At 68.6% G+C, this 56,205-nt stretch carries 54 protein-coding genes and 1 pseudogene (2 of these 55 only partly in view); 22 read left to right on the top strand and 33 right to left on the bottom strand.

The genetic code is table 11. The annotated features are described in order from the left end of the window. A protein-coding gene (locus J2852_RS02410) for a polysaccharide deacetylase family protein (protein WP_246499247.1) crosses the window boundary here: on the bottom strand, positions 1-578 show its start. It extends 643 nt beyond the left edge of the window; the window shows 578 of its 1,221 coding nt (coding positions 1-578); its start codon is at positions 576-578; its stop codon lies beyond the left edge, outside the window. A gap of 202 nt (positions 579-780) precedes the next feature. Further along, on the bottom strand, positions 781-1,812 hold the full coding sequence (locus J2852_RS02405) for a bacteriohemerythrin (RefSeq protein ID WP_209870305.1): 1,032 nt from the start codon (positions 1,810-1,812) through the stop codon (positions 781-783). Between the two features lie 339 nt (positions 1,813-2,151). Here J2852_RS02405 and J2852_RS02400 point away from each other — a divergent pair, with 339 nt between their 5' ends. After that, positions 2,152-2,535: a DUF2934 domain-containing protein gene (locus J2852_RS02400; protein WP_209870302.1), complete on the top strand. Its 384-nt coding sequence runs from the start codon at positions 2,152-2,154 to the stop codon at positions 2,533-2,535. Positions 2,536-2,555: 20 nt separating this feature from the next. Next, a complete protein-coding gene (locus tag J2852_RS02395; RefSeq protein WP_209870300.1) occupies positions 2,556-3,140 on the top strand; it encodes an HPF/RaiA family ribosome-associated protein in 585 nt (194 codons plus the stop codon). A gap of 49 nt (positions 3,141-3,189) precedes the next feature. On the opposite strand, the gene J2852_RS02390 is transcribed toward J2852_RS02395, so the two are convergent. Next, positions 3,190-4,392, bottom strand: coding sequence for a L,D-transpeptidase family protein (locus tag J2852_RS02390; RefSeq protein ID WP_209870297.1), 1,203 nt, complete (start codon positions 4,390-4,392; stop codon positions 3,190-3,192). 358 nt (positions 4,393-4,750) lie between these two features. Between J2852_RS02390 and mepK the strand changes: the two genes are divergently transcribed. Beyond that, positions 4,751-5,335, top strand: coding sequence for a peptidoglycan L,D-endopeptidase MepK (gene mepK, locus J2852_RS02385; RefSeq protein ID WP_209870294.1), 585 nt, complete (start codon positions 4,751-4,753; stop codon positions 5,333-5,335). A gap of 106 nt (positions 5,336-5,441) precedes the next feature. After that, positions 5,442-6,620, top strand: a complete 1,179-nt coding sequence (locus J2852_RS02380) for a baeRF3 domain-containing protein (protein WP_209870292.1) — start codon at positions 5,442-5,444, stop codon at positions 6,618-6,620. Positions 6,621-7,109: 489 nt separating this feature from the next. On the opposite strand, the pseudogene J2852_RS31380 reads toward J2852_RS02380, so the two are convergent. Beyond that, positions 7,110-7,368: pseudogene (locus tag J2852_RS31380) on the bottom strand (helix-turn-helix domain-containing protein); the annotation flags it as partial. A gap of 529 nt (positions 7,369-7,897) precedes the next feature. Between J2852_RS31380 and J2852_RS02370 the strand changes: the two are divergent. Beyond that, a complete protein-coding gene (locus J2852_RS02370) occupies positions 7,898-10,330 on the top strand; it encodes a methyl-accepting chemotaxis protein (protein WP_209870286.1) in 2,433 nt (810 codons plus the stop codon). A 121-nt stretch (positions 10,331-10,451) separates the two neighbouring features. Continuing rightward, on the top strand, positions 10,452-10,796 hold the full coding sequence (locus J2852_RS02365; RefSeq protein ID WP_209870283.1) for a hypothetical protein: 345 nt from the start codon (positions 10,452-10,454) through the stop codon (positions 10,794-10,796). Between the two features lie 184 nt (positions 10,797-10,980). On the opposite strand, the gene J2852_RS02360 is transcribed toward J2852_RS02365, so the two are convergent. Both J2852_RS02360 and J2852_RS02355 read right to left on the bottom strand, forming a co-directional pair. After that, positions 10,981-11,574: a hypothetical protein gene (locus J2852_RS02360; protein WP_209870280.1), complete on the bottom strand. Its 594-nt coding sequence runs from the start codon at positions 11,572-11,574 to the stop codon at positions 10,981-10,983. 109 nt (positions 11,575-11,683) lie between these two features. Further along, positions 11,684-12,553: a cation diffusion facilitator family transporter gene (locus J2852_RS02355; protein WP_343206665.1), complete on the bottom strand. Its 870-nt coding sequence runs from the start codon at positions 12,551-12,553 to the stop codon at positions 11,684-11,686. Between the two features lie 309 nt (positions 12,554-12,862). Here J2852_RS02355 and J2852_RS02350 point away from each other — a divergent pair, with 309 nt between their 5' ends. From J2852_RS02350 to accC, 5 genes are all read left to right on the top strand, one after another. After that, a complete protein-coding gene (locus J2852_RS02350) occupies positions 12,863-14,335 on the top strand; it encodes a dynamin family protein (protein ID WP_209870277.1) in 1,473 nt (490 codons plus the stop codon). A gap of 167 nt (positions 14,336-14,502) precedes the next feature. After that, positions 14,503-15,297: a substrate-binding periplasmic protein gene (locus tag J2852_RS02345; protein WP_209870274.1), complete on the top strand. Its 795-nt coding sequence runs from the start codon at positions 14,503-14,505 to the stop codon at positions 15,295-15,297. 122 nt (positions 15,298-15,419) lie between these two features. Beyond that, positions 15,420-15,869: a type II 3-dehydroquinate dehydratase gene (gene aroQ, locus J2852_RS02340; RefSeq protein WP_209870271.1), complete on the top strand. Its 450-nt coding sequence runs from the start codon at positions 15,420-15,422 to the stop codon at positions 15,867-15,869. Between the two features lie 24 nt (positions 15,870-15,893). Next, on the top strand, positions 15,894-16,340 hold the full coding sequence (accB, locus tag J2852_RS02335) for an acetyl-CoA carboxylase biotin carboxyl carrier protein (protein ID WP_209870268.1): 447 nt from the start codon (positions 15,894-15,896) through the stop codon (positions 16,338-16,340). A 20-nt stretch (positions 16,341-16,360) separates the two neighbouring features. Next, a complete protein-coding gene (gene accC, locus J2852_RS02330; RefSeq protein WP_209870265.1) occupies positions 16,361-17,701 on the top strand; it encodes an acetyl-CoA carboxylase biotin carboxylase subunit in 1,341 nt (446 codons plus the stop codon). Positions 17,702-17,748: 47 nt separating this feature from the next. Here the strand turns inward: accC and J2852_RS02325 are convergent, their stop codons facing one another. The 3 genes from J2852_RS02325 to J2852_RS02315 all read right to left on the bottom strand — a co-directional run bounded on the left by J2852_RS02325 (position 17,749) and on the right by J2852_RS02315 (position 20,650). Further along, complete coding sequence (locus tag J2852_RS02325) at positions 17,749-18,918, bottom strand: zinc-dependent alcohol dehydrogenase (protein ID WP_209870263.1); 1,170 nt, start codon at positions 18,916-18,918, stop codon at positions 17,749-17,751. A 14-nt stretch (positions 18,919-18,932) separates the two neighbouring features. Continuing rightward, complete coding sequence (locus J2852_RS02320; RefSeq protein ID WP_209870260.1) at positions 18,933-19,910, bottom strand: SRPBCC family protein; 978 nt, start codon at positions 19,908-19,910, stop codon at positions 18,933-18,935. Positions 19,911-19,996: 86 nt separating this feature from the next. Then, positions 19,997-20,650: a ribonuclease T2 family protein gene (locus tag J2852_RS02315; protein ID WP_209870257.1), complete on the bottom strand. Its 654-nt coding sequence runs from the start codon at positions 20,648-20,650 to the stop codon at positions 19,997-19,999. Positions 20,651-20,776: 126 nt separating this feature from the next. On the opposite strand from J2852_RS02315, the gene aat reads away from it, so the two are divergent. After that, positions 20,777-21,415, top strand: a complete 639-nt coding sequence (aat, locus tag J2852_RS02310) for a leucyl/phenylalanyl-tRNA--protein transferase (protein WP_211112060.1) — start codon at positions 20,777-20,779, stop codon at positions 21,413-21,415. 10 nt (positions 21,416-21,425) lie between these two features. Here the strand turns inward: aat and J2852_RS02305 are convergent, their stop codons facing one another. The 11 genes from J2852_RS02305 to J2852_RS02255 form a co-directional block, all read right to left on the bottom strand. Continuing rightward, a complete protein-coding gene (locus J2852_RS02305; protein WP_343206664.1) occupies positions 21,426-21,839 on the bottom strand; it encodes a DUF2155 domain-containing protein in 414 nt (137 codons plus the stop codon). A gap of 76 nt (positions 21,840-21,915) precedes the next feature. Next, complete coding sequence (locus J2852_RS02300; protein ID WP_209870252.1) at positions 21,916-22,320, bottom strand: hypothetical protein; 405 nt, start codon at positions 22,318-22,320, stop codon at positions 21,916-21,918. A gap of 69 nt (positions 22,321-22,389) precedes the next feature. After that, a complete protein-coding gene (locus tag J2852_RS02295) occupies positions 22,390-23,136 on the bottom strand; it encodes a class I SAM-dependent methyltransferase (protein WP_209870250.1) in 747 nt (248 codons plus the stop codon). Between the two features lie 251 nt (positions 23,137-23,387). After that, positions 23,388-23,876: an outer membrane lipid asymmetry maintenance protein MlaD gene (gene mlaD / locus J2852_RS02290; RefSeq protein ID WP_209870247.1), complete on the bottom strand. Its 489-nt coding sequence runs from the start codon at positions 23,874-23,876 to the stop codon at positions 23,388-23,390. Positions 23,877-23,906: 30 nt separating this feature from the next. Beyond that, entirely contained in the window at positions 23,907-24,299 is a 393-nt protein-coding gene (locus J2852_RS02285) for an NADH:ubiquinone oxidoreductase subunit NDUFA12 (RefSeq protein ID WP_209870245.1), read from the bottom strand. A gap of 93 nt (positions 24,300-24,392) precedes the next feature. Beyond that, positions 24,393-25,046, bottom strand: a complete 654-nt coding sequence (locus J2852_RS02280) for a LysE family translocator (protein WP_209870242.1) — start codon at positions 25,044-25,046, stop codon at positions 24,393-24,395. Positions 25,047-25,056: 10 nt separating this feature from the next. Beyond that, positions 25,057-25,965 carry a lipid A biosynthesis lauroyl acyltransferase gene (locus tag J2852_RS02275; protein WP_209870239.1) on the bottom strand — a complete coding sequence of 303 codons (909 nt, stop codon included), beginning with the start codon at positions 25,963-25,965 and terminating at the stop codon, positions 25,057-25,059. Further along, positions 25,949-26,947 carry a tetraacyldisaccharide 4'-kinase gene (lpxK, locus tag J2852_RS02270; protein WP_209870237.1) on the bottom strand — a complete coding sequence of 333 codons (999 nt, stop codon included), beginning with the start codon at positions 26,945-26,947 and terminating at the stop codon, positions 25,949-25,951. The genes J2852_RS02275 and lpxK overlap by 17 nt, the downstream gene beginning before the upstream one ends. Continuing rightward, the gene (locus J2852_RS02265) at positions 26,944-28,227 is read right to left on the bottom strand and encodes a 3-deoxy-D-manno-octulosonic acid transferase (RefSeq protein WP_209870234.1); all 1,284 of its coding nucleotides are present in this window, start codon (positions 28,225-28,227) and stop codon (positions 26,944-26,946) included. Before J2852_RS02265 ends, lpxK begins: the two co-directional genes overlap by 4 nt. Positions 28,228-28,456: 229 nt before the next feature. Further along, on the bottom strand, positions 28,457-29,455 hold the full coding sequence (locus J2852_RS02260) for a glycosyltransferase family 4 protein (protein WP_209870232.1): 999 nt from the start codon (positions 29,453-29,455) through the stop codon (positions 28,457-28,459). Next, positions 29,452-30,261: a UDP-2,3-diacylglucosamine diphosphatase gene (locus J2852_RS02255; RefSeq protein ID WP_209870228.1), complete on the bottom strand. Its 810-nt coding sequence runs from the start codon at positions 30,259-30,261 to the stop codon at positions 29,452-29,454. The genes J2852_RS02260 and J2852_RS02255 overlap by 4 nt, the downstream gene beginning before the upstream one ends. Before the next feature lie 213 nt (positions 30,262-30,474). Between J2852_RS02255 and J2852_RS02250 the strand changes: the two genes are divergently transcribed. From J2852_RS02250 to J2852_RS02240, 3 genes are all read left to right on the top strand, one after another. Then, positions 30,475-31,422, top strand: coding sequence for a diacylglycerol/lipid kinase family protein (locus J2852_RS02250; protein WP_246499246.1), 948 nt, complete (start codon positions 30,475-30,477; stop codon positions 31,420-31,422). Positions 31,423-31,558: 136 nt separating this feature from the next. Continuing rightward, positions 31,559-32,065, top strand: coding sequence for an anti-virulence regulator CigR family protein (locus tag J2852_RS02245; protein WP_209870222.1), 507 nt, complete (start codon positions 31,559-31,561; stop codon positions 32,063-32,065). A 107-nt stretch (positions 32,066-32,172) separates the two neighbouring features. Then, positions 32,173-32,682, top strand: coding sequence for a hypothetical protein (locus J2852_RS02240; RefSeq protein ID WP_209870219.1), 510 nt, complete (start codon positions 32,173-32,175; stop codon positions 32,680-32,682). A gap of 46 nt (positions 32,683-32,728) precedes the next feature. Here the strand turns inward: J2852_RS02240 and J2852_RS02235 are convergent, their stop codons facing one another. The 8 genes from J2852_RS02235 to J2852_RS02200 all read right to left on the bottom strand — a co-directional run bounded on the left by J2852_RS02235 (position 32,729) and on the right by J2852_RS02200 (position 40,953). After that, positions 32,729-33,148, bottom strand: a complete 420-nt coding sequence (locus tag J2852_RS02235; protein WP_246499245.1) for a hemerythrin domain-containing protein — start codon at positions 33,146-33,148, stop codon at positions 32,729-32,731. 104 nt (positions 33,149-33,252) lie between these two features. Beyond that, positions 33,253-34,608 (bottom strand): TldD/PmbA family protein, encoded by a 1,356-nt coding sequence (locus J2852_RS02230; protein WP_209870216.1) that lies wholly within the window; start codon positions 34,606-34,608, stop codon positions 33,253-33,255. Between the two features lie 92 nt (positions 34,609-34,700). Continuing rightward, positions 34,701-35,903 (bottom strand): multidrug effflux MFS transporter, encoded by a 1,203-nt coding sequence (locus J2852_RS02225; RefSeq protein WP_209870213.1) that lies wholly within the window; start codon positions 35,901-35,903, stop codon positions 34,701-34,703. A 99-nt stretch (positions 35,904-36,002) separates the two neighbouring features. After that, positions 36,003-36,431, bottom strand: a complete 429-nt coding sequence (locus J2852_RS02220; protein ID WP_209870210.1) for a DoxX family protein — start codon at positions 36,429-36,431, stop codon at positions 36,003-36,005. Between the two features lie 174 nt (positions 36,432-36,605). Then, entirely contained in the window at positions 36,606-37,715 is a 1,110-nt protein-coding gene (locus tag J2852_RS02215) for a DUF3616 domain-containing protein (protein ID WP_209870207.1), read from the bottom strand. 140 nt (positions 37,716-37,855) lie between these two features. Further along, positions 37,856-39,367: a UbiD family decarboxylase gene (locus J2852_RS02210; RefSeq protein WP_209870204.1), complete on the bottom strand. Its 1,512-nt coding sequence runs from the start codon at positions 39,365-39,367 to the stop codon at positions 37,856-37,858. 82 nt (positions 39,368-39,449) lie between these two features. Beyond that, positions 39,450-40,235: a DNA alkylation repair protein gene (locus J2852_RS02205; protein ID WP_246499244.1), complete on the bottom strand. Its 786-nt coding sequence runs from the start codon at positions 40,233-40,235 to the stop codon at positions 39,450-39,452. 61 nt (positions 40,236-40,296) lie between these two features. After that, positions 40,297-40,953 (bottom strand): class I SAM-dependent methyltransferase, encoded by a 657-nt coding sequence (locus tag J2852_RS02200; protein WP_209870201.1) that lies wholly within the window; start codon positions 40,951-40,953, stop codon positions 40,297-40,299. 141 nt (positions 40,954-41,094) lie between these two features. Between J2852_RS02200 and J2852_RS02195 the strand changes: the two genes are divergently transcribed. Continuing rightward, complete coding sequence (locus J2852_RS02195; RefSeq protein ID WP_209870198.1) at positions 41,095-41,922, top strand: CHAP domain-containing protein; 828 nt, start codon at positions 41,095-41,097, stop codon at positions 41,920-41,922. Between the two features lie 15 nt (positions 41,923-41,937). Here the strand turns inward: J2852_RS02195 and ubiA are convergent, their stop codons facing one another. Further along, positions 41,938-42,861 (bottom strand): 4-hydroxybenzoate octaprenyltransferase, encoded by a 924-nt coding sequence (ubiA, locus tag J2852_RS02190; protein ID WP_209870195.1) that lies wholly within the window; start codon positions 42,859-42,861, stop codon positions 41,938-41,940. 244 nt (positions 42,862-43,105) lie between these two features. Here ubiA and J2852_RS02185 point away from each other — a divergent pair, with 244 nt between their 5' ends. The 3 genes from J2852_RS02185 to J2852_RS02175 all read left to right on the top strand — a co-directional run bounded on the left by J2852_RS02185 (position 43,106) and on the right by J2852_RS02175 (position 48,380). Beyond that, positions 43,106-45,985, top strand: a complete 2,880-nt coding sequence (locus J2852_RS02185; RefSeq protein ID WP_209870192.1) for a hybrid sensor histidine kinase/response regulator — start codon at positions 43,106-43,108, stop codon at positions 45,983-45,985. Positions 45,986-46,174: 189 nt separating this feature from the next. Beyond that, positions 46,175-46,969: a 16S rRNA (uracil(1498)-N(3))-methyltransferase gene (locus J2852_RS02180; protein WP_209870190.1), complete on the top strand. Its 795-nt coding sequence runs from the start codon at positions 46,175-46,177 to the stop codon at positions 46,967-46,969. A gap of 46 nt (positions 46,970-47,015) precedes the next feature. Continuing rightward, on the top strand, positions 47,016-48,380 hold the full coding sequence (locus tag J2852_RS02175) for a glutamate--cysteine ligase (protein ID WP_209870187.1): 1,365 nt from the start codon (positions 47,016-47,018) through the stop codon (positions 48,378-48,380). A gap of 46 nt (positions 48,381-48,426) precedes the next feature. Here the strand turns inward: J2852_RS02175 and J2852_RS02170 are convergent, their stop codons facing one another. Together J2852_RS02170 and J2852_RS02165 are read right to left on the bottom strand one after the other, a co-directional pair. Further along, on the bottom strand, positions 48,427-49,581 hold the full coding sequence (locus J2852_RS02170) for a pyridoxal phosphate-dependent aminotransferase (RefSeq protein WP_209870184.1): 1,155 nt from the start codon (positions 49,579-49,581) through the stop codon (positions 48,427-48,429). 12 nt (positions 49,582-49,593) lie between these two features. Then, on the bottom strand, positions 49,594-50,904 hold the full coding sequence (locus J2852_RS02165) for a gamma-glutamyltransferase (protein WP_209870181.1): 1,311 nt from the start codon (positions 50,902-50,904) through the stop codon (positions 49,594-49,596). Positions 50,905-50,980: 76 nt separating this feature from the next. On the opposite strand from J2852_RS02165, the gene J2852_RS02160 reads away from it, so the two are divergent. The 3 genes from J2852_RS02160 (at position 50,981) to J2852_RS02150 (ending at position 53,798) form a co-directional block, all read left to right on the top strand. Then, entirely contained in the window at positions 50,981-52,327 is a 1,347-nt protein-coding gene (locus J2852_RS02160) for a M48 family metalloprotease (protein ID WP_343206663.1), read from the top strand. A gap of 98 nt (positions 52,328-52,425) precedes the next feature. Next, positions 52,426-53,184, top strand: a complete 759-nt coding sequence (locus tag J2852_RS02155; RefSeq protein WP_209870178.1) for a DsbA family protein — start codon at positions 52,426-52,428, stop codon at positions 53,182-53,184. A 2-nt stretch (positions 53,185-53,186) separates the two neighbouring features. Continuing rightward, positions 53,187-53,798 carry an HAD family hydrolase gene (locus J2852_RS02150; protein ID WP_209870175.1) on the top strand — a complete coding sequence of 204 codons (612 nt, stop codon included), beginning with the start codon at positions 53,187-53,189 and terminating at the stop codon, positions 53,796-53,798. Between the two features lie 135 nt (positions 53,799-53,933). Here J2852_RS02150 and greB read toward each other — a convergent pair whose 3' ends face one another. Then, the gene (gene greB, locus J2852_RS02145; protein WP_209870172.1) at positions 53,934-54,491 is read right to left on the bottom strand and encodes a transcription elongation factor GreB; all 558 of its coding nucleotides are present in this window, start codon (positions 54,489-54,491) and stop codon (positions 53,934-53,936) included. 85 nt (positions 54,492-54,576) lie between these two features. Beyond that, positions 54,577-56,205: the 3' portion of an Rne/Rng family ribonuclease gene (locus J2852_RS02140; protein ID WP_209870169.1), read on the bottom strand. Its footprint extends 1,416 nt past the window's final position; 1,629 of the gene's 3,045 nt are visible here — the last part of the coding sequence; the start codon falls outside the window, past its right edge; the stop codon is at positions 54,577-54,579.

Genomic DNA, 56,205 nt, shown 5'->3' with positions numbered 1-56,205 from the left:
CAGTTCTCCCGCTTCAGCGTCGCCGGCATCACGTCGAAGGGCGTGTCCGGGATTACCGCGCCAAGCCGGCCCTTGCGGCGCCCGACCTTCTCGATGTCGGTCATCGTCCGGGCGTCTTCCTCGCTGTAGGTGACGGCTTCCGGTGGCGGCGTGACGGGGACGGGCGATGCCGGGGGCGGCAGCGCCGCGATAGAAGCGGGTATTGGAGCGGGCGCCGGCACCGGGGCGGGGGCTGGCGCCGCCATCGCGGGAACGGCGGGGGATTCCGGTTTCGGCGCCGCCGCTTCTTCCAGCACGAGGCAGCCGAAGCCGGCGCCGACCATGCGGCGGCACAGCGCCCGGACATCGATCCCGGCGGGCGCCGTCGCGCGCAGGGCCACGCCGCTGCCCTGCCGCTTGGGGTCGAGCGGGATGACTTTCGGCGTCAGCCCGTCCGCCAGCTTGGGCTGACCGCGCTGAAATTTCTGCCACGCCCAGTTGGCTTCGCCCTCCTTCTGGAAGAGGCCGAGTTGCAGCAGCGATACGTCGCCCGCCGCCCGCGCCGAGGGTGCCAGCGCGATGGAGCCCAGAAGCGCCAAGGCGGAAACGGCGGATGCGATGCGGTGAAAACCGGGTGAGCGAGGTGCGTCGGACCTGCCAGCGGGTGGAAGCGGTTCGCTCAAGATCGTGTGTCCCGTCTGTTGGCCCGGCCAAGACTCGCGGGACCGATCATCCGTCCACGTGCAATACCACCGCGTTGGTATTAATTCAAACGGCATCCATCCTTTGGAGAATCGCGCGTTACGGTTTCCCGCCGGGCGTTGCCGGAACGAGGTGGGGGGTGTAGAGCGCGTCGGTCTTGAGGATGTGTTCCTGAAGCCAGTTGCTGAGGAAGGCCAGAACCTCGTCCCCCAGTTCGGACTGGGCGGAGGAGACCAGCTTGCGGCGGATGGCGAAGACCTGCTCGGTCAATTGGGCGTGCAGGCGGCGGTGGCCTGCCAGGGCGGGATAGCCGGCGCGCTCCAGATAGCCTTCTTCCTTTTCGAAGTGGAAGACCGTGTAGTCCACCAGCTCGTCCAGAACCGCTTCCAGGTTGATGCGGTCCTGCCGGGAGTCGGCCCCGGCCAGCTGGTTCATCAGGTCGATCAGCACCCGGTGGTCGTTGTCCAGATCCTCGACGCCGACGCTCATGGCCTCGGTCCACTGGATGATGGTGACGGCGGCGCGCGCCTCCATCACCGCCAGGAAGGCGTCCACCACCACCGGGTCGAACTCGCTGCCGGCGCGGTCGCGGACGTAGGCCGTGGCCTCTTCCGCCGGCCAGGCGTCCTTGTAGGAGCGGCGGTGGGTCAGCGCGTCGAACACGTCGGCCACGGCGACGATGCGGGCCGACAGGGGAATGGCCGTTCCCGACAAGCCATAGGGATAGCCGGATCCGTCGAACTTCTCGTGGTGATGGCCGGCGATTTCCGCCCCCAGCGCCAGATAGCCGCCGGCCTCCGACAGGCGGGCCGCGCGGGACAGGATGGTGCGGCCGTTGTGGCTGTGCTTCTGCATGGCCGCCCGCTCGTCCGGGTCGAGGCGGCCGGGCTTCTGCAAGATGCCGTCCGGGATGGTCACCTTGCCGACGTCGTGCAGCATGCTGGCGACGCGCAGATCCTCGCGGAAACGGGCGCTGACCTGATCGCGGTAGGGGCCGGATTGCAGCACCCGCGCGATCTCGTCGGTCAGGCGCGAGACGCGCATGATGTGCTGGGCGGCGAAGGGATCCTTGTGCTCGGCCAGCGTGGCGAGCGCCACCACAGCCGCCTTGTGAACGCGTCGCAGTCGCAACTCGGCAGCGGTCTCTGCCCGCGGGGTGGAAGCGGGCAGGGCAGCGGCCTCTCCGAACAGCCGCGAACGCACGCTGAAGCGCCGACCGGACCTCCGCACCTCAACCTCCATAATGTGTGACTTCCACCACTCGCACTCACCGATCATTACCGGATCGAACGATTCAAATGTTTGCCGCCGTATGGAGAGCTTTGCAAGCAAACTGCTGACAGGCTTGTGAAATGTCGCAACTGGCGTGTGCCACCGGTTGCGGAACCAAGGCAGGGGCCATCCGGTTAAGGTTGCCGCACCCCCCGTCGCACATCCGCGAAAGCGCACCATGACAAGGAGAGAACCCGGATGGCCGAGGATTTCGGACAGGATTCGGCGAAGGATCTGGACAGCCGGATTCGCCAGCGCGCCCACCAAATCTGGGAGCGCGAGGGCCGGCCGGAGGGCCGCGCCGACGATCACTGGAAGCTCGCCAGCGAGGAGATCGCCATCGAGGACAACTATCGGGACACGCTGGTGCCGAACCCGGCGCGCGGTCCCGACGACACGGCCACCCGTACGGAGCCGGTCGAACCGGCGCTGAGCATGGCCAGCCAGGGCGAAATGCCCGGCATCGCCGACCAGGGCGAGGAGTTCCAGATTCCCGGCGCCGGCGACCGCGACCCCTGGCCCGAGCGGCCGGACGAGGCCGGCCCCCGCTCCGACGACCGCCCGCGCCCTTCCCGCGCCTGACAGAACAAGAGGAACCAGCGATGGACACGAACCTGGAAATCGCCTTCCACAACATGGAAACCCAGCCGGAGCTGGAGACCTACATCCGCGAGCGCGCGGAGAAGCTGGAGAAGCTGTTCGACCGGCTGGTCGGCATGCGGGTGGCGGTGGAACACCAGCACCGCCAGCACAAAACCGGCAACGTCTACGACGTGCACATCGAGCTGATGGTTCCCGGCCAGGACATCGTGGTCAGCCGCAAGCCGCACAAGGCAAAGGAGCGCTACGCCAACCCGGACGCCCGCACCTCGATCCGCGATGCCTTCGAGGCCGCCGAGCGCCAGCTGAAGGAATACAAGGACAAGCTGCGCCGTGACGTGAAGACGCACGAGCCGGAGCAGCCGGGCCGCGTGTCCCAGCTCTACCCCAACGAGGACCACGGCTTCATCACGACCAACACGGGCACGCAGCTGTACTTCCATCGCAACAGCTGCATCAACGTGGACATGGAGGAGCTGCAGACCGGCGACCCGGTGAAGTACGTCGAGACCACCGGCGACACCGGCCCGACCGCCTCGAAGGTCTGGCGCGCGGCGGGTTCCGACACGGAACTGCACGCGTCGTAATGAAAAAGCCCCCCTCCTTCACGGAGGGGGGCTTTCTGGGGAGCGTTGCTTACGCCCGCTGGGCTGTGGTCTGGTCGGGTACCGGCGTGGTCTCGTCGATCAGGTCGTAGACGTCCGGGTGCAGGCGGATGCGGCTCCCGCCAGTTTGCCCATCACCAATTTGTCCGCCGTCCTCGACCGTCGCGGTCCAGTAGACGAAGCGCACCGGCACCGGGCGGGCCAGCTTCACCCATTGCGGCTCCGGCTTGTTCAGCATGCGGTCGAGGCGGTCCGGCGCGATGTTCACGTCGGCCAACAGCACCTCGGCCATGTGGCGGGCGTCCTGAAGGCGCACGCAGCCGGAGCTGATGGTGCGGATCTCGCGGTCGAACAGGCGCGGCTCGTTGGTGCCGTGCAGATAGATGTTGTAGGGGTTGGTCAGGTTGAAGCGGAAGCGGCCAAGCGCGTTGTGGTCGCCCGGCTGCTGCACGATGCGCACGCGGCCCGGCGACACGCTGTTCCAATCGACCGTCCCCGGCTCCACCTGTTCCCCGTCGAGATAGACCGCCGCGTGCTCGATGCCCGGCGTGCCCTTGGCGCGCAGCATCGGCAGCTTGTCCTCCTTCAGCACGGTCGGCGGCACAGTCCAGGTCGGGTTGACGATGATGTGGGTGATCCGGTCGCGCAGCAGCGGCGTCTCGCGCGACGGCCGGCCGACGATGGCGCGCATGGTCAACGCCTCCTCCCCGTCGCGCACCAGCGTGGTGGTCTGGCTCGGCAGGTTCACCAGCAGGACGGTGTCGGGCTCCGTGTCGCGGAACTCGCGCATGGCGGTGGCGCTGCGGCGCATCTGCGCGGCGGCCTCCCTCGGCGAGCGGTCGAGCGCGACGCGCGTGCCGCCGCCGACCAGCCCGTCGATCTTCATCCCCTGGGCCTGTTGGAAGGCGCGCACGGCGGTGTCCACCGTCGCGTCGAAAAACTCGGTCCGCTGGTCGGCGGACAGGTGGCCGAGTTCGATCAGACGCTGCGTCAGCAGCCCGACGCGTTCCCCGCTCATGCCCTTCTTCAGGGTGGCGCCGGAACCGATGCGGGTGATCGGCTGGTCGGGGGTGGACTCCAACTCCGCCGCGACGGTGTCCAGCCGGTCGGCCCAGCCGGTCAGCGTGTCGCGATAGGAGGCGGCGCGGGCCGAGGCCGCTCCGGCAATGACGGAAACCGCCAGCACCAGCGCGGCGAAGGTCCGCTTTGCGGGAAACATCTCAGTTGCGCGCATCGTGCCGTCCTCACTTGCCGGGATCCGTGCCCGATCCCGGTTCGCCGAATGTCCACTCTTAATTTATACACCCAAGTCCGCGCTGGCGAGGCGACGTGAGTCGGATCCCTCTTTCGGGACGCAGGTGTGACCTTCCTGCCGAATCGGCCCGGCCGAGCCGGATAGGCGCGGCCTATGCGGGTCCGACAGGTTTGTGACCTTTTTGGGCAAAATCGGGTTGATTATGATCTGACCCTCCCCTATACGGATAGTTGCTGGGTATGACCACAATATTTTGGGGTCATCCAAACCAGCGGTAGGGACCAGCCGGCGAAGGAGGCCGGTTCGTTTCGAACACCAAATGCATTAAGGGGTGAGGATGCTTTTGGGGGATGACGATCGCAAGGCGCCGGAGATTGGGCGCCGTGGGTTTCTGACCTTTGCCGCCGCGGCTCTGACGACCTTCGCGGCACCCGCCCTGGTAACCGGGGCTCCGGTCCAGGCCGCTCCCCTGGTCGGCGGCGTCCGCCGTATCGCCCTCCACAACATCAACACCAACGAGCATTTCGACGGCGTCTATTGGGCCGACGGCAACTACAAGGCCGACGCGCTGAAGCGGCTGGACGTTCTGCTGCGCGACCATCGCGCCAAGCAGGTCTGCCGGTTCGATCCGCGCCTGTTCGACGCGCTCGCCCGCGTGCACCAAGCGCTGGACAGCGATGAGCCGTTCCGGGTCGTCTGCGGCTTCCGGTCCCGCCGCACCAACGCCATGGCCCGCCGCCGGTCACGCGGCGTCGCGAAGGAAAGCTATCACACCCGCGGCATGGCCGTGGACGTGATGCTGCCCGACGTCAACCTGAAGGCCATCGCCGAGGCGGCGAAGGGGCTGGGGGCGGGCGGCGTCGGCTACTACCCGCGCAGCGGCTTCGTCCACATCGACGTGGGCCCGGTCCGGAGCTGGTAAGTCTTGTCTCTCAACCCCTTCCTGACCTGACGGTAGGGGATAGGAACCATCCCCCGACGCTTCGGTTGCTGCCGACAGGCTCCAACGCACAAGCGCGGGGAAGGCGATGTTCAAGAAAGACGATCTCGAACGGCTTTTGGCCGTCGATGCCGCTCCGGCGGTGTCCATTTTCATGCCCACCCACATCGCCGGGCGCGAAATCCGCCAGGACGTGATCCGGCTCCGGAACCTCATGGCCAAGGTGCAGGACCAGCTGGTCGAGAAGCACGGCATGCGGCGGCCGGACGCCGAAACCTTCATGAAGCCGGTCGCCGCCCTGCTCGACCAGGGCGAGTTCTGGCGCCATCAGGACAAAGGGCTGGCGATCTTCCTGGCAAAGGGGATGTGCCAGATTTACCGGGTCCCGATGGAACTGCCGGAGGAGGTGACCGTCAACTCCCGCTTCACGCTGCGGCCCTTGCTGCCGCTGCTGGCGGGCGACGGCAACTTCATGATCCTGACCATCACCGCCGGCCGGGCGCGTCTGTTCTCGGCGACCCGCCATGGCCTTGCCGAGGAGGACGTGGACCTGCCGCACGGCGTGGCGGAAATCCACGCCGAGACCGACTACGACGAAAACAACCTGCATTCCGCCCCGCCGGCCCGCCACGGCGACCGCACCGACCGGGGTGGCGTCTCCATGGTGAAGACGCACAATTTCGGCGAGGATCCGGAGGAACTGCGCAAGGCGCACCTCATCTCCTACATCGGGCGGGTCTGCGCCAGGGTGCAGGACCACCTGAAGGTTTTCCACGGCCCGCTGGTGCTGATCGCCGAGAGCGAAATCCAGGGCCATGTCCGCAAGGACACGCACCCGCGCGCGCTGATCGAGCAGGGCGTCTTCGCCAACCCCGACGCGCTGGAGCCGGAAGAGTTGCACCGGCGCGCCTATGAGGTCGTCAAGCCGATGTTCGAGCAGGCCCGGCGGGCGGCGCTGGAGCATTTCAACGCGCTGGCCGGCGACCGGACCACCGCCGAGCGGACGACGACCCGCACCGACGAAGTCATGGTCGCCGCCCGCGAAGGCCGCGTCGGCGTCCTGCTGGTGGCTGGAAACGACAAGGTCTGGGGTCATTACCGGGAAGACTATCACCGTGCCTTCCCGCACCACCGGCCGACCGATGGGTCCATCGACCTCGTCGAGCACGCCACCACGGAGACGTTGATGCGCGGCGGCGAAGTGCATGTGGTGGATAAGGGCGACTTGCCCTCCGGTGCTTCGACCGCCGCGATCCTGCGGTTCTAAGTCCTACCGAGTGGTATAAGGAAAGCCCCTCACCGCCGGGTGAGGGGCTTTTCGCATTTGAGCCTGTCGCATCTGGATTGTCGGCCGCACATCAGCGTGTCGGGGGCGGGGCCTTTGCGGCGCGGTAGATGTCCGCCGGGTCCCAGACGGCGCCGTGGCGCCGCCGCGTCTTGTTGGCGGATTTACTTTTCGACCGGCTGGACGACTCGCGGGATGCGGCGGAACGCCCGGCGGGCGCGTCGTTGGTCGCGGTTGGAGGCGTGTGGGCATCGTCCCCAATGGTGCCCTGAGGGGCGTCCTGGACGCCGTCCTGCGCCTCCCGCAGGTCGGGGGAAAGGCTGCCGAGCAGGGACAGCAGTTCGTCCGCCACATGGGCCGGAGCGGCGCGCCACAGGCGGAGCAGGCGGGCCTCCCGCCGGCTGATGATGCTCTCGGCCGTCGTGTCGGAATCCTCATTGCGTGCCTGGTGCGAAGCGCTATGAGGATCGTCATATGAGTCAAAGAAAAAACTGATCGGAACGTCGAGCACTTGTCCCAAACGGTAAAGCGTGCCGGCGGAAATCCTGTTCGACCCGCGTTCGTACTTCTGAACCTGCTGAAACGTCAGGCCGATGGACTCGCCCAATTTTTCCTGGCTCATTCCCAGCAAGGTCCGCCGCATGCGAACGCGTTGACCCACATGCGCATCGACTGACCAGGATTCGGGCGATCCGCGCCGCCCTCTTTTGCGCGCCGAAGGTTCTTTCATGACCCGGCACTCCAATTCTTTGGCGCTAATTGTTTAGTCTGTCTATCAAACAGGACTATGTTCACACATCCCTTCGGTGCAATCAAGTGAAAACTTTGAAATTATTGGACGGCGAGCGTTTCTTAAATGTCATAGCCCAGTATGGTTCGCGACTAGTGATTGTTGATTTGCCGAATGCGATGGATGTCGAGACGGGTAGTCGCGAGTTGTGAAAGGGCCGGGGCTGTTCACCCGTCCTGTTGCCCAGAAACCATTTGGCGCGACTCTGGACGAGGTGTGCGGCCTCGCTGGAAGGAACGGAAAGGGCGGCCGGGGAGTGCTGCACTTTAATTGCAAAGTGCGGTCATTTCTTCGGGGCGGTAACCGTGTGGAAACCCTTTGCTAATCAAATCCTGATATCTGGCATTTTACGCACCTCGCGCCAGCGGACGCTCGGAGTGGCCTTTCAAGGCCGTATCCGGGGCGGCGCGCGCGGGGTTCACCGGTGGCGGTCGGTTCGCCACCGGGTCGCAGTCAAAGGATCAGTTCCATGCAGGCAAGCAGTCTGGCGGGGCGCTTCAAGGTCGGGACCCGTATTTACTTCGGGTTCGTGGCGGTGCTGCTCCTGCTCGTGGTGGTCGTTGCCGTCGGCGTGCGCGGTCTGGGCGCGGCGCGCGATGGCTTCCAGTCCTACGCCGCCGTGAGCAATCATTCGATCCAGGTCATCGACATCGACGGCAACGTGGCGCAGATGCGCCGGCTGGCCTACAACTACACCGTCTCCGGAGACCCCAAGGTCGCCGAGCAGGTGCGCAAGGTGCAGGCCAGCATGGGCAAGCAGCTGCGCGCCGCGCTGGAGGGGACGACGGGTGAGCGCCGCGCCAACCTGGAGCGCATGAACCAGCTGTTCGATGCCTATGTCGTCGACTTCGGCAAGATCGTCGAACTGCGCCAGCGCCGTGACCGCCTGTACGACGAACAGCTCGTCCCGGCCGGCGAGAAGGCGCGCGAGACCATGTCGCAGCTGGTCACCGGAGCCATGGCGGACGGCGACATGGAAGGGGCGGCGCTGGCCGGCCTCGCCCAGGAGAAGCTGCTGCTGGCCCGCATGGCCGCCTTGCGTTTCTTCTCCAGCCCCAGCGAGAAGGCCGCCGCCGAGGTTTCAACGCGCAACGACGCCTTCAATGAGGCGATCCGCGACGTCGCCAACAGGCTGAACAGCCCGGCGCGCAAGCGCATAGCGCAGGAAGCCGACCAGCTGTCCGACCGCTACGTCGAGATCTTCCAGCAGACCGCCGCCGTGGTCGTCGACAGCGCCAAGCTGGTCGAGAAGATGGGGGCGATGGGTGCCGAGTTCGCCGAGCTGTCCGACCGCACCGTGTCCATCGAGACGAAGGACCGCGAGGATGTGCTGTCCTCGACCGAAGGCAGCATGGACCGCACCCTGACCGCCAACATGACCATCGCCGGCATCGCGATCGCCGTCGGTCTGCTGCTGGCGTGGGCCGTGGCGCGCTCGATTGTCCGTCCGGTTCTGGACATGACCGGGACGATGACCAAGCTGGCCGAGGGCGACCTGACCGTGACCATCCCGGCCCTGGCCAACCGGGACGAGATCGGCCGGATGGCCAAGGCGGTGGAGGTGTTCAAGGACAACGCAATCCAGAAGAAGCGCATGGACGAGGCCGAGCGCGAGCGGCTGGAAGCCGAGCGCCGCGCCGACGAGGCCCAGCGCGCCCGCGAGAAGGCCATCGGCGAGGAGATCGCCGCGCTGATCGACGGCGTGTCCAAGGGCGACCTGTCGCGCCGCCTCGATCTGGCCGGCAAGGACGGCTTCTACAAGACCATGTCGGAGGGCATCAACCGCCTGACCGACACGGTGGAGGCGGTCATCGACGATCTGGGCGCGGTGCTGAGCGCGCTGGCTCAGGGCGACCTGAACAAGCGCGTCGAGCGCGATTACCAGGGCGCCTTCCAGAAGCTGAAGACCGACGTCAACGCCACCTCCGCCAAGCTCTCGGAGATCGTCGGGCAGATCCTGCGGGCCACCGACGCCATCTCCTCGGCCGCGTCGGAAGTCTCGCTGGGCTCCAGCGACCTCGCCGAGCGGACCGAGCAGCAGGCGTCGAGCCTGGAGGAGACGGCGGCGAGCATGGAAGAGCTGGGCGCCACCGTGCGCTCCAACGCCGACAATGCCCAGCGCGCCAATCACATGGCGACCGATGCCCGCAACTCCGCCGAATCCGGCGGCGGCGTGGCGAATTCGGCCATCGACGCGATGAAGCGCATTGAGGACGCCAGCCGCAAGATCACCGACATCATCGGCGTGATCGACGAGATCGCCTTCCAGACCAACCTGCTGGCGCTGAACGCGGCGGTGGAAGCGGCGCGGGCGGGCGATGCCGGGCGTGGCTTCGCCGTGGTGGCGCAGGAGGTGCGTCAGCTGGCGCAACGCTCCGCCCAGGCGTCGAAGGAGATCAAGGGCCTGATCCTCGACAGCGACAGTCAGGTGAAGGACGGCGTGGAACTGGTCAAGAAGGCCGGCGACGCGCTGGAGGGCATCGTCTCCGGCGTCCAGCAGGTCGCCAGCCTGATCGCCGAGATGGCGTCGGCCAGCAGCGAGCAGGCCTCCGCCCTGGACGAGATCAACTCGACCGTTGCCCAGATGGACGAGATGACCCAGAAGAATGCCGCCCTGGTCGAGGAAACCACCGCCGCCGCCCAGTCGCTCGCCAACCAGGCGACCGACCTGCGCGCGCTGGTCAGCTTCTTCAAGCTGGATCAGGCGGCGGTCATGTCGGCCGTCGCGGCGGCCTCGGCCCAGCCGGCCTTCCATCGCACCATCGCCCCGACCAAGCCGGTCACGCGCCCCGCGGCCAAGCCGGCAGTCCGCGCAGCAGCCAAGCCCGCCCCGGTCAAGGCGGCGGTCGGCGGCACGCTCCAGCGCGCCTCGGCCGACGAGGACGACTGGAAGGAGTTCTGAGCGGGAACCCCGCTGACTGGTGAACGCTGACCGACGAGAAGCCCCTTTCCCCGTGGAAAGGGGCTTTTTGTTTTGCGGGCCTCGTCACCAGATAGGATGTGGGCAAGGTCGGAACGGAATCATGGCAGCGCGCGCGCTCATCACCCTTTTCACCGCCGGTTTGCTGTGGGCCGAGCCGGCTCATGCGGCCGACACGCCGGGGTCGCCACCTTCGGCGACTCCCGCCCCGATGACGCCGGGGGAGCAGGCGCGGCAGGGGCTCGATCTTCTGATGAAGGCCCTGGAAGGGTGGGTGCGGCAGGTGCCGCTGTTCGCTCCGCCGGAGGTGACGCCGGAAGGGGACATCATCATCCGCCGGCTCGACCGGAACCGCCCGCCTCCGCCACCTCCCGAAACGGCTCCCGGCACGCCGCCAGCACCGGGAGCGCCCGGCGGAAGCGCGCCGGGATCGGCAACGGATTTGTAGAGGCCGATACACCCCGTCACGCAGCGGCCTGCCCAGGGAGGTGTGCCCCGGTCGGGGCGTCATTCATCTTAATGGATCGTTAACCAACATCTTAAGGGGTCGTTAAACATGGTTCGGTGCTCAGATATTCGGAATTTGCGCCGGTTGCGTGACGGGGTGTATCGGGCTTGATCGCCCGCGCGTCTCAGCGGACATGCCCCTGGCTGATAGGCCCACGGTTGACATGCCAAGGCCCGCCGGGGTGGGCGAAGCCTTCGATGTGGTCGCGCAGCTTCTGGATCTGCGACGGGGTGAGGGCGACGCCGAAGCGCGCCCGGAAGGCGGCGGCGATGGCCCCGCGCGTCGGCCGCTCACCGTTGGCGGCCAGGGTCCGATAGACGACGAACCCCTCGACGCAGCGGCGCAGCGCGTCGGGTCGGTTCCGCAACTGGGCGGCCTGCGGCGTGCCGGCGGTGCGGAGATGCTCCTCCAGCCGTTGCGCGGCCTCTTCCGCCGACAGATCGGGCAGGGGGACGGCGGGCGCCGGCTCCGGTTCCGGGCGGCCGATGGCGGCCTTGGCGCGGCGGCGGCGCTGGCGTTCGCGGTCGTCGGCGCGCAGCCGCTCGGCATAGGACGGGTCAGCGCGCCGCCGTTCGGTGCGCGCCCGGTTGGCGCGGGCGTTCCGCTCGTCCTGCCTAGCCCGCGCGTCGGGGTCGCCGAGCAGGAAGGCCAGTTCCTCGGCGGTCAGGCGGACGGCGTCCGATGGTTCGGGAAAGTCCGTGTCATCGTCGGGAGCCATGACGGATAAACACCGCCAGGGCTCCCTCGGGTCCAGTTACCAAAATCGGGCGTCGGTCAGCGTGACGATGCCGTTGGGGCCGGGCTTCGGTTCGGGAGGCGGCAAACCCTCAAGGACGCCCATCGGGGCAGGGGCCGGTTTCGATCTGCACCGTCGCGTGGCCAATGCCGAACCGCTGGCGCAGCGTTTCCAGCAGAACCCCCAGCACGGCGTCGCGGTCGGCGTCCTGCCGCACGACGGCGTGCATGGTCAGCAGCGTGCGCTCGGTGGTCAGGGACCAGACATGGACGTGGTGGATGTCGGTCACGTCCGGCGCGGCGTCGCGCAGCGTGCGGCGCAGGATGTCCAGGTCGATGTCCGACGGCGTGCCCTCGACCAGGATGTGCATGCTCTGCCGCACCACGGTCCAGGCGCCGCGCAGGATCAGCAGCGCCACCAGCGCCGACAGGAGCGGGTCGATGGGCGTCCAGCCGGTCGCCAGGATGATGCCCGCCGCCGCGATGGCCGCGACCGACCCCAGCAGGTCGCCCATCACATGCAACATTGCGCCGCGCACGTTCAGGTTCTCGCGGTCGCCCCGGTGCAGGATGACGAAGCCCACGACGTTGCCGATGGCGCCCAGCGTCGCCACGGCCATCATGGTGCCGCCCATGACGGGCTGCGGCTGCATCAGCCGCTCCGCCGCCTCGTACAGAATCCAGCCGGACAGGGCGAACAGGCTGATCCCGTTGACGAAGGCGGCCAGAACCTGGAGCCGGTGATAGCCGAAGCTGCGCCTTTGGTCCGAGGGTCGCCGCCCCAGCCGGAAGGCCAGCCACGCCAGCGCCAGCGCCGCCGCGTCGGTCAGCATGTGCCCGGCGTCGGCCAGCAGGGCCAGCGAGCCGGACAGGATGCCGCCCACCACCTCCGCCACCATGATGGAGGCGGTCAGCAGCAGGACCAGCAGCATGCGGCGTTCGCTGTCGGCGGTCACCGCCACGGCGTGGGAGTGGCCGTGGGCATGATCGTGCCCATGCCCATGCCCATGCCCATGCCCGTGGCCATGGCCATGGCCGTGATCGTGTTTGTCATCCCCGTGATGGTCATGAGAATGGTCGTGCGGGTGATCGTGCGCGTGCGATCCGTGGCCCACCGGTTCGGCTCCTTGCTCGTGGGGCGGCGTCGTTCGGACACTAGAACGGTCGGGTGGCTTCGTCACGGCGATTTCGCTCCCCCTCCGGGCGTTGGCTCGTGCTAGACAGTGCCCCCGTTACGCACGCCCTTTCACAGACACGGGACCCCGCCGGCCATGACCCCCAGGCAAGCCCTCCAGCAGCGCCTCGCGGCCTTGGACGCGCATCTGCGCGCGGAAAACCCGAACATCCTGCCGGTCATTCCGACCTTCCGGAACTTCGACCGGGTGCTGGTCCGGCTGGGCCTGCTGGGGCCGCACGAGTCGCTGACCACGCGCATTCCCTGGTGGCCGATGATCGCGGTGCTCGGCACCTTCTCGGCGGGCAAGTCCACCTTCCTGAACGGCTATCTGGGCGCGCCGTTGCAGAACACCGGCAATCAGGCGGTGGACGACAAGTTCACGGTCATCTGCCACGGGCCGGAGACGCGGCGGGAGGCTCTGCCCGGCACGGCGCTGAACGCCGATCCGCGCTTTCCCTTCTACCGCATCGCCGACGAGATCGAGAAGGTCGCGGCCGGCGAGGGCAAGCGCATCGACAACTACCTGCAACTGAAGACGCTGGGCGGCGACCGGGCGCGGGGCAAGATCTTCATCGACTCGCCGGGCTTCGACGCCGACGACCAGCGCCGCTCCATCCTGCGGCTGGTCGACCACATCGTCGAGCTGTCGGACCTCGTGCTGGTCTTCTTCGACGCCCGCCACCCCGAACCGGGGGCGATGCAGGACACGCTCAAGCATCTGGTGGCGAAGACGGTGGACCGCGCCGACGCCCGCAAGGTGCTCTATATTCTGAATCAGGTCGATACGACCGCGAAGGAGGACAATCTGGAGGCCGTGTTCGGCGCGTGGCAGCGGGCCATCGCGCAGGCCGGTCTGGTGTCCGGGCGCTTCTACGCCATCTACGACGACAAGTCGGCGGTCGCCATCGAGGACGACGCCGTGCGCGGCCGTTATCAGGCGCGGCGCGACGCCGATCTGGCGGAAATCCACAGCCGCATCGCCGAGGTGGAGGTGGCGCGTGCCTACCGCATCGTCGGCATGATCGACAGCCTCGTGAAGGAGCTGAGCGGCGAGGTCGTGCCGCTGCTGCGCGCGGCCATGCGGCGCTGGCGCCGGCTGGTGCTGGTCGGCGACCTGCTGTGGGCGGGGCTGCTGGCCGGGCTGTTCGCCGGCATCGCCTCGCTGGTCGGGACGGAGACGGTGCCGGCCTTCCTCGGCTGGCTGACCGAGGCGCCTGCCGGCGGGCTGCCGGTGCGGGCGCTGGCGGCGTCGGTGCTGGTGAGCGGTTTGTTCTTCGCCGGGCATTTCTGGATCCGCGCCTTTGCCGCGCGGCGGGTGTCGAAGGTGCTGCCGGAGCGGTTCGGCGACGTGGACCTGAACCTGCGCCAAGCCTTCCTGCGCAACACGCGCTTCTTCCGCTCGATCTTCCGCAAGCGGCCGGCCGGCTGGAATTCGCGCGCCAAGAAGCGGATCTTCGGCATCCGCGAGGCGCTGGCCGAGCATGTCCAGCGCATCAACGACCTTTACACCGACCCGGCGGGTAAGCGCGCCAGGGCGGCGGACAAGGCGCCAGCCGCCGCGGAATGATCGCCGCCTTGTGATCGCCGCGTCGACGGGCCCAGCGAACCCCTTCTTTTGGCAAGGATTTGGGGGAATTGAGTTGGAGCCGGAACCTCTTTACAGTTCCGAATCGTCCCGCTACATGTCGCGTCAGGGTTGCGAACGCTAAGGGTTCGAGGGAAGGAAAGGCGAGCATGCTCGGCAGGCGGATGCTTCTGGCCTTGGCGGCGCTACCGAACCTTATCCTGTCTGCTCTTATCGTGTCTTCTGGGGCTGGCACCGCGCGCGCGGCGGTGATCGAGTCCACGCTCGACCTTGTCACCGGCCACGACTACGCGCCCTTCACCGGCGAGGATCTGCCCCAGGGCGGCATGCTGACCGAAGTGGTGCTGCGCGCCTTCAAGGCAATGAACCTCGACTACGATGTCCGCTTCGTGCCGTGGAAGCGCGGCTACGACGGCGTGGTCGCCGGCAAGTTCCTGGGCACATTCCCCTATGTGCGCACGCCGGAACGGGAGGAGGACGCCCTGTTCTCCGACCCGCTGCTGGTGGTGCGGCAGCTCGTCTACATCTCCACCCAAAGCTCCATGGAGTTCCAGTCGCCCGAGGACTTCAAGGCGCGTGCGGTCTGCGCGCCGGTCGGCTACGCGCTGCCGCCGGAGCTGCACGCCATGGCCCAGGCGGGGGAGGTGACGCGCGAAAGCCCGGCGGACCTGCCGGCTTGCGTGCGGATGGTGGCGTCCGGCCGGGTGGACGCCTTCGTCATCGACGAGCACACGGGGCAAGCCGCCATCGCCAGGGCCGGGGCGGCGAACGAGATCCGCATCGCCGCACGGCCCTTCGCGCAGGTCGCGCAGCATCTGATCGTGTCGAAAGCCAACCCGGAGGCCCCGGCGGTGCTGGCCGCCTTCAACACCGGCTTGCAGAAGCTGAAGGACAGCGGCGCCTTCGACGAAATCGTCAAACGCCATGCAGCCCTGGTTCGGTAACCGGGCGCGCGGGCAGGGCTGCTTTGCTCCGGTAAATGGTCCTACCTGGGGCCATGCGCCATTGCCTGTACGGCGCAAAGTGCTATAAACGCGCGTCTTGATCTGGAAAAGGGGCGTGGCCCGTGGCCATCGACGCGTCGGTTCTGGTCCTCAACGGACCCAACCTGAACATGCTGGGCGTGCGCGAACCGCACATCTACGGTTCGTTGACGCTCGACGACCTGGAAGCGGCCTGCCAGGAACGCGCCGAACAGCTGGGGCTGGTCGTCGATTTCCGGCAGTCGAACCACGAGGGCGAGCTTGTTTCCTGGATCCAGCAGGCGCGCACGGAGCATGACGGCATCGTCATCAACGCGGGCGCCTACAGCCACACCTCCGTCGCCATCATGGACGCGCTGATCCTGTCCGAGCTGCCGGTCGTCGAGGTGCATCTTTCCAACATCTACAAGCGTGAGGCCATCCGCCACCACTCGCACATTTCGGCGGTGGCCAAGGGGATGATCTGCGGCTTCGGCCCGCACGGGTATCTGCTGGCGCTGGACGCCGTGGCGAATATCCTCGAACGCGACTAAGGAACTACGGGAATCACGAACACCATGGCGAGCTTCGACATCGACGGCGATCTGGTCCGCAAGCTGGCGGATCTCCTGCGTGAGACGGGCTTGAGCGAGATCGAGTTCGCCGAGGGCGAGAAGCGGATCCGCGTCACCCGCCCGACCGCCACGCAAGCGGTCGCCGTCCACGCGCCGGTGGCGGTCGCCGCCCCGGCCCCCGTCGCGGCGGCCCCGGCGGGCAAGCCGGCCAGCCATCCGGGCGCGGTCACCTCGCCCATGGTCGGCACCGCCTACACGGCGCCCGAACCCGGCGCCACGGCCTTCGTCCGCGTCGGCGACACGGTGAAGGCCGGCCAGACCGTCCTCATCATCGAGGCGATGAAGGTCATGAACCCCATCAAGGCCCCGCGGGGCGGCACGGTGACGGAGATCCTGGTCTCCGACGCCCAGCCGGTGGAGTTCGGCGAAGTCCTTATGATCATCGAGTGAGCGGGGACCATCCCTTGGCGATGTTCGAGAAGGTCCTGATCGCGAACCGTGGTGAGATCGCGCTGCGCATCCACCGCGCCTGCCGCGAAATGGGCATCCAGACCGTGGCGGTGCATTCCACCGCCGATGCCGACGCCATGCACGTCCGCCTCGCGGACGAAAGCGTGTGCATCGGCCCCGCGTCGGCCCGCGAAAGCTACCTCAACATACCGGCCATCCTCTCGGCCGCGGCGATCACCGGGGCGGACGCCATCCACCCCGGCATCGGATTCCTGTCCGAGAACGCCCAGTTCGCCGAGATGGTGGAGGAGCACGGCTTCACCTTCATCGGCCCGACGGCGGACCACATCCGCATCATGGGCGACAAGGTCACGGCCAAGAAGACGGTGATGGACCTGGGCCTGCCCGTGGTCCCCGGCTCCGACGGCCCGGTGCCGACGCTGGAGGAGGCCGCCCAGGTCGCCCGCGACATCGGCTATCCCGTCCTGATCAAGGCGGCGGCCGGCGGCGGTGGCAAGGGCATGAAGGTCGCCCGCAACCCCGAGCAGCTGGCCGAAGCCTACCAGCTCGCCCGTGGCGAGGCGCGCGCCGCCTTCGGCAACGACGAGGTCTACATCGAGAAGTACCTCGGCAAGCCGCGCCACATCGAAATCCAGCTGCTGGGCGACACGCACGGCAACTGCGTGCATTTCGGCGAGCGCGACTGCTCGGTCCAGCGCCGCCACCAGAAGGTGATCGAGGAAGCCCCGTCGCCGGCGCTCAACGCCGCGCAACGCGACTTCATCGGCAACCTCGCGGCCAAGACCACGGCGGCCATCGGCTATCGCGGCGTCGGCACGATGGAGTTCCTGTTCGAGGACGGGCAGTTCTACTTCATCGAGATGAACACCCGCCTTCAGGTCGAGCACACGATCACCGAGATGATCACGGGCATCGATCTGGTGCGCGAGCAGATCCGCGTGGCGACGGGCGCTCCGCTCGGCTACACGCAGGGCGACATCCGCTTCCAGGGCCACTCGATCGAGTGCCGCGTGAATGCCGAGAACCCGGAGACCTTCATCCCGTCGCCGGGCAAGATCGACGGCTACCACGCGCCGGGCGGCCTTGGCGTGCGCGTCGACTCGGCGCTCTACGACGGCTACCGGGTGCCGCCGCACTACGACAGCCTGATCGCCAAGCTGGTCGTGCACGGCACCACCCGCAACGAGTGCCTGATGCGCCTGCGCCGGACGATCGAGGAGTATGTGATCGGCGGCGTGGACACCACGCTTCCGCTGCACCAGCGCATCATCGGGCAGCAGGACTTCATCGACGGCAACTACGACATCCACTGGCTCGAACAGCTGATGTCGAAGAAGTAAGTCAGACCCCCTCTCCCGCCGGCGACGCCGGCGGGAGAGGGGGCTGATTACGCCTTCAGCACCACCTTCATGCAGTCGTCCTGCTTGTCGTTGAAGATGGCGTAGCCGTTCGGCCCGTCGTTCAGCGGCATGCGGTGCGTGATGATGAAGGTCGGGTCGATCTCGCCCTTCTGGATGCGCTCCAGCAGCGGGCGCATGTATTTATGGACGGGCGTCTGGCCGGTCTTGATGGTCAGCGCCCGGTTCATCAGCGATCCCATCGGGAATTTGTCCACGAAACCGGCGTAGACGCCGACGATGGACACCGTGCCGCCGTTGCGGCAGGCCATGATCGCCTGACGCAGCGCCGACGTGCGGTCGGTCTCCAGCATCAGCGCCTGCTTCGTTCGGTCATAGGCCCCGGCGAAGCCGACGCCATGCGATTCCAGGCCGACCGCGTCGATCACCGAATCCGGGCCGCGCCCGCCGGTCATCTCCTTCAGCGCCTCGAACACGTCGGTCTCGGCGTAGTTCAGCACCTCGGCGCCGCTCTTCTCCTGGGCCATGCGCAGGCGATAGGGGAAGCGGTCGATGGCGATGACCCGCTCGGCGCCGAGCAGGAAGGCGCTCTTGATGGCGAACTGCCCGACCGGGCCGCAGCCCCACACCGCCACCGTGTCGCCCGGCTGGATGTCGCAGGCCTCCGCGCCCATGTAGCCGGTCGGCAGGATGTCGGTCAGGAACAGCACCTGTTCGTCGTCCATCCCGTCCGGCACCTTCATCGGGCCGACGTCGGCGTAGGGCACGCGCACATACTCCGCCTGCCCGCCGGGATAGCCGCCCAGCAGGTGCGAATAGCCGAAGATGCCGGAGGGGGAGTGGCCCCACAGCTCCTCCGCCATGGCGGCGTTGGGATTGGAGTTCTCGCAGCAGGAGAACAGGTTGCGCATGCAGGACAGGCAGCCGCCGCAGGCGATGGGGAAGGGGACGACAACGCGGTCGCCGACCTTCAGCTTCTGCACGTTCTTGCCGACTTCGACCACCTCGCCCATGAACTCGTGGCCCATGATGTCGCCGGGCTGCATGGCGGGGTTGAAGCCATTGTAGATGTGAAGGTCGGATCCGCAGATCGCCGTGGACGTGATGCGGACGATGGCGTCGTGGCCGTTCAGGAGCTTCGGGTCGGGGACGTTTTCGACCCGCATGTCCTTCTTGCCGTGCCAGCAGATGGCTTTCACGCTGGTGTCCTCCCTCAATGGCTCGGTTGGTGGTGCTCATCGGCCGGCCAAGGCTGGGCCGGGTGCGACAGGGCCATGGAGCCTTCCGCCACCGTGACCGAACCCGTTTCCAGCACCTGCTTCAGCCGGCGCAGGTCATCGCGCACCTGCATCTGCGGCTCCTCGCCGAACAGCTTGGCGACCATCGCGCCGATGACGCCGCCCGGCGGGTTGTAGCGCATCTCCACCCGTACGATGGTGCCGCGCCCGCCCGGCGCGCGTTCGAAGCGCACCTCGCCGCTGTTGTCCACGTCCGCCCCCTCCAGGGAACGCCAGGCCAGGAGTTCGTTCGGGCGATCCTCCGTCACCTCGGCGTCCCAGACCACGGTGCGGCCGGCGGGGGCCTTTGCCACCCAGTGGGAGCGGCGCTCGTCCAGCACCTCCACATGCTCCAGGTGGCTCATGAACTGCGGCAGGTTCCGGAAATCGCGCCAGAAGCCGTAGATCGCCTCCGGCGGGCGGTTGATCGCCACGGTCTGCCGCACATGGATGTCGCCGGTCCACGACCGGCCGGTGCCGGATTGCCCCTGGCCGAACTGCTGCCCGATCCGCTGCCCGGCCAGCACGTCGAGCGCCGCGACCCCGGCCACGGCCGCCGCCGCCGCCGCGATGCGGTTGGGCTGCGCGTCGCGATGGCGCGCGTTGTTGCCGAGAAAGGCGAGGTCCATCAGGTCGCCGCCGACCCGCGCCCACAGCCAGCCGGATTCGCGCGGCTGAGCCAGGATGCCGACGCCGTTGGCGACCTCCCGCAGGCCGAAGGCCCGCAGCATCGTCCGATTGCCGTCGTCGTCGGGAATGCCGATCAGCCGCGCGACCGTGTCGGGCGCGGCGATCTCTGCCAGCCCCAGCCCGATGCTGAACCATCCCAACGCGCGCGAGAGTTGCTCATCGCGTTCGCTCGGCTGCCGCCCACGACGCCTGTCGTGGGCATGCCGCATATCTTGAATCGCCATTCTGGCCTCCATCGAACCTGAACCGTGACGGAATATCCCCGCTGCACGGCTCAACCGGTGGAGGCCCTTCGGCGTTCCTAATCCCTTCAGCGCGCGGCGGACAGGATGGCGTCGCGGCGGCAGCGGTCCACCACCTTCTCCCCGCAGGCGACGAAGCCCAGGTCCTTGTCCATGCACAGGCGAACCTCAGCCACGTCGCGCTTGGAGCAGACCACCGCGACCGATTCGGGCGTCAGGCCGGGGTTGGCCTGGACGAACAGGCGCTCGACCTGGGTGGCGGGCACGGACAGGCCGCTGGCGGTGGAGTGAAATTCCGCCGGTATCTTGACCTTCTCGTAAGCGGTGCGGATGCGGGCGAAATAATCGGTGGCGTTCAGGCCGGTGCAGGTGCCGTGCTTCTGCCACTGGTGCACGATCAGGCCGACGCTGGGCATGATCGGCATGGTCTGGTCCACCACCGCCTTCGGCACGCTGCGGTCGCGCGTGCAGTTGGCCGGGTAGCCGCCGGCGCTGTACTGCGGCCAGAGCCCATGCACGACGAATCCGAACTTTCGATCCACGCCGCACTGGTCGGGATTGCCCTGGCTCTCTTCCTTGGCGCAGTAGGTCGGCGACCAGGACAGGGACAGGACGTAATAGTCGAAGGTCCCAGGCTCCGCCTTGCGTTGCGCCCAAGAGCTGCCGGTCGTGGACAGAAACGCAACCGTGACGGCGACGATGGTCGCGAGAGCCTTCCTCATGACGTGTCTCCAAGCGTTTAGTGCGATTTTTTGTTGCATACCATGGTGGGCGAATTCTGTCGCGCGGAAGTGGAGACCCGTCATCGGCGTTGGGCCATTCCAGTTCGAGCGGTTATAGTGGCTGCGATGATCGAGCTGTCCGCACCGCTGCTGCTGCGCGCCTACGCCGCCGGCATCTTCCCGATGGCCGAGAGCGCCGAATCGGAGGAGCTGTACTGGTTCGACCCGGAGCGGCGCGGCATCCTGCCGCTGGACGGCTTCCACATTCCCGGCCGCCTGCGCCGCACGGTGCGCAAATCCCCGTTCGAGGTGCGGTTCGACACGGCCTTCCAGGCGGTGATCGAAGCCTGCGCGGAGTCGACCGCCGACCGGCCGAAGACCTGGATCAACGCCGACATCGTGCGGCTCTACACCGAGTTGTTCGAGAGCGGCTTCGCCCACAGCGTGGAATGCTGGCGGGACGGGCGCATGGTCGGGGGCCTGTACGGCGTGTCCCTGGGTGGCGCCTATTTCGGCGAGAGCATGTTCAGCCGCGAGACCGACGCCAGCAAGGTGGCGCTGGTCCATCTGGTGGCGCGGCTGAAGGCCGGCGGCTTCGCCCTGCTCGACACCCAGTTCGTCACCGAGCATCTGAGCCAGTTCGGCGCATTGGAGATCCCGCGCGGCGAGTACCGCCGCCGCCTCGCCGCCGCCCTGGCCGTTCAGGCCGATTTCGGCGGCGTGGATCAGAACCGGGCGGTGGCGGCGCTGCTGAACAGTTCCTGACGCAGGAATCTCATCCACCCGTGCAGGACAGCACCCAGACATCGTAAATTGGGTGTTCCATGGCCGACAGGGCGGGGCTGGAGGCGAACATCCAGCCGCTGAACACGGCCTCGGCCTTCTCGCCCGGCTTATTCTCGACGACCTCCAGGAAGGCGGCAGCCTCCGGCGGCTCGATCGGCGGGTTTTCCCGACAGGCGCGCAGCGTGACGCGCAGGCTGCCGAACATCTTCGTCTCGCCGACCGCGATGGTGAAGGTGGAGGTGCGGGCGGTAACCTTGTCCAGCCCCTGCAACTTGGCGGCCGGGCGGGCGACCATCTGGTCGGGAACCGGAGCCGCCCCGGCCCCCGTTGGAGCGAGGACGGTCGGGGCGAAGAAAAGCGCGGCCACGAGGGCCGCGCCGCAGAAGCTCTTAAGTGTCGTCACGTCGGATCGCTTCCGTGGTGTCGAACGGCGCGGGATAACCCGTCCGCCTTCTACTATCCCGGAAGCGTCCCCGCGTCTACTGTGCGCCCGTGCGGGCCGTGGTGCCGCCACCGGTGTTGGCGTCGGTGGTCGGGGTCGTTGTCGTCGTCGAACCCGCCGTGGACCCGGCCGTGCCGCTGCGGGTCGTACGGGTCGTCGTGCTGGTGGTCGTGTCACCGGTCCGCTCGTTGCGGGTGGTGGTCCGGCGGGTCGTGGTGTTGTCCGACTGGCCAGTGGCGTTGCGGTTCTCCTCGATCTTCTCGGTCGCCGCGCCGCCGGCCGCACCGGCCGCGCCACCGACGACGGCACCCACAGGACCGCCGACCACGGCGCCCGCCGCGGCACCGCCCAGCGCGCCGCTGCCCGCCTTCTCCTCCATCGTGTTGCCGCAGGCCGTGACCAGAAGCCCCAGGCCGAGGACGGCCAAAACACGCGCTCGCATCGCTCTTCCTCCTGTTTTGCGCGAATTGCGGAGGAAACGTCGGCGTGCGGGCAATGGTTCCGGTCGAGGTTACGCCTTGGCGGCGAATCGCAGCCGGACGTAATCGGCCGTCCACTGGCCGTCCGCGCTCCGCAAGGCCGGGGCGAGGTCGTCCATGACCTCGGCGAGCAGGGCGGGGCGGTCGGCGTCCGGCACGCGGTTCAGGAAGCTCTGCGCGAAGGTGCCGAGCCAGCCGGCCATGTCCGTGGGCAGCGGGGTGGGGCGGGGGATGAGGGCGATGCTGGCGACGGTGAAGCCCGCCGCCTCCAGCTTGCCCCGGTATTCCTCCGGCGTCGGGAAGTACCAGGGGTTCGCCGCCGTGCCGTCGATGCCGTGCTTGTCGAGCGCGCGGGTCAGCGCCGCGACGATGCGGCCGACGTTGCCCGCCCCGCCGAATTCCCCGACGAAGCGCCCGCCCGGCTTCAGCGCCCGTTTGACCCCCGCGATCACCGCGTCCGGCCGCGTCATCCAGTGCAGCGCGGCGTTGGAGAAGACCGCGTCGGACTCGTTCGCGAAGCGCAGGTCGTGGGCGTCGGCCACCCGTGCATCCAGGCCGCGCGCCTTGGCGGTGGCGACGAACTCCGGACTGGCGTCCGCGCCGACCACATCGCAGCCGACCGCGGCCAGCCGTTCCGTCAGCGTCCCCTCGCCGCAGCCGAGGTCGAGGATCCGTTCCCCCGGCCGTGGCGCCAGCAGGTCCACCACGGGCATGCCCAGTTCCGGCACGAAGCCGGCGTGCCGCTTGTAGCCGTCGCTCTCCCAGCGTTGATCGGTCATCGTGTTTCTCCCCGGCTCATGGATGTGATTCGGCTGCGACCGCCTATCCACATCGTCATCCCCGCGCAGGCGGGGATCCCGAAGTTTGACGGATAAGCACTTCAACGGACTGGATTCCCGCCTTCGCGGGAATGACGGTGAAAAGGTGTTTTCGGAAGGGAAACCGCTTTGCAGACCAAATACGATGGTACTGCGACACGGATGGCCCCAAAACGACCGAAGGGGCCTTTCGGCCCCTTCTCGTATCGTCGTCACATCTTCGGGTTCTCGGCGCCTTGGCTGCCGTCCGGCTTGCTCATGTTCTGGAGCGAGAAGATGACCTGCCCCAGAAGCTGCTCGATGCCGGGGGTGCTCTGCGTGTACTCGACCTTGCCGTTCGGCTTGATCATGTCGGGGTCGCCGCCGGGTTCCAGCGCCAGGAACTTGCCGCCCAGCAGGCTTTCCGAGGCGATCACCGCCGCGGTGTCCTTGGGCAGCTTGATGTCCGGGTGCACCGACATATGCACGACCGCCTGATAGCTCTTCGGATCCAGCGTCAGGCCGGTGACCGAACCCACCTTCACGCCGCTGATGCGCACGTCCGCCCCGCTCTGCAGGCCAGAGATGCTGGAGAAGTTGGCGGTGATCTCGTACCCGTCCACCTTGCGCAGGTCGGCGCTGGTGTAGGCGAAAGCGAGAAAAAAGCCGGCAACGGCGAGGACAACCCCGCCGAGCACGGTCTCAATCACATTGCGGCGCATGAATGTTTCCTAAAGGACGGTCCGGGCGGTTCAGCCCGGAGTCCACGGCTCGTAATCGCCGGTGGCGCGCACGCGCTGCCCGCCGGCGTACTGGTGCCCCGGCGGCCGGTAAGCCTGCGCCGAACCCGACGGGTTGGCCATGTGCTCCTTCTGCCAGGGCTTGTGGTAGGGGCTGGTGCCTTCCGGCAGCGGGTCCTTGGTGGTGTGGTGCAGCCAGGCATGCCACTCCGGCGGGACCTTGGAGGCCTCCGGCTCACCGTTGTAGAGCACCCAGCGGCGCTCCCGCAGGCCGCGCTTGGCGTTCTTGTCGCGGTAGTAGGTGTTGCCGAAGCGGTCGGTGCCGACCTTCTCGCCCCGGCGCCAGGTCACAAACCGGATGTGGATGTTCGCCATCCAGGTGATCAGGGAGATTTTCTCGCTCATCGTCGCTCGCGATCAAAGGGCCGGTCAAACGCGGGCGGCACTATGACACCGCAGGTGCCGCTCGTCCACAGGCTGTGTAACGATTTTCGACGCCTACGCAATGCGCCGGTCAGTCAGCAGAAGACGCACGGCGAAGCCCAGGAACAGCACGCCCGCCACGCCGTCCAGCACGGCCTTGACCCGTACGTTGGACAGAACACGCCGCGCCGCCCCGGCGCTGAGCGCCGCGACGCCCAGCAGATAGGCGCAGCCGAGCCCGGCCAGGATCGACCCCAGAACGAAAATCTGCAGCGCGACATGGCCGAGTTCCGGCGCCACGAACTGCGGCACGAAGGCCAGCTGGAACAGGATGATCTTCGGATTCAGCAGGTTGGTCAGCAGCGCCTGGAGGAAAACCCGGCTTTGCTGGGGCGACTCGGGCGCATCGTTTCCGGCCTCGCCGCGCGTGGTGAAGGCGCTCCACAGCGCCCGCGCGCCGATCCAGCCGAGATAGGCCCCGCCCGCATAGCGCAGCAGGTCGAACAGAGCCGGCGACGCCGCGATCAGGGCGGAGATGCCGGCGGCGGCCAGCAAGGCGTGCACGATGTTGCCGACGGTGATGCCGGCCGTGGCGGTCACGCCCGCGTTGCGCCCGTCGGAGATGCTGCGCGAGAGGACGAGCAGCGAATCCGGTCCCGGCGCCAGCACCAGGACGGTCGCGGCGATCAGGTATAGTTGCAGAAGATGCGGGTCGAGCGGCAGGGACATGACAATATCCTCAATCGGGCCAGCGCCGGTGCAGCCACAGCCATTCGGCCGGACGTTCCCGTATCCATTGCTCCAACAGGGCGTTCAGGCGCTCCATCAAAATCCGCGTGTCAGCGTTGCGATCGCCGGTGGCCGGCATCGCGACGGGCGGACAGACGGTAATGCGGAAGCGCGCGCCGTCCAGCCGTTCCGTCCGCACCGGGCACAGCGGAATGCCGAAACGTCCGGCCAACTGCGCCGCCGCCGGGGCGGTCATGGCGGTGCGGCCGAAGAAGGGGACGGGGATGCCGTCGTTCATCTTCTGGTCGATCAGCATGCCGACATGCCCGCCCTGCGACAGGATGCGGATCAGCATGCGGGCGCCGTCCGGCCCCTTGGGGATGTGCGTGCCCGAGGCTGCGCCGCGCAAATCGGTCAGCAGGGCGCCCACCATGGGGTTGTTCGGCGCGCGGTAGACCAGCGCCAGTTCCATCCCCATCTTGCGCGAGGTGACCGACTGCACCTCCCAGTTGGCGAAATGGCCGGACACCAGAATGCCCGCCTTGCCGTCGTCGCGCAGGGACGCGAGATGCTCAGCCCCGACCACCTCGACCCGGCCGTCGGGTCCGCACTCCCCGATCTCGTCCAGATGCGGGTACTCGGCGATGACGCGGCCGAGATTGTCCCACATGCCGCGCAGGATGGCGTCGATCTCCGCGCGGGATTTCTCCGGAAAGGCGCGCTCCAGGTTGCGCCGCGCGGTCTTCGTTCCCGGCAGGAGCGGCCCCACGCTGCGCCCGATCCAGCCGCCAAGGTCCGACGCGCGGTCGAGCGGCAGGGCGCGGAACAGGCGGCAGACGCCGTGGACGAACAGGGCTTCCAGCGGGTGGCCGACCCGACGGATCAGCCATTTCGCCGCCGGGCTACGCGGCTTGGCCATGCGATCCTCCGCGCGTCAGAACGGTGTCGAGCAGGCGGTCCAGCAGCGCCGGCTCCCGCCACACGGCGCGCACGGGCACCACGCGCACCAGGGAGCGCAGCGCGGCCGGCAAGCGGGCGGCGTCCTTGGCAGTGGTCACGGGCATCGCGCCGAGGCCGGCGGCGCGATCCGCCAGGGCCATGATCTCCTCCGGCCGATAGGGGTGATGGTCGGCGAACCCGACCCGCTCCACGACGCGGGCGCCCAGCGCCTCCAGAGTCGCGAAGAATTTCTCCGGCCGGCCGATGCCGGCGAAGGCCAGCACGGCGCGCCCCGACAGGTCCATCGCCTCCCCGGCCGGTTCCAGCCGGGCGTGCAGGACGGGCAAGGCGCCTCCGACCAGCCGTTCCACGCCCGCGCGGTCCTCGCCCATCACGACCACGGCGTCGGCGCGGGCGAGGCCGCACGCTACCGGTTCGCGCAGGGGGCCGGCCGGCACCAGCCGCCCGTTGCCGAAGCCCACGCCGCCGTCCACCACGACCAGCGAGCAATTCTTGGCAAGGCCGGGGTTCTGAAAACCGTCGTCCATGACGATGGCCCCGGCGCCCGCCGCCTCCGCCGCCCGCGCGCCCTCGGCGCGGTCGCGGGCCACCCAGCAGGGGGCGTGCTCGGCCAGCAGCAGGGCCTCGTCGCCGACATCATCGGCACCGTGGCGGGCGAGATCGATCGGCAGTGGCCCGCGCTCGCGTCCGCCGTGTCCGCGCGTCAGGAAATGGGCGGCGACCCCGCGCGCGCGCAGGGCTTCGGCGACGGCGATGCAGACCGGCGTTTTTCCGGCACCTCCGGCGACGAGGTTGCCGACGCACAGCACCGGCACGCCAGCCTCATAAGGAGTGCCCTTCGCCATGCGCAGCCGCCCGGCCAGCCCGTAGAGGGCACCGATGGGAGCCAGCGTCCACGCCGCCAGTCCGGCGGGGCGGTACCAGAAGGCTGGGGTCTTCATGCGGCGGACCGGATACCGGCGGCGCCCAGCACCGGGCTCAGCACGTCCAGGGCCCGGTCCACGATGCGCCGGTTGTCCTCCGTCACGCGGGCGGCGCCCGCCACGATGCGCGCGCGGGCCTCGGTGTCGGCCAGCAGGCGCCCGACTGCCTCGGCCAGCGCGGCGCCGTCGGCCACGGGCAGGGCGCCGCCGGCCGCCTCCAGCTGGTGGGTGATCTCGTCGAAGTTCCACATGTGCGGGCCGTACAGCACCGCACAGCCGAGCTGCGCCGGCTCGACCGGGTTCTGGCCGCCGTGCGGCACGAAGGACCCGCCCATGCACACCACCGGCGCCGTGCGGTAGAACAGCCCCAGCTCGCCCATGGTGTCGGCGACGTGAACGGCGTCGCACGTCCCCGGCAGCGCGCCCTCGCTGCGCCGGGAAACGGACAGGCCCCGGCCGCGCATCAGTTCGGCGATGGCCGCGCCCCGGTGGGCGTGGCGCGGCACCACGACGGTCAGCAGGCCGGGCAGGCGCGGGGCCAGGAATTCGTGCACGGATGCTGCGATCTCGTCCTCGCCGGGGTGGGAGCTGGCGAGCAGCCACAGCGGCCGGCCGCTGCGCGCCGCCTTCAGCGCCGCGATCTGGTCGGCGGGAGCGGGTGGCGGTTCGGCGGAGAATTTCAGGTTGCCGACGCTGGCGACTTCGCGCGCGCCCAGCTTGCGCAGCCGTTCCCCGTCGCCCTCCGTCTGGGCCAGCGTGATCTGGAAGGTGGACAGAAGCGGCCCGATCAGCCCCGACGCGTAGCGCCAGCGCGCGAAGGACCGTTCCGACATGCGTGCGTTGACCAGCGCTGCCGGAATCCCGCGCGCCCGGATGGCCGCCAGCAAGTTCGGCCAAATCTCCGACTCGGTCCACAGCACCACGTCCGGCCGCCAGTGGTCGAGGAAGCGGTTCACCGCCCCCGGCAGGTCCACCGGCACATATTGATGGATGGCCCGCTCCGGCAGCCGCCGTGCCATCAGCTCCGCCGAGGTGACGGTGCCCGTGGTCATCAGCACGGTCAGGCCCGGCTCCCGCTCCAGCAGCTTCGTCACCAGCACGAGGACCGAGTTCGCCTCGCCCACGCTGGCCGCGTGGATCCAGACGAGCCACCCGGCGGGCCGGGGCCGCGAGGGCGCGCCGAAGCGTTCCGCCTGACGGGCGGAGTCTTCCTTGCCGGCGGCGCGGCGGCGGTCGAGATACAGGCGCACCGCCGGCCCGGCGATGGTCGTCAGGCCGCGGTAGAGGGACTGCAGCATTGGGGTCGAAACGTCATCCAACAAAACCAACGCGGCCGGTTTCCCGGCCGCGGCACGCGCGCACCTTAGCACGGGCGGTTGTGGCGGAGGTATGGCTTTGCGTGAGGGTGTCGCGGCGGGCCCCCACCCTAACCCTCTCCCATGCTGCGCACGGGGGAGGGGATCAAGCCCCTTCCCCCGCGAAGTGGGGGAAGGTTGGGATGGGGGCCCCGCTGTCGACGCTTTGCGGTTAGGAAAACGGCCGCAGGTTGGACAGGAACTGCTCCGCTGAGCGGCGCCAGCTGTAGTTCAGCGCGTATTCCCGGCACCGCTCGGCCGGTATGCCCAGCGCCCCTTTCACCGCCCGCCCCAGATCCTCGTCCAGGCAGCCGGTGCCGGAGCCGTTGACCACGTCCAGCGGACCCGGCACGGGGTAGGCCGCGACGGGCACGCCGGACGCCAGCGCCTCCAGCAGGACCAGACCGAAGGTGTCGGTGCGCGAGGGGAATACGAACACGTCGGCTGCGGCGTAATATTGGGCGAGTTCCTCGCCATGCCTGGCGCCGGCCCAGTGCACGCCCGGATATTTCTGCTGAAGATCGGCACGGGCCGGGCCGTCGCCGACGACCACTTTGCTGCCGGGCAGGTCCAGCTTCAGGAAGTCCTCCAGGTTCTTTTCCACCGCCACGCGGCCGACATACATGGCGACGGGGCGGGGAACCTTCAGAAAGGCCTTTTCGCGCGGGCGGAACAGGTCGGTGTCTACACCGCGTGTCCAGCGGCGGATGTTGGAAAAGCCGCGCGCGGTCAGGTCGTTTTCGATGGACTGGGTCGCGACCATCACCGCCGAGGACGGCCGGTGAAAGCGACGCACCACCGCGTAGCTGAACGCCAGGGGCACCGGCAGGCGGTCGCGCACATATTCGGGAAAGCGCGTGTGGTAGGCGGTGGTGAAGGGCTTGCCCCGCTTCAGGCAATAGCGCCGCGCCGCGAAGCCCAGCGGCCCTTCGGTGGCGATGTGGATGCAGTCGGGGCGCAGGGCGTCGATCATCGCCCACAGCCGCCGTCCGGCCCCCAGCGCCAGCCGGATTTCCGGGTATGTCGGCATCGGCACGGTGGGGAAGCGGTCGGGGCCGATGACCTCCACCGTGTGGCCCATGGCCTCCAGTTCGCGGCGGACGGTGCTGATGGTGCGCACCACGCCGTTGACCTGGGGGAACCAGGCGTCGGTGACGATCAGGATGTTCACGCCGCCGCCTTCTCCGCCGTCTTTTCCGGCACCTTCAGCGTGGTGCGCCGGCGCAGCACGTCCGCCCAGTTGATGATTTCGAGCCGTCCGCAGGGATGCTCGACCAAGGCGGTGCAGGACTCGACCCAATCGCCGTCGTTGCAATAGAGGATCCCCTCCAGTTCGCGCATCTCCGCGGTGTGGATGTGGCCGCAGATGATGCCGTCCACCTTGCGCCGCCGGGCCTCATCGCCCAGCGCCTCTTCGTACTTGCCGATGAAATCGACGGCGGTCTTCGCCTTGTGCTTCAGGAAGGCCGACAGCGACCAGTAGGTGAAGCCCAGCTTGCGGCGGACCGCGTTGAACAGGTTGTTCGCGTGCAGCAGGACCACGTAGGCGTTGTCGCCGATGAAGGCGAGCCACTTGGCATACTTCACCACCACGTCGAAGCGGTCGCCGTGGGTGACCAGGAAGCTCCGCCCGTCGGCGGTCTTGTGCACCCACTCTTCCACCACGTGCACGCCGCCGAACTGCAACCCGATGTAGTCGCGGGCGGCCTCGTCGTGGTTGCCGGGGATGTAGTAGACGTGCACGCCCTTGCGCGCCCGGCGCAGGATTTTCTGGACCACGTCGTTGTGCGCCTGCGGCCAGTACCAGCTTTTCCGCAGGCGCCAGCCATCGACGATGTCGCCGACGAGGTAGAGGTGGTCGGACTCGTTGTGCTTCAGGAAATCCAGCAGGAACTCCGCCTTGCACCCGCGCGTTCCCAAATGAACGTCGGAAATCCAGATGCTGCGGTACCGCGTCACACCGGATGAGGCGTCCATGCCCCGCTCCATCGCCGTTGAGACAAGGGATCGTCTGTCGAGGCTCGTATAACCGCGAAATATGGCTATTGACAATGACTAGTGTGCGGCGCACCAATCGGCGCAGTCATTTTGCGAAATCTTGATGGTATTGACACTGTTCTGAAATGAACTCGTCGTTTTGCTGTCATGGGACCGCAACAAACGGCACGTCGGGGTGAAGGGGGCGAATCGTTGCAGGCTTTTTCCGCTGAGGCTTCCGTCCGCACCGCTTTTGAGGCCGCTCCGCGCCGCCGCTTCCTGGTGATCCACAACCCGGTTGCGGGCGCCCGCCGGGCGCGGCGGCTGCGCGCAGTGCTGGAAGTGCTGGAGCAGCGCTTCGGGGCGGAGGTGACGGTGCGCGTCACCACCGGGCGGGGTGACGCCGAGGCGATGGCGCGGGCGGTGACGTCAGGGGCGTTCGACGCCGTGGTGGCCGCCGGGGGCGACGGCACGATCAACGAGGTGGTCAACGGGTTGGGCGCCCGGACGGATGGCGACGCGCCGGTCCCGCTGGGCATCGTGGCGCTGGGGACGGCCAATGTGCTGGCGCATGAGCTGGGCCTGCCGCTCGATCCCGAGGGCACGGCGTCGGTGCTGGCCGGCGGCCGGGCGAGCCCGGTGCATCTCGGCGTGGCGAACGGGCGTGGCTTTGCGATGATGGCCGGCTGCGGCCTCGACGCGCGGGTGGTGGAGCGGGTGGACAGCCGGCTGAAACGCCTGATCGGCAAGGGGGCCTATGTGGCGGAGACGCTGGCGCAGCTCGCCGCCTACCGGAACACGCGCTACCGGGTCACCGTGGACGGGGTGGCGGTGGAGGTCGCCTCGGTGATCGTCGCCAAGGGTCACTTCTACGCCGGCAAATTCGTCTGCGCGCCGGAAGCCCGGCTGACCGACCCGCACCTGCATGTCTGCCTGTTTCCGGGGCCGGGGCGGTGGAACGCCATGCGCTACATCTGGGGCGTCACGGCGGGGCGGCTGCCGCATTTCCGCGACTATCGGATCGTTCCGGCTGGCCGGGTGGTGATCGAGGGGCCGGCCGGCGACGCGGTGCAGGGCGACGGGGACATCATCGCGCGCCTGCCGGTGGAGATTGCGCTGGCACCTTGGACTTTGCCGGTGCTGGTTGGGGGTGTCGGCTGACCCTCATATCCCTTCCTTGCAACAGGACGGCAGCGATCCGCCCGGCTAAATCGATAGGGGAATAGTCGGCGCATGTCGGACGTTTTTGCCTTAGACTTGGCCGCAAAACACATCCTGGGAAGGGAGAGAGGCAACCATGCGGACGTATCGGATCGTGGGCGCCGCGCTGGCGGCACTGCTGCTGGCGGGACCGGCTCTGGCGGAAAAGCCGGACTGGGCCGGCGGGGGTCATGGTGGGGGCCACGGCAAGGGTCACGGGCAGGGACCGGCCGTCATGGACGATGGCGGGCCGGGCCATGGACCCGGACGCGGGAATGGCGGCCAGGGCAAGGAGAAGCATAAGGGCAACGGGCCGGGCGGTGGCGCCACCGTCGTCACCCGCACCGACGTGGACGTGATCCGGCAGTATTTCGTCAGCTATCCGGTCGGCGTGTCGTCGCTGCCGCCGGGCATCGCGAAGAACCTCGCGCGCGGCAAGCCGCTGCCTCCGGGCATCGCCAAGAAGATGGCGCCCATCGAACTGCGCCAGCGCGTCCCCGCCTGCATGAACGGCTGGGAATGCATCCTGGCCGGCGCCGACATGCTGATCCTCGACGCGGTGCACGGCACCATCGCGGACATCATCCGTGGAGTCGTCCGCTGACCCGAAAGCGGGTTATCGAAAGAGTTATGGATGAAAATGCGGTTCGGGGTGTTCGTGTGCATGGGAATCTCCCTGCACGCGAACCGCCGAACCGCGGAGGAACCATCATGGCCCTGTCGGCCCGTCGACTCATCGCCGCCGTGCTCGGCATGCTCCTGGTATCGTCTCCGGCGCTTGCCGACAGGGACAAGCACCATAAGTGGGAACGCCATGGCGGTGACCACCACAAGCACGGCAAGCACAAACACAAGCACCGGGATCACCATGGCCCCGTGGTGATCTACGAGCCGCCCCGCCATTATTACCAGCCCCGCCCCGTGATCGTGGAACGCCGGGTGGTACCGGTCTACCCGAGGGTCGAGCGGCACGTCGTCTACGACTACTTCGCGGTGGAGCCTTACCGCCCGGTCGGTCTGCCGCCGGGCATCGCCAAGAAAATCCGCCGGGGCTATCCGCTGCCGGCCGAGGTGATCTACCAGCCGGTTCCGGTGGCGCTGGTCCAGCGGGTGCCGGCCTGCATGAACGGCTGGCAGTGCATCATGGCCGGCGCGGACATGCTGATCCTGGACGCCGTCCACGGCACCGTGCACGACATCATCCGGGGCGTCGTGCGCTGAGCCGGCCCGCCGGCAATTTCATGCCATAGGGCCGGCTCCATCTCCATCAGGCCGCCGCGCGTTCGGCCAGCGGGTAGAGTTGCCGGTCCTCCCGCTCAATGCGGGTCTTCAGCAGGGTCAGCACCTCGCGCGTCTCGCTCACGAAGCGCGCGGGGTCCTTGGCGATGGCCATCGGCCCCGGCCACGCCTTGCGGTAGGCGTCGAAGCGCGTCTTCAGCCCGCCCATCTCGTTCTGGAAGGCCGTCGCCATCCGCCGCACCTCGGCGTTGCTGTCCTGGGCAAGGCGCGGGTAGAGCGCCTGATCCTCGATGGTCAGGTGGACCGAGAATTTGCCGAACAGCTGCAGCACGTCGGCGGAGACGCCCGCCGGGTTCGCGGCGATCCGCGCCGGGTCGAGCTGGCCTTCGATGCGCGCGGCCAAGGCGCGGACCTCGCCATGATGCTCGTAGAATTTCGCCATGTTCATCGCCAATACCCTCCTGCTTTGGTTGGTCTTTGGCAATGGTTATGGCACGGGGCGCAAACGCCGACTTTGTCCGGCATCAAACAGACGTTTGCGCCCGTCTCGGGTCACATGCCCGCGATGGTCATGCCGTCGATGCGCACCGTCGGGGCGTCCATGCCGAAGCGCAGCTCCAGGTCGCTCGCCGGCTCCATGTTCAGGAACATGTCTTTCAGGTTGCTGGCGATGGTCAGCTCGGTCACCGGGTAGGCGATCCGGCCCTTCTCGATCCAGAAGCCGCCGGCGCCCCGGCTGTAGTCGCCGGTCACGCCGTTGACTCCCATGCCCATCAGTTCGGTGACGTAGAAGCCGTCTTCGATCTCGGCCAGCAGCTCGTCGCGGCTGCGCTTGCCGGCGACCATGTAGACGTTGGCCGGCGCCGGACCCGGCGGGCCGGAGGTGCCGCGCGCCGCATGGCCGGTGGTGCTCAGGCCCAGCTGCCGCGCCGAACGCAGGTCGAGCAGCCAGGTGGTCAGCCGGCCTTCCTCGATCAGATTGCGCCGCGTGGTCGCCACGCCTTCCGCGTCGAAGGGGCGGGAACGCAGGCCGCGCTTCACATGGGGATCGTCGACGATGGTGACGCTTTCCGGGAAGATGCGCTGGCCCATCTTGTCCTTCAGGAAGCTGGTGCCGCGCGCGATGCTCGGCCCGCTGATGGCGCCGGTCAGGTGGCCCAGCAGCCCGCGCGAGACGCGCGGGTCGAACACCACCGGCACCTTGCAGCTCTTGACCCGGCGCGGGTTCAGGCGGCGCACGGCGCGCTCGCCGGCCTCGCGCCCGATCTCGGCGGCCGAACGCAGGTCGGAGCCATAAACCTTGCTGTCGTAGTCGTAGTCGCGCTCCATCCCTGTGCCCGTCCCGGCCAGAACCGAGACCGACAGGGACTGCCGCGACACGCCGTAGCTGCCGGCGAAGCCGTTCGACGCGGCGATGGCGATGGTGGAGCGGCTCCAGCCGGCGTCGCCGCCTTCGGAGTTGGTGACGCCCTCGACCGCCAGCGCGCTTTCCTCGGCGATGCGGGCGCGCTCGATCAGCAGTTCGGTAGCCGGCTCCTCCGGATCGAGCACGTCGAGGTCGGGGAATTCACGGGCCAGCTGCTCGGGGTCGGCGAGGCCGGTGAAAGGATCCTCCGGAACCACGCGTGCCATGGCGACGGCGCGCTCCACCAGCTCGTCCAGCGCCTTGGCGCTGCGGTCGGTGGAGGAGACGATGGCCTGCCGCTTGCCGACGAAGACGCGCAGCCCCAGGTCGCCCGATTCGGACCGCTCCAGCTTTTCCGCTTTGCCGAGTCGCTGGCTCAGCGACACCGAGGCGCTGTCGAACAGCACGGCATCGGCGGCATCCACCCCGGCGCGCTTGGCCTTGGCGATCAGGTCCTCCAGCAGATTCAGCACGTCAGGTTGCGAGGTGGTCGAAACGGGCATCAAGGCTCTCCGCTAGGTCTTCGGCCTGTCTAACAAATTCGGGTCACCTAGCAAATGGGAGCGCCGGGCTGAAGAGGAAGGGGCATATCGCCTCAGGCGCCGTCTCGGAGGTCGCCTGGGGGGCGCCGTCGGGCGTAGGCGAAGGCGGCGAAGGCCGCGACGTTCGCTACCACCATGCCGATGGCCATCGTGTAGGGCTCCCCCGCACGCAGCGCGCCGACGCCGGTCGAGACCACCGCCCCCAGCCCCATCTGGAAGAAGCCCAGCAGGCCCGACGCGGTGCCGGCCAGCCGGGGTTCCGCGCTGACGGCGGCGGTCATGGAGGTCGGCATGACCAGCCCGTTGCCCAGGCACATGATGGTGGCCGGCAGGTACAGCGACCACACGGAGAAGATTCCGGCCGGCAGCAGAGCCAGGGTAACCAAGGGTCCGGCTAGCGACAGCGCCATCCCGACCAGCATCAGCCGCTCTGCCGTCACGCGCCCGATCAGCCGCGACACCAGGATGTTGCCGGCCATGTAGCCGACGGACAGCAGCACGAACAGCAGCCCGTACTCGCTGGGCGACCGCCCCAGCATCTGCACGGTGGCGTAAGGCGCGCCAGCCAGGAAGGCGAAGAAGCTCGCCGTGCTCAGCGTCGACAGCAGCGCATAGCCGAGGAACTGCGGCTTGGCCAGCAGCCCCCGGTAGGCCTGGACCAGCGCCATAGGGCCGGGCAGGGGGGTGGGGTCGTTGTGCGTTTCCGGCAGCGCCTTCAGGCCGGCGGCCAGCACCAGCGCGCCGAAGGCGGCGATCAGGATGAAGCCCGCGCGCCAGCCGGCCCATTCCTCCAGGAAGCCGCCGATGACCGGGCCAACCATGGGCGCCACCGCCATGCCGGCGATGACGGCGGCCAGCACGCGGGTCGCCTGGTCGCGGTCCCAGGCGTCGCGGACGATGGCGCGGCCGATCACCATGCCGGCGCAACCGCCGACCGCCTGCACGACGCGGCCGACGATCAGCGCGCCGATGCCAGGCGCCAGCGCGCAGGCCGCGCTTGCCCCCAGATAGAGCGCAACCCCGGCCAGCAGCACCGGCCGCCGCCCGAAGCGGTCGGACAGCGGCCCGTAGACCAGCTGCCCGACGGCGACGCCGATCAGGTACAGCGACAGGGTGAGCTGCACCGTGGCGTGGTCGGTGTCGAAGAGGGCCACCAGCCCCGGCATGCTGGGCACGAACAGGTTGAGCGCCAGCGGGCCGGTGGCCGTGGCGGCGACCAGCAGCCAGACAGGCGGTCGTCGATTGGAAAGGGACATGAAAACCAAAAGGCAGCGTGCGGGGAGGCCGGAGCCTACCCGCACGCCTTACCGTTCAGAAGCCGTATTTCCGAAACCCTTCCTTGTGCGGATCGGGCTTTACGCCAGCCGGCGCGGGGCCGAACGCTCGACCGCCGGGAGCTTCAGGGCGAAGGCACCGTCGCCCAGCAGGGCCTGCACGCCGAGCAGCACGGTCCAGAAGACCGGGAATTCCCAACCGCCGCCCGGCGCGGAGAACAGCCAGCCGTTGCCGATGTGCTGCAACGTGGCGCCGATCATGATCGGCAGCAGGGCCAGCGCGATCCAGCGGGTGTAAACACCGGCGATCAGCAGAAGGCCGCCGCCGATCTCGCCCAGGATGACGAGGTACGCGAAGAAGCCCGGATAGCCGATGCTCTCGAAATAGGCGGCGGTGCCGGACACGCCGAAGGTGAAGACCTTCAGCAGCAGCCCGTGGGCGATGAACAGAAGGCCCAGGCTGACGCGGAGAATGAGGGCGGCGTAGGGGGCGGTGCGGTTGTCGATCATGGCGTGGTCTCCTTGTCCCGAGGGGTGGCCCCAGCGAGATGATCAGGGGGCCGGTTCGTCTGAAGACAAAGATAGCTGTGTCGTTCGGCGGGATAATCAGCGGCGATGGACAATGATTGTTGCTGCATAGAGGACGATTGTCCCTCTCCCGCCGGGGGCGGGGGAGGGGAAAATTCACGCCAGGAACGCGTTTGCCGGATCGTAGCGGGACGGCAGCGCGAACAGGTCGGCGTCCACGCTCGTGCCCTTCAGCCGCTCCTTGCCCGGACTGTCGTAGACCACCAGCAGCGTCGGCACGGCTCCGTCCCGCTCGATCCGCGCAAACCCCTCGGCGTGGTCGAAGCCCGTGCCGAACGGCAGGTCCAGCAATCGCACCAGCCGGTCGCGTGGAACGATGGTCTCCGCGGCGATGCTCAGCGCGTCGGTCCAGCGCCACACCGTCACCGGTCCATCCAGATCCATGGTCGGCCCGGCCAGGATGACCAGATCCTCGCCGTCGAAGGTCAGTTCCCGGATGCCGAGTCCATCCAGATCGACGAAATGCTTGCGGTACTTCTCGCCGTTCACACCGATGCGCCGCAGCTTCAGCCGGTCCGGCCTGTTCGGGTTTTCCGTGACCTGAAGCTCCAGAATGCAGGCCCAGCCACGCAGCACCGGCCCGCGCAGGCCCAGGAACACGCGGTCGCCGTGCGCCGTGATCCCTTCGATGTCGAAGCCGTTTTCCTTGGCCGGCACAGTCACGAAACGGGCGAGGTGCTCGTCCTTCTTCAGCGCCTTGGTCAGCGCGTTGCCGCCGTTGCGAAACTTCAGGCAGCGCGCCTTGCGGTCGCCGTCCTCGCGCACGGGAACCGGCAGCCCATCCGCCCCGGTCCGCAGCGGCATCCGCCCCAGCAGGAAACGGTTCGGATCGCACCGCACCTCGGTCAGACGCGCCAGCGACTGGGTGTCGTCCTCGCTCTTCTTAGGCTTCTCCCGCGCCAGACTGTGCGAGCCGACGACCCACAGCCAGCCGTCCCGCGCGCTCAGCCCTTCAATGTCCGCTTCGTCCTCTCCGGCGCCGTCCGCCGGCAGGTCGAAAAACTCTTTCAACGGAAAGGCCGCGTCCTCGTTGTAGGCGTTGCCGCCATCCCCGGACACCAGCCGCACGACTTCCGCCCCTTCGTCCGCCGCCGCGAACAGGCAGTTGCCGACTCGCTCCACGACCGACAAATCCTCGGCCGTCGCGCTGCCGGCCCGGAAGTTCAGGCGGACGGTGCTGAGCGGTGCGGCGATCTCGCGGGACATAAACCCTCCAGAGAAAACTGTCGCGGCGGGCCCCCACCCTAACCCTCCCCCACCTTGCGGCGGGGGAGGGGACCAAGCCCCTTCCCCCGCGAAGTGGGGGAAGGTCGGGATGGGGGCCCGCCGCAACAACGCCCCAAAACCTACTTCCAGATCGGCGTCCCGCTGCCCGGCAACCCGTAGGACGCCCATTTGCGCGACACCTCGTCCACCACGTCCTGGTCCATGCGGATCTTTTGGCCCCACTCGCGCTTGGTCTCCGGCGGCCACTTGTTGGTGGCGTCCAGCCCGACCTTGCCGCCGAGGCCCGACTCCGGGCTGGCGAAGTCCAGATAATCGATGGGCGTGCCTTCGATAACGGTGATGTCGCGCGCCGGGTCCATGCGGGTGGACATCGCCCACATCACGTCCTTCCAGTTCCGCGCGTCGATGTCGTCGTCCACGACGATCACCCACTTCGTGTACATGAACTGGCGCAGGAACGACCACACGCCCATCATCACGCGCTTGGCGTGTCCCGGATAGGCCTTCTTCATGCTGACCACCGCGATGCGGTAGGAGCAGCCCTCCGGCGGCAGCCAGAAATCGACGATCTCCGGGAACTGCTGGGTCAGCAGGGGGATGAACACCTCGTTCAGCGCCTCGCCCAGCACCGAGGGCTCGTCGGGCGGGCGGCCGGTGAAGGTGGACAGGTAGATGGGCGTGCGCCGCATGGTCATCGCCGTGACGGTGAAGACCGGGAAGGGCTCGACCGAGTTGTAATAGCCGGTGTGGTCGCCGTAGGGACCCTCGTCGGCGTATTCGTCCAGGCTGACGTGACCTTCCAGCACGATTTCGGCCTGCGCCGGCACCTTCAGCGGCACGGTCTTGCAGTCCACCAGCTCCACCTTCTTGCCGCGCAGCAGGCCGGCGAACTGGTATTCCGACAGCGTGTCGGGGACGGGGGTGACGGCGGCCAGGATGGTGCCGGGGTCGGCGCCCAGCACGACGGCGCAGGGCAGGGGTTCCTTCTTGCCGCTCTCCTGCCAGCGGTGATGATGCTGCGCACCGCCGCGATGCTTCAGCCAGCGCATGATGGTCTTGTTCTTCCCCAGCACCTGCATGCGGTAGATGCCGAGGTTGAAGTCGTCCTCGCGCTTGCCGGTCGGTCCCTTGGTCACCACCAGCGGCCATGTGATGAGCGGCGCCGGCTCGCCCGGCCAGCAGCTCTGCACCGGCAGGCGGCCGAGGTCGATCTGGTCGCCGGTCAGCACCACCTCCTGGCAGGGGGCCGAGCCGACCGTCTTCGGCTTCATCGACAGCACGGTCTTGGCGAGCGGGATCAGTTCAAGCGCCTCGCGGAAGCCGCCCGGCGGCTCCGGCTGCTTCAGGAAAGCCAGAGTCTCGCCGACCCCGCGCAACTCGTGCGGCTCGCGGTCCATGCCCCAGGCGACGCGCTCGACCGTGCCGAACAGGTTGACCAGAACCGGCATCTCCGAGCGCGTGCCGTCCGCCTTAATGACGTTCTCGAACAGCACCGCCGGGCCGCCCTCGGCCAACAGGCGGGTCTGGATCTCGGTCATTTCCAGGACGGTGGACACCGGTTCCTTCACCACCACCAGCCGTCCGGCCTTCTCCAGCCGGTCCATGAAGTCGCGCAGGGAGGTGTAGGGCATCGGTTCGTCCGTGATGGCTGTCGTGGCGGGGGCGTCCAGTTTCGGTGCCTAGCATCGGCGCGGAGGGCGCCGCGTCAAGGGTTTACTCCCGCCCCACGCTCCGCAGCGCCCGCCGCACGATGTAGCGCGTCGCCGGTGCCGGGCTTTCCGCCTCCCAACGCGCGCAGAGTTCCCGCACCCAGTCCGGCCATGTCTTCGCCGCGTCGTTCAGCCAGTTCGCCACCGAGTCTTGCACATAGCGCGCTGGGTCGGCCCGCAGCGGTTCCAGCACCGCCAGCCCGCGTGCGGGGTCTTCTTTCAGGATGCCGATGTGTCCGCACCAAACGCCGCGCGGGCGGGTGGCCTCGCTGGCAAAGCGGCGCACCCGTTCCGACGCGTCACCGGTCCAGGGTGTCAGCAGGCCCACCGCGTCGTCGATCCGCTCCGCGATGTGTGGACGCAGGGCCAGCCACGCCCATTCCCGCACGCCGAAATGCGGATCGTCGGCCAGCGGGCGGCCCCGCTCCAGCCGCTCCGCCAGCGTCAGCCCCGGCATCGCCGCGAGCGCGTAGCAGGCCCAGCCGCGCACCGTGTCCGACGGGTGTGCCCCCAGCCGCTCGACGGCATCCGGTCCGAGCGCCTCCAGCGCGCCGACGCCGGCCGCCGCCATGCGCTTGGTGACTCCGTCCTTCGGATCGAAGCGAAGCCCACCGGCGGCTTCCGGCACCGCCGCCCCGAACAGTGCGGTGAAATCGATCGCGAGCGATTCGGCCAAGGTTGCGGTCTCGCGGCGGCCGGCGTTCAGGTCGGCCAGCACATCGGCCGGAATGTCGGCCATCCGGGTCGCGCCCTTGCGGGGCGCCTCGCTCGATCGGGTTTTGGTGTTCATGGTATGTTCGATACACCAAAGACGCGAGCGGAGCAACGCCCGTGCGCCATGGGGCAGGCGATCATTCCGGCAGAAGGCGCCAGATGACCGTGTCCCGCGTCTCGCGGTCCTCCAGCTCCAGGGAGGTCGGAACCGTGTAGCCGCCGACGCGCTCGATCCCCGTGGTAGGGACATAGGCGCGGCCCGGATCGCCCAGCAGCACCAACGTCCCTGTTGCCGCGATGGTGCGCAGCCACGTGGTCACCCGTTCGGCCATGGGCCGCTCGTAGCAGACGTCGCCCGCCAGCACGACGTCGATCCCCGGCAACTCGCGCCCGACCAGATCGGCGCTGACCGCCTTCACCTCCACCCCGTTCGCCTCGGCGTTCAGGCCGATGGCAGCCAGCGCGAAGCGGTCGATGTCGCAGGACTGCACGCGCGCCGCCCCGGCCAGTTTCGCGGCGATGCCCACCAGCCCGGTGCCCGCCGCGAAGTCGAGGACCGACTTGCCCGCCACCAGCTCCGGCCGGTCGAGGACGAGGCGCGCCACCGCCTGTCCGCCCGGCCATGCGAAGGCCCAGTAGGGCGGGGGCAGGTCGGACGCTGCCAGCACTTCCTCAGTCGCCTGCCACAACGGCGTGACCTCGGTCGCCAAATGAAGACGTATTTCCGGCAGCAGCGGAGTCGTCGCGACCGTGGTGTTGGTCCGGATGAAGTCGACGGGGGAAGAATTGTTCATGCGAGGATTCTCGGTGATTCGGCGGGGCGGGCGATGATCTGTCCACAACCGTTTTTGGTTACATAATTCAAACGGAGTAGACACACCGGGGCTCCCGTGTTACCCAATCGAAAGGGGGAAGACAAAGGATAAGGGGGATTCATGCGGTCGAAGGGAATCGCATACGGCCTTTCGTTCGCTGCGTTCATCGCGTTTAGCCCTGTCATCATATCCCAGGCCGCGGCCCAGGATGGCGACTGTGTTCGCACGGTTCGGGCAATCTCCGATTTCACAATCCAAGGCGACGCCTGGAAGTGGTGGGATCGCGCCGCCGGTCAGTACGACCGCGACAAGCAGCCGGCGCTCGGTTCGGTCCTCGTCTTCAAGCGGACGGGCCGCCTCAGCCGGGGCCATGTTTCCCTCGTCAGCAACGTCATCGACCGCCGCACCATCGAGGTGGACCACACCTGGCTGGACGGCACCGGCCTGCGCCGCAACATGCGGGTCGTGGACGTGTCGCCGCACAACGACTGGACGGCCGTCCGCGTCTGGCATGAGCCGTCGGACCAGCTCGGCCTGCGCGTCTACGCCTCCTACGGCTTCATCCTGCCGGAAGGGCAACCGGCCCGTGGCCGCGTGATGGAAGCCCGCAGCTCGGGCATCGACACCGGTTTCACCGTCACCCCCACCGGGCGTGGCGCCGCCAAGCGGGACGCCGACAAAACCCGTCTGCTCCAGGCCTCGGCCAAGCCGCACATGGTCGCGGTGCCCGGCCGCAAGCCGCAGATCCTCACCGCCTCCTACACCCCGGCTCCGGCGAAGACGGAAGACACCGTCGTGTCGGTCCTGCCGCGCCGCAAGCCCACCGTTCCCAGTGTCGCGAAGGGCGCCGCCGTGAAGGGCGAGGTCGCCTCGGTGGAGGGTCTGCGCACCGTGATGCCTGGCCGCAAGCCCGGCTCCGGCGCGGTCGCCGAACTGATCCAGGACTGAATCTAGAGTTCTTCTCTAGATTTTCCCGGCCAGGATCGCCGCCAGGACCAGCCAGCCGACCCAGCGGTTGGACTTGAACTTGTCCAGGCAGTCGGTCTGGTCGTCGGGCCGCCAAGTCCCCACCTGCCAGGACAGCTGAAGCGCCGCCGCCATCAGCACCGGCAGGAAGAACGGCCCCAGCCCGGCCAACCGCCCGGCCAGCCCGATCCCCACGAAGGTCAGGGTGTAGAAGCCGTAGATCCAGATCTTGCTCTGGTCGCCCAGCCGCAGGGCGGTGGACTTGACCCCGATGCGGGCGTCGTCCTCCTTATCCTGGTGGGCGTAGATGGTGTCGTAGCCCAGCGTCCAGACGATTCCCGCCGCGTACAGCACCAGCGCCGGCCAATCCAGTTCGCCCCGGACCGCCGTCCAGCCCATCAGAGCGCCCCAGTTGAAGGTCAGGCCGAGAAAGGCCTGCGGCCACCAGGTGATCCGCTTCATCAGCGGGTAGGCGAAGACCAGCAGCAGCGACAGCACACCCAGCCCGATGCTGAACAGGTTCAGCTGCACCAAAATGGCCAGCCCGATCAGCAGTTGCAGGGCGAGGAAGACCAGCGCCTGCTTGACGGTCACCTGCCCGGAGGGGATCGGCCGGCTCCGCGTCCGTTCCACCATGGCGTCGAAATCGCGGTCCAGGATGTCGTTGACCGTGCAGCCGGCGCCCCGCATGACCACGGCGCCGATGCCGAACAGAGCCATCAGCCACAGGTCGGGCGTGCCCTGGCCAGCCAGGGCGATGCTCCACCAGCCGGGGAACAGCAGCAGCCACGTCCCGATCGGCCGGTCGAGCCGGGCCAGCCGCAGGTAGGGACGCAGCGGCTCCGGAGCGAATCGGTCGATCCACCCGCCGCGCCGGATGTCCGTGAATTCACCGGGGGCGGGGGAGGCGGGGCTGGTCATGGCAGGCTCCGACGGAAAAGGCTCGGACGATGGTCGTAGGCCGGCAACCTAACGGCCTCATACTGGTGGGGCAAGGTTGCGGGAAGCCGGACCTGGGATGTGGAAAAGGCTTGCCGTTTCCGAAGTACCCTGGATACTCGTATCGACTCTGAACAACAAGGCGGACGGCGCGCGAACGCTCCGGAACCCGCCGAGCCGAACCGAAGGCCTCCATGACGACCGGCCGAATCGAAGGTTCCTTCTTATGCTGAGCGCGCGGCAACTGGCGCTGCTGGCGGTGGTGACTCTGCTGCCGGTTGCCGTCTTCGCGGCGATCACGCTGTCGATCCTCCAGGAAAGCGAACGCGGCGTTCTGGAGGAACAGCTGCGGCAGAGCGCGCGGACCACGGCCGCAGCGGTGGAGCGGGAGATCGCCCAGGAACTGGCCGCCTTGACCACGCTGGCGAGTTCGGACGCGCTGGAGCGGGGCGACCTGACGGCCTTCGATATTCAGGCGCGCCGCGCGGTGGCGATCCGTCCCAGTTGGGAACTGGTCATCCTGACGGATCGCGACCGGCAGTTGGTGAACACCCGCTTCGCGTTCGGGGAAGCATTGCCCCCGCCGCTCGACCTGCCCAGCATCGCCGAGGTCTTCGAGACCGGAAAGCCGCAGGTCACCGGGGTCCGCGTTCAGCCGGCGTGGCGGCCGGACGCCATGGTGGGCCTGCGCGTTCCGGTGGTCCGCGACGGCAAGGTCGTCCAGGTGCTGAGCGCCATCCTGCCTGCCTGGAGCTTCCACGGCCTGCTTAAGGATCACATCGTCGCCGAGGGCGGACGGATCACGATGGTGGACCGCGACAACCGCATCGTCGCGCGGAGCCATTCGGCGGAGGCTGACGATCCGCTCATCGGCAAACTGCCGACCGATTCGGTGCTGGAGGGCTTGCGGGCCGGCGACGGTCTGTACGAGGCGGTCGCGGCGGATCGGGAACGCTTCCTGCTCGCCCAGGCCGCCGTGCCGCAGAGCGGCTGGGCGGTGCTGGCCGGCGCGCCGCACCGGGTGGTCATGGCGCCGCTGGTGCGCAGCCGGCTGTTCCTGTTCGGGGGCGGCGGGCTGGCGCTGGTCCTGGCGGCCCTGTTCGGGGCCGGGCTGATCGCCGCCTTCACCCGCCGGCAGGAGGCCGAGCGGCGGCTGGAAGCCTTGCAGGCCGAGAAGGTGGCCGAGCAGCGTCTGGCCGACATCGCGGCCAACTTCCCCGGCGTGATCTTCCGGCGCGTCCTGTATCCCGACGGTCGCATGACCTACCCCTACATCAGCGACACCGTGGCCGGCTTCCTTGGCTACCGGGTCGAGGAGCTTCACGGGCGGACCTTCGATCCGGCCGAAATCGGCCAGCGGATGGAGCCGGAGACGGCCAAGCGCTGGCGCGATGCCGTCGAGCGTTCCGCGCGGACGCTGGAGCCCATGCATCTGGACGGCACGATCATCGACGGGCGAGGGCGCCCGCGCCGGGTCCGCTCCCATTCCACCACCCGCAGGGACGCGGACGGCTCGGTGGTGTGGGACGGCGTGCTGCTGGACGTCACCGACCTGCACGAGGCCGAACGCGCCCGGCGCGAGGGGGAGGACCGGCTGGCCTTCGCCCTGGACGGGGCGCGCGCGGGCCTCTGGGATTGGGACGTCGTGACCGACCGCGTCACATGGTCCGAAGGGATGTGGCGCCTGTTCGGGTACGGCCGGCCCATGGGCGAACCGACGCCGGACGCCATCGACCGGGTCCTCCACCCCGACGACCGCGACGCCTTCTGGCGCGCGAACCGCACGGCCAAGGACAGTGGCGCGCCGTTGCGGGTGGAGTTCCGCGTCGTCCACCCCGACGGCGAGGTCCGCTGGATCGGGGCCATCGGCCGGTGCGTCGTGGACGAGGCCGGCCGCACGGTGCGCATGACCGGCCTGGACATCGACATCACCGACCGCAAGCGCATCGAGGACGAGCTGCACCACGCCAAGGAGGAGGCGGAGCGCGCCAGCGTCGCCAAGTCCAAGTTCCTGGCCGCCGCCAGCCACGACCTGCGCCAGCCGGTGCAGTCGCTTCTGTTCTTCTCCCACGTGCTGTCCGAACGGCTGGCCGGGCACGGCGCGCAGGAGCTGGTCGGGACGATGCAGCAGGCGCTGGACGCGCTGAAGGGGCTGCTCGACGGCATTCTCGACTTGTCCAAGCTGGACGCCGGCGTGGTGGACGTGCGGCGCGAGACGGTGCCGCTTTCGCCCCTGCTGAACCGGATCGGGGCCGAATACGCGCCGCGCTTCGCCCAGAAGGGGCTGACGCTGAAGGTTCTGGCCGGGGACGCGGCGGTGGAAAGCGATCCGACTCTGCTCGGCCGCATCGTTGGCAACCTCGTCGAGAACGCGCTGAAATACACCACCAAGGGTGGCGTGCTGATCGGCTGCCGGCGGCGCGGCGATCACCTGCGCATCGAGGTGTGGGACACCGGCATCGGCATCCCGCCCGGCCGGCTGGACGACATCTTCGAGGAGTTCGTCCAGATCGGCAATCCGGAGCGCGACCGCACGCAGGGTCTCGGCCTCGGCCTCGCCATTGTGAAGCGCTTGTCCCGGCTGCTCGGCCATCCGATGTCGGTGCGCTCGGTGCCGGGACGCGGTTCGGTCTTCGCGGTCACGGTGCCGCGCAAGGCCGGGGTGGTGGCCGTGCCCTGTGCCGCCAGCGGCCAGGGACAGGGGGTGGTCGCTTTGATCGACGACGAGGCGATCATTCTGGAGGGCATGCAGGCCATGCTGGACGCCTGGGGTTTCCGGGTGATCGCGGCCAGCGACCTGGACACGGCGCGGGAACTGCTGGCCGAGGCCGGCGTGGCGCCCGACGCGGTGGTGGCCGACTACCGCCTGCGGGGCGGGCGGACGGGCGGCGAGGCGATCCAGGCGATGCGCACGGCCTATGGCGCCGATCTGCCGGCCGTCGTCCTGACCGGCGACACCGGGCCGGAGCTGGAAGCGGAGGCGAGGCGCGCCGGCTTTGCCGTGCTGCACAAGCCGGTGCGGCCGGACGCCCTGCGCCGGCTGTTGCGCGAGCTGATCCAGGCGGGCGGCCGCGAGTCCCGCGCAATTCGTCGGGCCGCGGATTGATACGGCCGGCGCATGAATGGTTCATGATCGGCCGGCCGTATCCCCCTCTCGCACTTTGCGCAGCAAAGTGCTGCCGGGTTCGAACCGAGGCGTTTGATGAAAGTCATCAAACGCCTTCGGTATGAGCGGACCGCTCGCGGTGTGGGGGTGCTTGCCGCTATAGTCGGGGCCGCACACCGGAGAGTGACAATGGCCGAGCACCCGCCTTTTCCTTCGCCGAAAACCCGTCTGTACGTCGACAGTCCGCTGGCCGAGGGGCAGGCGGTCGGGCTCGACCACGAGCGGGCGCATTTCCTGCGTCATGTCCTGCGGCTCGACAAAGGGGACGTGGTGGCCGTGTTCAACGGCCGGGACGGGGAATGGCTGGCGGCCATCGACGGGTTCGGCAAAGGCTGGTGTTCTCTGACCGTGTCGGCGCAGCGGCGCCCGCAGCAGGGCGAACCGGACCTGTGGCTGCTGTTCGCGCCGATCAAGCGGGGGCGAATTGACTTTATCGCCGAGAAGGCCAGCGAGCTGGGCGCCTCGCGCATCTGGCCGGTCTTCACCCGACGCACCGATCCGAACCGGGTCAACACCGACCGCCTGCGCGCCAACGCCATCGAGGCGGCTGAGCAATGCGAGCGGCTGACCGTGCCGGAACTGTCCGAACCGGTGCCGCTGGACAAGGCGCTGGCCGGCTGGCCCGAGGAGCGTACGCTGTACCTGTGCGCCGAGGCCGGGCACGTACGGCCCATCGCCGAGGCGATGCGGGCGCGGCCCCGTGGACCGGCGGCCTTCCTGGTCGGGCCCGAGGGCGGGTTCCAACAGTCGGAACTTGACGAAATTTGTAAACTACCCTTTGTTGTCCCGGTTGGTCTGGGCCCCCGGATCCTGCGCGCCGACACGGCTGTGGTCGCGGCGCTGGCCTGCTGGCAGGCGCTTTCGGGGGATTGGACGGCGGAAGACGGCGACACCCGGCCGCCTTTCCGTTCCCCGGCTGTTTAATCGGCTGTTCTGATTTTTCACGGCATTTCCGCGAGCGGGAGCTTTCATGTCCGCACCTCCTAAGACGCGTGGCGAACCGATCACCGACCGTCGCCAGCTGGTCGCTTATCTCGAATCCGGCTGCAAGCCGGCGGCGGACTGGCGCATCGGGACCGAGCACGAGAAGTTCGCCTACCGTGTCTCCGACCTGCGCCCGCTGCCCTACGACGGACCGGACGGCATCCGCGAGGTGCTGACCCGCCTCCAGCGCTACGGCTGGGAGCCGGTGGAGGAGAACGGCAACGTCATCGCGCTGGTCCAGGGCATGGCGAACATCACGCTGGAGCCCGGCGGGCAGGTGGAGCTGTCCGGCGCGCCGCTGGAAAACCTGCACCAGACCTGCGCCGAGGTGCACCACCACCTGCGGCAGGTGAAGGAGGTCGGGGCGGAGCTGGGCATCGCCATGATGGGCCTGGGCTTCCAGCCGAAATGGCGGCGCGACGAGATTCCCTGGATGCCCAAGGGCCGCTACAAGATCATGGGCGACTACATGCCCAAGCGCGGTGGGCTGGGGCTCGACATGATGTCGCGGACCTGCACCGTGCAGGTGAACCTGGACTTCGCGTCGGAAGCCGACATGGTGAAGAAGTTCCGGGTCAGCCTCGCGCTGCAGCCCATCGCCACGGCTCTGTTCGCCAATTCGCCCTTCACCGAGGGCAAGCCGAACGGATTCCAGAGCTTCCGCAGCCACATCTGGACCGACACCGACCCCGACCGCACGGGCGATCTGCCCTTCGTGTTCGAGGACGGTTTCGGGTTCGAGCGGTATGTGGACTACCTGCTCGACGTGCCGATGTACTTCGCCTATCGGGACGGGACGTACATCGACGCGTCGGGGCAGAGCTTCCGGGATTTCCTGAACGGCAAGCTGCCGGCGCTGCCGGGCGAGGCGCCGCTCATCACCGACTGGGCCGACCATCTGACGACCGCCTTCCCCGAGGTGCGGCTGAAGAAGTACCTGGAGATGCGCGGCGCCGATGGCGGTCCGTGGCGGCGCCTGTGCGCCCTGCCGGCGCTGTGGGTCGGGCTGCTGTACGACGACCAGGCGTTGGATGCGGCCTGGGATCTGGTCAAGGACTGGACGACCGAGGAGCGCGCCCATCTGCGCGCCGAGGTGCCGCGCCACGCCCTGCGCACGACCTTCCGGAACCGGACGGTGCGCGAGGTCTCTATGGAGGTTCTGGAGATCGCCCGTGGCGGTCTGGTCCGGCGTGCCCGCAATGACAACTGGGGCGACGACGAGGCTCACTTCCTCGACACGCTGCTGAACATCGCCGAGTCCGGCGAGACGCCGGCCGACGAACTGCTGGCCAAGTTCCACGGCGAGTGGGGCGGCAGCGTCGATCCGGTCTTCCGGGAGTATGCCTACTGAGGAAGGCGATCCCTCTCCCGGCCGGGCCGGGAGAGGGATGGTCAGGTTACCGTTTCCAGGCGATCAGCCGCCGGGCGGCTTCGGCGATCGTCTCTTCCGATCCGGCGAAGCTGAAGCGCACGAAGCGATGGCCGCGCGCCGGGTCGAAGTCGATGCCCGGCGTGCAGGCGATGCCGGTCTCCGCCAGGATGCGCTTGCAGAAGGCCTCGCTGTCGTCGGTCATGGCCGACACGTCGGCGTAGACGTAGAAGGCGCCGTCCGCCGGGGCGAGCTTGTCGAAGCCGGCCTTGGGCAACTCCTCCAGCAGGATACTGCGGTTGCGGGCGTAGCGGGCGACGTGGCCGTCCAGCTCCTCCGTGCAGTCGAAGGCGGCCACGGCGGCGGCCTGCGACAGGCTGGGCGCGGAAATGAAGAGGTTCTGCGCGAGGCACTCGACCGAGCGGATCAGGTCGTCCGGCACGATCATCCAGCCGAGCCGCCAGCCGGTCATCGAGAAGTATTTGGAGAAGCTGTTCACCACGAGCGCGCTCTCGCTGACCTCGGCGGCGGTGACGGCCTCCGGCCCATAGGTCAGGCCGTGGTAGATCTCGTCCGACACGAGGCGCACGCCGTTGGCGTCGCACCAGGCGGACAATTCCGTCAGCTCCTCGCGGCTCAGCATGGTGCCGGTGGGGTTGGCGGGACTGGCCACGATCAGGCCCTGGACGGGCTTGTCGAGCTTTTCCAGAAGCTCGATGGTCGGCTGGAAGCGGTGCTCGGGGCCGGTCGGCAGTTCGACGGGCTCGACGCCGATGGCCGTCAGCGTGTGACGGTAGGCCGGGTAGCTGGGCGAGGCCATGGCGACCCGGTCGCCCGGATCGAAGGCGGCGAGGAAGCCCAGCTGGAAGGCGCCGGAGGATCCGGTGGTGACCACGACGCGGCGGTCGGGCACGTCGACCTTGTAGCGGTCGCGGTACCAACGGGCGATGGCCGAGCGGAGTGCCGGGATGCCCAGCGATCCGGTGTAGCCCAGCACATCGGCATCCAACATGCGGTGGGCGGCGTCCAGCACGCCCTTCGGCGCGCCGGTGGAGGGCTGCCCCACCTCCATGTGCAGGACCTCAAGCCCGGCGGCCTCGCGCTCGGCGGCGGCGCGCATGACCTCCATCACGAAGAAGGGCGGGATTGCGCCCCGTTTGGAGACTTTGGGGTGTTTGCTCATGATTTTAGAGAGTTAGTCCGTCTCGCGGGGAGTTTCGACCTGAATCCCAAGGCCGTGGGTGCGGGGATCGACGGCCATCTGGCATTCCTTCCAGCCGCTTTCCATCGACACTTGGCAGGCGGTGAAGGACGCGCGGCCGGGGGCGTCGCCGGGGCGGGCGGCCTGGATGGCGCCGGCCGGCTGCCTTTCCAGCGCGGCGGGCAGGGCGGCGGTCAGCAGGGCCAGCGGGCCGGCGGCGGGACCGTCATTGCCGCCCGACGTGCCGGTTCCGGCGAACAGAGTACGGCCGACGATGCCGTTGGCGAGCAGGGCCGGCGTGCCGAAGCCGGCGCGGTCCACGCCGCGCGCGGCCAGCAGGCCGGTGCCCGGCACCATGCGGCCGGTGCCGAAGGGCGCGCCCATGGTGAAGGTGCAGGCCACGCCGTTCTCGTCCGGGTCGATCACCACGAGGCCGGCGCCGGGAACGGACGTGCCGTTTCCGGTGGCGCCCAGCGCCTGGGCGACTCGCGCGGCGCGCTGGGCGGGGGCTAAGTCGGCAGCGGCGTTCCAGGCGGCGGTCAGGGCGGCGCCGGACTCGGGTTCGGGAAGTTGGGCGAAGTGCATGGAGACGATGCCCAGCGGGAGCGCCGAGGTGGCGCCCCACCGCGGCTGGTAACCGCGCAGAGCCGACGGGTCGAGGCCAATGGACTGCGCCACCGTCGCGCCCAGCGGGCCGCCGTACAGGGAGGCGACGCCCGTACGGCGCACCTGCGACAGGGTGTTGGCGAGGTCCGGCTGGCTGAAGGGCGTGCCCTCGGCAAGCGGCGCGCCGGTGGGGAGGAAGACGCGCTTGGCCTCCGGGTCGGTGGCGAGGCGGGCACCAAAGGTGGCGAGGTCCTGGCCGAGCGCGCGGCTGACCGGGGTGGAGCGGGCCAACTGCTCGGCCGGGACAACGGTCTGCTCCCACCGCAGGACGCCGGCGCTGGCCTGGAGCGCGTAGACGCCGCGCAGGAAGGCGGGGGTGGCGACTCCGGCGGGGCCAGCGGAGGTGGCGGCGGGGCGGGGGAGGAAGTCCAGCGTGCGGGCTTCCTTCTTCGCCGCGTTGAAGACCACGCAGACGCCGCCGCCGTTCAGGCCGACGCGCGACGGCAGGGTGGCCGTCATCGCCAGCGCCATCGCCGCCGCCGCGTCGCCCGCGCGGCCGCCCTGGGCGATGATGTCGCGGCCGATGCCCGCCGCGCGCGGCTCGTCCGCCATGACGTAGCTCTGCAGCAGGGCGTTCGTCTTGTACTTGGTGTTGACGCAGCCGGGCAGCAGCATCGCGGCTATGGCAATCGCGCCCAAGCCTTGCCAAATTTGGCGGGTAGACCCTTGACGTCGGGGGTGGGATGCTCGGTTCCGGAATGCGGAGGTCGTAACGGTGCGCAAGCCCAGCAGGCTGGTTTCGGTCATCGCCATCTTTGCCGTGATGATTCTGTCGTGGACGCCGCCCGCGGGCGCGCAGCGCCGTCCGGAGATGCAACTCCTCAGCGACGCCGAAACCGAACATATCATCCGCGACATGGCGCGGCCAATCTTCCAGGCCGCCGGCATCGACGCGGACACGGTCAACATCATCCTGGTCAACGACAACACCATCAACGCCTTCGTGGCCGGCGGGCAGAACATCTTTCTGCACACCGGGCTATTGCTGGGGGTGGACGACGCCGGCCAATTGCTGGGCGTGATCGCGCACGAAACCGGGCACATCGCGGGCGGCCATCTGGTGCGCGGGTCGGAGGCGATGGAGAACGCCTTCCTGTCCTCGCTGATCGGCATGGGCCTGGGCATCGTCGGCGGCATCGCGGCCGGCAACGCCGGGGCCGGCGCGGCCGGCGTCATGCTGGGCCAGCATCTGGCGGAGCGGAACTTCCTGTCCTTCTCACGCAGCCAGGAATCCTCGGCCGATCAGGCGGGCCTGTCCTACATGGAGCAGGCCGGCGTGTCGGCGCGCGGCATGGTGTCCTTCCTGGAAAAGCTGGGTGCCGACGAGCCGGTGCTGACCGACCGCGACCAGGGCTACCGCCGCACCCACCCGCTGACCCGCGAGCGCATCGATTCGGTGCGCAACTTCGTCGATCATCAGCGTGCCGGCAACAAGCCGATCCCAGCGGCGTGGAACGAGAATTTCCACCGCATCCAAGCGAAGCTCTACGCCTATCTGGACCCCAACGGGGCGCTGCGGCGCTACCGGGCGGAGGACCGCTCCTTTGTCGCGCGCTACGGGCGGGCCTACGCCTATTTCCGGCGCGGCGAGGTCAAGCAGGCGCTGCCGCTGGTCGATCAGCTGATCGCCGAGGAGCCGAAGAACGCCTTCCTGCACGAGATGAAGGGCGATCTGATGCTGCAGAACGGGCGCGCGGCCGACTCCGTGGCGCCCTACCGCAAGGCCATCGAGCTGCAGCCGGACGCCAACAGCATCCGCGTGTCGCTGGGCCACGCCCTGCTGGAACAGAACGACCCCCGGCTGGCCGACGAGGCGCTGAAGCACCTTCAGGTCGCCTCCAAGACGCAGGGGTCGGCGTTCCTGTGGCGGCTGACGGCCCAGGCCTGGAGCATGAAGGGCAACAACGGCATGGTCGCCTACGCCACCGCCGAGGAGGCCTTTGCGCGCGGCGACAAGCCCATGGCCCGCGCCCAGGCCGAACGGGCGGAGAGGCTGCTGCCCGTGGGATCCCCCGGCTGGCTGCGCGCCCAGGACATTCGCGGGCAGGCGGGCGGGAAGTAGCGCCGCCGCCTTGCCCGGCCCCCTTGTTCAGCTCCCTTGTTCGGCCGGGTTATCCGGTACAGAGTAGCGCCCAAATCCGCACCCAGAGGTTTTCCGACATGATCCGCATCCACCCCGCCGCCCTTGCGCCCAAGGCCCTTCTGTTGGCCGCCGCGCTGGCGGCGTTTTCCCCCGCCATCGTCCAGGCGCAAGCCGTGGACGAGGCGCAGCGCAAGGCCATCGAAGGGGTGGTGCGCGACTATCTGATGAAGAATCCGGAAGTCATTCTGGAAGCCATCGAGGCGTTGCAGCAGCGCGAGAAGACGGCGGAGGCGGAACGGGCTCAGAAGGCGCTGGTGGACAACAAGGCGGCGCTGTTCCAGAACCCGGCCGACCCGGCGATCGGCAACGCGCTGGGCGACGTGACGGTGGTGGAGTTCTTCGACTATCAGTGCGGCTACTGCAAGGCGGTGATGGCCGACACGCAGCGCTTGGTCAAGGACGACCCCAAGCTGCGCTTCGTCTTCAAGGAGTTCCCGATCCTCGGGCCGGCGTCGGTCGTGGCGGCGCGCGCGGCGCTGGCCGCCAAGGCGCAGGGCAAGTATCTGGAGGTGCACAACGCCCTGATGGGGCATCGTGGACAACTGGACGAGGACACCATCTACCGCCTTGCCAAGTCGGCCGGCGCCGACGTGGAGAAGTTGAAGAAGGACATGGACAGCCCGGAGGTGATGAAGGTCATCGCCACCAACCAGCAGTTGGCCGAGCAGCTGGGCATCCGCGGCACGCCGGGCTTCATCATCGGCGACGCGCTCGTTCCCGGCGCCATCAAGCTGGACGAGATGAAGCGTCTGGTCGGAGCGGCGCGCAAGGGGTAACAATGGCTTCGCCGACGACGGTCGTCTTTGACATCGGGCACGTGCTCATCGAGTGGGATCCCCGGAACCTCTACCGCGAGATCTTCGAGGGGTACGAGGACCTGATGGAGCATTTCCTCGACAACGTCTGCACCCCGGCCTGGAACCTGGAGCAGGACCGGGGCCGTCCCTGGGACGAGGCGGTCGCCCTGCTGGCCGCCGAGCATCCGGACTGCGCCGAGCTGATCCGCGCTTACCACGAGCGGTGGGAGGAGATGGTGCCCGGCCCGGTGGCCGGCACGCCGGACATCCTGCTGGAGCTGAAGGAGCGGGAGACGCCGCTCTATTCGATCACCAACTTTTCGGCCGACAAGCTGGCGCTGACGCGCAAGCGCTTCGACTTCCTGAACGTCTTCGATGGGATCGTGGTGTCGGGGGAGGAGCGGCTGGTGAAGCCCGACCCGGCCATCTTCGAACTGCTGTTGGAGCGCTACGGGCTGACGGCCTCGGACTGCTTCTTCATCGACGACAACGCGGCGAACGTAGAAGCGGCACGGGACACCGGGATGGTCGCGCACCAGTTCACGGGAGCGGAGCGGCTGCGGCGTGAGTTGGAAGGGGTGGGGCTGCTGTAAGGCCGTTGCGACGGGCTCCCTTCCTCCCAGCCTTCGGCTGGGCCCCTCCTTCCCCCACCTTCGGCGGGGAAAGGTTGTTTAGCCCTCCCCCGCCGTCAGGTGGGGGAGGGTTGGGTGGGGGCCCTGTGCAGCGACTTACTCGTCCCCCGGATACCGAATCGCGATGACCTCGATCTGCTCCACGCCATTGGGAGCCCGGAGGTCCACCACGTCGCCTTCCTGGGCCTTCAGGAGCGCGCGGGCGATGGGGGAAATCCAGCTGACGTGGGCGCGGTCGAGGTCCACCTCGTCGGCGCCGACAATGGTGATGGTGTTCTCCGTGCCGTCCTCGCGGGCGTAGGTCACGGTGGCGCCGAAGAAGACGCGGTCGCGGTTTTTCTGCTGAGTCGCATCGACGACCTCCGCCGACTCCAGGCGCTTGGTCAGGAAACGGATGCGCCGGTCGATCTCGCGCAGGCGCTTCTTGCCGTAAATATAATCGCCGTTTTCCGAGCGGTCGCCGTTGCCGGCGGCCCAGGACACCACCTCGACCACCTTGGGACGCTCGACGCGCAGGAGATTGCGAAGCTCCTCCTGCATGCGCTGGAAGCCGGCCGGCGTCATGTAGTTCTTCACGCCCTTCGGCAAGGGCTTGGGATCGTCCGCCTCGTCGTCGTTCGCGGAATCGTTTTCCCGTGTGAAAGCCTTGCTCATCGTCGCGACCCTTGCGCTGTCTCCTGAAAAGGAAAAGGCGCCGGGAGGCGCCTTTTCCAGTCGGTGTTTGGTCATAAACCCCGCGTTAGCGGTTCCACCAGCCGCGCTTGGGCTTTTCCGCCGGCGGGTTGACCGCCTCGGCAGCCTTCGGGGCGGCCTTAGGGGCGGCGTTTTCCTCAACCGCAGGCTCGGCCGCGACCGGTTCCGGGGCCGGTTCGCTGATCGCCGGAGCGGGTGCGGCTTCGGCCGGAGCCTCGGCGGCGGTCTTGCGCTTGCGCGGAGCGGCGCGCTTCTTGGCCGGCTTGGCCTCCTCGGCGGCGGCCGGAGCCTCCGCGACCGGCTCGGCAACCGCCGGGGCGGCTTCGGCCGGAGCCTCGGCAGCGGCCTTGCGCTTGCGCGGCGCGGCACGCTTCTTGGCCGGCTTGGCCTCCTCGGCGGCGGCCGGAACCTCCGCGACCGGCTCGGCAACCGCCGGGGCGGCTTCGGCCGGAGCCTCGGCAGCGGCCTTGCGCTTGCGCGGCGCGGCACGCTTCTTGGCCGGGGCTTCCGGAGCGGCTTCCGCAACCGATTCGGCGGCGGGAGCCTCCTTGGCCGGGGCGGCTTCGGCGGCCTGCTTTTCCGGAGCGGCCGGGGCTTCGCCGGTCAGGATCCAATCGAAGTCGATCGGCTCCACATCGGCGGCCTGAGCCGGGGCGGCCTGAGCCGGAGCGACGGGCGCCGGAGCGGCTTCGGCCGGGGCCGCAGCTTCTTCGGCGATCACGCCGTCCTCGCGCTGGCGGGTCCGGCGACGGCCGCCACGCTTGCCGCGACGGCGCTTCTTGCGGTCGCCGTTGGTCTCGCCCGCTTCGGCGTTCTCCAGGGCCTCGGCGCCTTCCTCGGCACCCTCGTCCTCGCCCTCGGCGTCGGCACCCTCGGGGGCCTCGGCTTCGGCGCTTTCCAGCTCGGCACCGTCCTCGGCGCCCTCGGCGGCGTCGGCCGGGTCGAAGGTCGGACGGCCTTCCTCGCGGTCACGGCCACGGCCACGGCGGCGGCGGCGGCGGCCACGGCGGCGGTCGCCGTCACCCTCGCCCGAGGCTTCGGAGCGCTCGGCGGTCTCGGCCTCGGCGGCTTCCTCCTCCGTCTCCTCCTCGATCTCCTCCGGCTCGGCGGCGAGCGCGCGGTCGGTCTCGGCCATCACGCGGTCGGCGCTGACCAGCGGAATGTCATCCTCCGGCGTGCGGGCCTTGATGCGCTCGATCCGCAGATCCGGGGCGATCAGCGTGTCGTCGGCCTGGACCATGACGCGGAAGCGGTAGCGCTCCTCGATCTTGATCAGTTCCGAGCGCTTCTGGTTCAGGATGTAGAGCGCGATGGAGGCGGCCACGTGGACCGTGATCTCCGACGAGCGCTTGCGGATGCCCTCTTCCTCGATGGCGCGCAGGACGTGCAGCGCGGCCGATTCGACCGAGCGGACCACGCCGGTGCCGGCGCAGTGCGGGCAGCGCTCGAAGTTGGTCTCCAGCAGCGACGGGCGCAGGCGCTGGCGCGACAGTTCCAGCAGGCCGAAGGCGGAGATGCGGCCGAGCTGGATGCGCGCCCGGTCGTTCTTCATCGCCTCCTTCAGGCGGCGTTCGACCGACGCGTTGTTGCGCGGCTCCTCCATGTCGATGAAATCGATCACGATGAGGCCGGCGAGGTCGCGCAGACGCAGCTGGCGGGCCACCTCCTCGGCGGC

The organism is Azospirillum soli, from assembly GCF_017876165.1.
Taxonomy (GTDB): domain Bacteria; phylum Pseudomonadota; class Alphaproteobacteria; order Azospirillales; family Azospirillaceae; genus Azospirillum; species Azospirillum soli.
Note: the sequence above shows the minus strand (reverse complement) of the source record. Positions and strands in the feature narration are given on the sequence as shown.

Coding starts and splice junctions, on each gene's coding strand:
- J2852_RS02400 (WP_209870302.1), top strand. CDS start 2,152: ATGGCCGAGGATTTCGGACAGGATTCGGCGAAGGATCTGGACAGCCGG.
- J2852_RS02395 (WP_209870300.1), top strand. CDS start 2,556: ATGGACACGAACCTGGAAATCGCCTTCCACAACATGGAAACCCAGCCG.
- J2852_RS02390 (WP_209870297.1), bottom strand. CDS start 4,392: ATGCGCGCAACTGAGATGTTTCCCGCAAAGCGGACCTTCGCCGCGCTG.
- mepK (WP_209870294.1), top strand. CDS start 4,751: ATGCTTTTGGGGGATGACGATCGCAAGGCGCCGGAGATTGGGCGCCGT.
- J2852_RS02380 (WP_209870292.1), top strand. CDS start 5,442: ATGTTCAAGAAAGACGATCTCGAACGGCTTTTGGCCGTCGATGCCGCT.
- J2852_RS02370 (WP_209870286.1), top strand. CDS start 7,898: ATGCAGGCAAGCAGTCTGGCGGGGCGCTTCAAGGTCGGGACCCGTATT.
- J2852_RS02365 (WP_209870283.1), top strand. CDS start 10,452: ATGGCAGCGCGCGCGCTCATCACCCTTTTCACCGCCGGTTTGCTGTGG.
- J2852_RS02360 (WP_209870280.1), bottom strand. CDS start 11,574: ATGGCTCCCGACGATGACACGGACTTTCCCGAACCATCGGACGCCGTC.
- J2852_RS02350 (WP_209870277.1), top strand. CDS start 12,863: ATGACCCCCAGGCAAGCCCTCCAGCAGCGCCTCGCGGCCTTGGACGCG.
- J2852_RS02345 (WP_209870274.1), top strand. CDS start 14,503: ATGCTCGGCAGGCGGATGCTTCTGGCCTTGGCGGCGCTACCGAACCTT.
- accB (WP_209870268.1), top strand. CDS start 15,894: ATGGCGAGCTTCGACATCGACGGCGATCTGGTCCGCAAGCTGGCGGAT.
- accC (WP_209870265.1), top strand. CDS start 16,361: ATGTTCGAGAAGGTCCTGATCGCGAACCGTGGTGAGATCGCGCTGCGC.
- J2852_RS02320 (WP_209870260.1), bottom strand. CDS start 19,910: ATGGCGATTCAAGATATGCGGCATGCCCACGACAGGCGTCGTGGGCGG.
- J2852_RS02315 (WP_209870257.1), bottom strand. CDS start 20,650: ATGAGGAAGGCTCTCGCGACCATCGTCGCCGTCACGGTTGCGTTTCTG.
- aat (WP_211112060.1), top strand. CDS start 20,777: ATGATCGAGCTGTCCGCACCGCTGCTGCTGCGCGCCTACGCCGCCGGC.
- J2852_RS02300 (WP_209870252.1), bottom strand. CDS start 22,320: ATGCGAGCGCGTGTTTTGGCCGTCCTCGGCCTGGGGCTTCTGGTCACG.
- J2852_RS02295 (WP_209870250.1), bottom strand. CDS start 23,136: ATGACCGATCAACGCTGGGAGAGCGACGGCTACAAGCGGCACGCCGGC.
- mlaD (WP_209870247.1), bottom strand. CDS start 23,876: ATGCGCCGCAATGTGATTGAGACCGTGCTCGGCGGGGTTGTCCTCGCC.
- J2852_RS02285 (WP_209870245.1), bottom strand. CDS start 24,299: ATGAGCGAGAAAATCTCCCTGATCACCTGGATGGCGAACATCCACATC.
- J2852_RS02280 (WP_209870242.1), bottom strand. CDS start 25,046: ATGTCCCTGCCGCTCGACCCGCATCTTCTGCAACTATACCTGATCGCC.
- J2852_RS02275 (WP_209870239.1), bottom strand. CDS start 25,965: ATGGCCAAGCCGCGTAGCCCGGCGGCGAAATGGCTGATCCGTCGGGTC.
- lpxK (WP_209870237.1), bottom strand. CDS start 26,947: ATGAAGACCCCAGCCTTCTGGTACCGCCCCGCCGGACTGGCGGCGTGG.
- J2852_RS02265 (WP_209870234.1), bottom strand. CDS start 28,227: ATGCTGCAGTCCCTCTACCGCGGCCTGACGACCATCGCCGGGCCGGCG.
- J2852_RS02255 (WP_209870228.1), bottom strand. CDS start 30,261: ATGGACGCCTCATCCGGTGTGACGCGGTACCGCAGCATCTGGATTTCC.
- J2852_RS02245 (WP_209870222.1), top strand. CDS start 31,559: ATGCGGACGTATCGGATCGTGGGCGCCGCGCTGGCGGCACTGCTGCTG.
- J2852_RS02240 (WP_209870219.1), top strand. CDS start 32,173: ATGGCCCTGTCGGCCCGTCGACTCATCGCCGCCGTGCTCGGCATGCTC.
- J2852_RS02235 (WP_246499245.1), bottom strand. CDS start 33,148: ATGAACATGGCGAAATTCTACGAGCATCATGGCGAGGTCCGCGCCTTG.
- J2852_RS02230 (WP_209870216.1), bottom strand. CDS start 34,608: ATGCCCGTTTCGACCACCTCGCAACCTGACGTGCTGAATCTGCTGGAG.
- J2852_RS02225 (WP_209870213.1), bottom strand. CDS start 35,903: ATGTCCCTTTCCAATCGACGACCGCCTGTCTGGCTGCTGGTCGCCGCC.
- J2852_RS02220 (WP_209870210.1), bottom strand. CDS start 36,431: ATGATCGACAACCGCACCGCCCCCTACGCCGCCCTCATTCTCCGCGTC.
- J2852_RS02215 (WP_209870207.1), bottom strand. CDS start 37,715: ATGTCCCGCGAGATCGCCGCACCGCTCAGCACCGTCCGCCTGAACTTC.
- J2852_RS02210 (WP_209870204.1), bottom strand. CDS start 39,367: ATGCCCTACACCTCCCTGCGCGACTTCATGGACCGGCTGGAGAAGGCC.
- J2852_RS02205 (WP_246499244.1), bottom strand. CDS start 40,235: ATGAACACCAAAACCCGATCGAGCGAGGCGCCCCGCAAGGGCGCGACC.
- J2852_RS02200 (WP_209870201.1), bottom strand. CDS start 40,953: ATGAACAATTCTTCCCCCGTCGACTTCATCCGGACCAACACCACGGTC.
- J2852_RS02195 (WP_209870198.1), top strand. CDS start 41,095: ATGCGGTCGAAGGGAATCGCATACGGCCTTTCGTTCGCTGCGTTCATC.
- ubiA (WP_209870195.1), bottom strand. CDS start 42,861: ATGACCAGCCCCGCCTCCCCCGCCCCCGGTGAATTCACGGACATCCGG.
- J2852_RS02185 (WP_209870192.1), top strand. CDS start 43,106: ATGCTGAGCGCGCGGCAACTGGCGCTGCTGGCGGTGGTGACTCTGCTG.
- J2852_RS02180 (WP_209870190.1), top strand. CDS start 46,175: ATGGCCGAGCACCCGCCTTTTCCTTCGCCGAAAACCCGTCTGTACGTC.
- J2852_RS02175 (WP_209870187.1), top strand. CDS start 47,016: ATGTCCGCACCTCCTAAGACGCGTGGCGAACCGATCACCGACCGTCGC.
- J2852_RS02170 (WP_209870184.1), bottom strand. CDS start 49,581: ATGAGCAAACACCCCAAAGTCTCCAAACGGGGCGCAATCCCGCCCTTC.
- J2852_RS02155 (WP_209870178.1), top strand. CDS start 52,426: ATGATCCGCATCCACCCCGCCGCCCTTGCGCCCAAGGCCCTTCTGTTG.
- J2852_RS02150 (WP_209870175.1), top strand. CDS start 53,187: ATGGCTTCGCCGACGACGGTCGTCTTTGACATCGGGCACGTGCTCATC.
- greB (WP_209870172.1), bottom strand. CDS start 54,491: ATGAGCAAGGCTTTCACACGGGAAAACGATTCCGCGAACGACGACGAG.